Origin of the sequence: Sanguibacter sp. Leaf3, from assembly GCF_001425965.1 — a bacterium.
In the GTDB taxonomy this organism is placed as follows: Bacteria; Actinomycetota; Actinomycetes; order Actinomycetales; family Cellulomonadaceae; genus Sanguibacter; species Sanguibacter inulinus.
This window is the reverse complement of record NZ_LMRH01000002.1, coordinates 1-56,908: the sequence shown is the minus strand read 5'-3', so window position 1 is coordinate 56,908 and position 56,908 is coordinate 1. Positions and strand designations below refer to the sequence as shown.

The following is a 56,908-nucleotide window of genomic DNA, read 5'->3' as shown; positions in this document are numbered from 1 at the left end:
GCGGCCCCGGGCTCGGACCGCACGTCGATGTCGACCTGCTGCGGGGTGAAGGTCGTCCACACGTACCGCAGCCTGTCGCCGAGCCGCACCGGCGTGAACGGCAGCCCGGGCCTGGGCCTGTAGATCCGGGCGAGGTCCTCCTCGGTGGCGCCGTCGGGGAACACCGAGGACATCGTGAGGAACATCGACGCGGCGGGCGACTCGTCCCCTCGGGCGCGGACGTCCTGGAAGGCCGCAGAGTCTGCCGAGACGTGGTTGACGATGAGGTCGACGACGGTGTCGTGGGTCCGCGACAGGTCTCGGACGTCGTCCCACGTGCCCAGGCGCGGGTCGACGGCCGTGTGGTCGACGGGGTCGAAGCCTGCGTCGGCGCCGTCGAAGGGCGTGAAGAACGGCAGGACGTGCACGCCGCCGAAGGCACCGGCGAAGTCCTCCCGCACCACGCGTGCCAGAGCGGCGAGGTCGCCACCGAGCCTGTCTGCGTAGGCGATCAGCTGTACCTCGTTGCGCATGGTCACTCTCCGTCGTGGTCCTGGTCTGCGGGTGCCGTGTCCGGGCGGCCCTCCAGGCCCCACGCCGTGGGGTCGGGCAGGACTGCCCTGTCGTCCGCGAGCTGTCCGCTCGAGACGAGTATGCACCTTTTCGGGGCATCACGGGAGAGACGGCGGCATTCGTGCCGCAGTGGCATGTCGACGTCGTGGGCTGGTCGGGCCCGGGAGCGGGCTCAGTCGACTCAGCCCCTGACAGGCTCCTCAGGCCCGGGCCAGGATCTCGCCGTTGAGGACCGAGAACCAGCCGTCGGGCTGCGCGGCCCAGCGCTGCCACTCGTGCGCGAGCTGCTCGAGGGCGACGTCGTCGGCCAGCCCGGCCTCCTTGGCCTGGACGGCGAAGTTGGACTCGATGCAGCGCTCGGCCCACAGCCCGCCCCACCACTCGCGCGACTCTGGGGAGGCGTAGCACCACACACCCGCCGACCCTGTGAGGGCCTCGGGGGTGAAGCCGGCCTCCTGGAACCAGCTGAGCAGGCGGCGGCCGGCGTCGGCCTGGTAGCCGTAGGCGGCGGTGACCTCGTGGTAGAGCGCGTTCCACTCCGTGAGGCCGTCGGACTCCGGGTACCAGGTCATGGCGCTGTAGTCGGCGTCGCGGGCGGCGACGATCCCGCCGGGCTTGGTCACGCGGCGCATCTCGCGGATCGCGGCGATGGGGTCCGACAGGTGCTGGAGCAGCTGGTGGGCGTGGACCACGTCGAAGGAGTCGTCGTCGAAGGGCAGCTCGTAGGCGTTGGCGTACTCGAAGCTCACGTTCTCGACGCCCGAGGACTCGGCGAGCTCGCGCGCGCTGTCGAGGACAGCTGTCGCGGCGTCCACGCCGACGACCCGTCCCACGGTGCGGGCGAGGTCGACGGTCACGGTGCCCGGTCCGCAGCCGACGTCGAGGAGCGTCATGTCCTTGCGCAGCAGCGGGACTAGGTGCGCCGCAGAGTTCGCGGCGGTGCGAGACCTGTGCGAGCGCAGGACCGACTCGTGGTGGCCGTGCGTGTAGGACTCGGACTCGCGGGACTGCTCGCTGCCGTGGGCACCTGTGGGCGCCTGACGGTCGGACTCGGTCGGCGCTCCGGTGCGCTCCGCGCTGTGCTGTGTCATGTGTACGACGGTAGGGGGACCGTGACGCTTCTGAGACATTGTTCTCGGATGGTGGGACTAGATCGTGGGTGAGGTTGGTCGCAGCACCGTGGCTCGACCGTCGCTGCCTGCTCGGACCACCGTCGTCGCGCGGTCGCGGCGCAGTCTGTGCGCGGTCGCGGCGCAGCCGACGCGAGGTCTCGCTGTCGTCCACGCGCGGTCGCGCTGTGGTCGCGTGGCTGCTCACGGCGTACGTTCGAGGGCATGACCTCTTCGATCGACCACCGCCACCTGGGCCGCTCCGGACTGACCGTCTCCGTCGTCGGGCTCGGCTGCAACAACCTCGGCCGCCAGCACTGCGCGACCGAGTCCCTCGACGGGAGCACGGCCGTCGTCACCGCCGCCCTCGACGCAGGGATCACCCTGTTCGACGTCGCCGACGTCTACGGCGCAGAGCCTGGGCGCTCCGAGGAGTACCTCGGGAAGGCCCTCGGCAGCCGACGCGACGAGGCCGTCGTCGCGACCAAGTTCGGCATGGACGTCCGCGGTGCCAACGGCCCCGACCACGGTGCGCGCGGCTCACGCCGCTACATCCTCGCCTCGGTCGAGGCGTCGCTGCGTCGCCTGGGCACCGACTACATCGACCTGTACCAGTTCCACACCCCCGACCCCGGCACGCCCGTCGAAGAGACACTCTCCGCCCTCGACTCCCTCGTGACGAGCGGCAAGGTCCGGTACATCGGGCACTCGAACCGGGCGGGGTGGCAGATCGCCGAGGCCGAGCTGCTCGCCCGACAGCTCGGCACCGAGCGCTTCGTGTCGAGCCAGAACCACTACAACATCATCGACCGCCGGGCCGAGCTCGAGGTCGTGCCCGCCGCCGAGGCCTTCGGGCTCGGGGTGCTGCCGTACTTCCCGCTCGCCAACGGTCTGCTCACCGGCAAGTACAGCCGCGAGGGCGGCCCTGCCGACGGTCGTCTGACGCACTCCAAGCCCGGGCTGCTCGAGTCCGCGCCGTGGGAGGCCCTCGAGAGGTACTCGGCCTTCGCCGCCGAGCGCGACCTCACGGAGGTGCAGGTCGCGTTCTCGTGGCTCGCCGCGCAGCCCGTCGTCTCGTCGGTCATCGCCGGGGCCACGCGCCCCGAGCAGATCGAGCAGAACGCTGCCGCGGTGCACCCGTTGACGAGCGAGGACCTCGCCGAGCTCGACGAGATCTTCCCGCAGCCCGACAAGATCGCGCTGTTCTGACGTCAGGCCCCTGCACGCTCCAGGTGCGTGTAGTCGGGAAGCTCGATGCGGTCGGCCGGCGGACGGAACAGCCGTGCGCCGACCGACCGCGCCACGGGTGTGGCCGCGAGCGCGAGCACGCCGTGGAGCGCGGCGACGCCGGCCCGGGTCCGCGGGTTCGCCAGCCGCGGCGTCCCCGGCGGGAGGTCTTGCGCCTGGTCGACGTACGGGCGCATGATCCGCTCGTAGCCGGCGAAGGCGTCGCGGTGGTGGATGTGCGAGGCGAGCTCTCCGGCCAGCACGTAGGCGCCGGTGAGCCCGAGGCTCGTGCCCATGCCGCTCACGGGCGACGCGCAGTAGGCCGCGTCTCCGACGAGGGCCGCACGCCCGTGGTGCCAGATGGGTGAGTGCACCTGCCCCACCTGCTCGAAGTAGTACTCCTCGGCGTGCCGCAGCCCGTCGAGCACCCGGGGCGTCTCCCAGCCGGCGTCGGCGAAGAGCCGGCACAGCAGGTCGCGCTGCGCGGCGTCGTCGAGGTCTTCGTAGCCGCGCGGCGGCGAGAGGAAGGACAGCGTCGCGCGGATCGTGCCGAGGTTGTCGGGGCGCAGCGTGACCGACCGACCGCCCGGGGCGGAGTACCAGCGCCACCAGTCGGTGTCGGAGGCGACCCTGGGGATGGTCAGGTAGGCGGTGTACATGCCCTTCGGCTGGATCTGGGCGGCGTCTCCGACGACGAGCCGACGGGTGCGGGAGCGCATGCCGTCAGCCGCCACCACCACGTCGAAGGTCTCCTCGCGGCCGTCGGCGAAGGTGACGTCGATCCCGTCCGCGCGGTCGTCGAGCGCCGCGATGGTCGTGCCGAACCTGTAGTCGGTCGTCTCACGGCTGCGGTCGACGAGGATCCGGGCGAGCTCGCCACGGAGGATCTCGAGCTCGGCGGTCGCCCCGTCGGTGTCTCCGGTGCCTGCGGGCAGCTCGGCCCGGGTGCGCCCGTCCCGACCGACGAACCGGGTCCCGAGCTCGCCGGTACCTGCAGCCCGGATCGCGTCTTCGAGGCCCATCTTCCGGGCGACCTCGCGGCCGGCACCTCGGACGTCGATGTTCTGACCTGCGGTCCGCAGCTCGTCAGCGCGCTCGACGACGACGGTCTCCCAGCCGTAGCGCTGCATCCACCAGGCGAGAGCGGGGCCAGCGATGCTGGCTCCGGAGACGAGGACTCGTCGTGTCGTGGTCATGAAGCACTCTCTTCTTTCGTGAAGTTATTTGATGCTGAAATAATAACGGCACGATAGGCTGACCGCATGTCCACAGGCGCAGACGACCCCTCGGGCACCCCGACCCACCCCGACGAGAGCCCCACGACGGATCGGCTGCTCGAGGCCCTCACCGCCTACGGCACCACGTACGCGCAGGTCGGCCGAGAGTTCGCGGCGGGGGCAGGGCTGCACACGACCGATGCGACAGCGCTCGTCGAGATCCTCGGCGCTGAAGAGCGCGGTACCCCGCTCACCCCCGCACGGCTGAGCGAACGGATCGGGCTGAGCTTCGGCGCGACGTCGAGCCTGCTCAACCGCCTCGAGACGGCGCACCACATCGAGCGCAGCCGCGGCCACGCGGACCGGAGGATCGTCACGCTGCACTCGACCTCGACCGTGCACGAGGTCGCCGACAGGTTCTTCGACCCGCTCGGCGAGCGCATCACCGCGCTGCTCGAGCCGTACTCGCAGGACGAGATCGAGCAGCTCACCCACATGCTGACCGGGATCCGCGAGGTCATGGAGACCTACGCGACCGAGGCAGACCACGCACGTACGACGACGCAGGGATAGACCGCCGTGCTCACCCAGACCGCCCTCGCCCACGACACCTGGGCCCCGCTCGCCGCGGCGCACGCCCAGCATGCCGACGCCCTCACGGCTGGCTGGCGCTCGCGCCGCCTCGCGGGCGAGAAGCACGAGATCGACGACTTCCTCTTCACCTACTACACGACCCGACCCGCGCAGCTGCGCCGCTGGCACCCCGGGGCGGGCGTCACCCTGCACGACGCCCCGGGAGGCACCGAGGCCTTCGCGGAGCGGGCGACCTGGCGCTGGTACGAGCCGACCCCCGACGGCGGTCTGACGGTCCACGTCCCGACCTTCCTCGCCGACCGCGGGTCGACTGTCCGCTACGTCAGGTCTCTCGTCGCGGCGACGGCCGGGCGCCCCACGAACGTCGGGTGCTTCGGCCTGCACGAGTGGGCGATGGTCTACAAGCAGGGCGACGACACCCGGCACATGCTCCCGCTGCGGCTGGGTGCCGAGGGGACCGATGCCGTCGTCGAGTCGCACCAGATCCGGTGCACCCACTTCGACGCCTTCAGGTTCTTCACCCCCGAGGCCGTCCCGCTCAACCGTCTCCAGCCGACCCGTGACGACCAGCCCGCCCTCGAGCAGCCGGGCTGCCTGCACGCCGGCATGGACCTGTTCAAGTGGACCAACAAGCTGGTCCCCGCCCTGCCGAGCGACCTGGTGCTCGACTGCTTCGAGCTCGCCCGTGACATCCGCCTCCTCGACATGCAGGCCTCCCCCTACGACGTCACACGCTTCGGCGAGGAGGCCGTGAAGATCGAGACGCCCGAGGGCAAGGCCGAGTACGCGCGCCGGCAGCGCGAGTTCGCCGAGCGCGGCGCTCCGCTGCGATCCCGCATCGTCGAGGCCTGCGACGCGCTGCTCGCGGCGGTCCCGGCCGTCTGACGCCGGACGTCCGAGGTCACCTCCTGACCGACGCGTGCTCGCCACCCCCGTCTCGGAGCACCGAGGCGAGCGCCGCGAGCTTGCGCGGTACGTCGTACAGCCCGCCTCCCTCGTGGCCGTTGTACTCGAACACCTGCATCTGCTTGGGTCCGGCATACCGGTTGTAGGCCGCGTAGACGGTCGACGGCGGGCAGACCGCGTCCATGAGACCGACCGAGAACCACGCCGGGCACGTGGCACGCCGGGAGAAGTTGACACCGTCCATGTACGAGAGCGTGGTCATCACCGTCTCGACCTGGTCGCGCTGACCGCTGAGGAACCTGCGGATCTCCGCGTAGGGCCCCGTGTCAGTGATCGTGGACGCCCGCCTGTAGTGGCACATGAAGGGCACGTCGACGACGGCGCCCCGCAGGTCGGAGCGCAGGCCGGCGACCGCGAGCGCGAGCCCGCCCCCCTGGCTGCCACCGAGCACGGCGACCCTGTCGGGATCGACCCTGGGCGCCTGCTTGACGGCGTCGACGGCCCGGACGGCATCGGTGATGAGCCGCCTGTAGTAGTGGTGGTCGGGCGACTCGACGCCGCTCGTGAGGAACCCGGGGGCGGAGGGTCCGTGGCCTGCGGGGTTGATGTCGGGGGTGTGCGAGACGGTCTTGCCGCCGCCGCCCTGGCCACGGTTGTCCATGACGAGGTGGGCGTACCCGGCGGCGCTCCAGGTGAGCCACTCGTAGGGGATGCCCCGGCCGCCGTTGTAGCCGATGTACTGGACGACGGCAGGGAGCAAGCCGTCGGCGGAGCCAGCGCTGTCAGGGCTCTCGACGCTGGCGGCCGGGAGCAGCAGCCAGGCCTTGACGGGTTGTCCCGCCCAGCCCGGGAAGGTCACGTCATAGACGTCGACCGTCGACAGTCCCACGTCTACGGGCTCGAAGGTCGCGGTGCCGACAGGTGAGGCGTCGAGGGTGCGCGCCCAGAAGTCGTCGAAGTCGGGCTGCTCCTCCACGGGTGGGAGGTGATCGACGAGGGTCTCGAGGGGTGAGTCGACGAGCACGGGGTGGTCCTCTCTCTGGTCAGGTCCCGCGGTCGGGTCCTGTGGGTCGTGCGGGCGGGTGGTGCGGCCGGGGTCACCTCACGGGACCGCCCCGCGGCGGCTGAGGAAGGCCGCGCAGAGCGCTCCCCACACGGCGAAGGCGATCCACGGGGTGAGTGCGACGAGACCGTTCGAGTCTGCGAGGGCGTAGAGAAGCCCGCCGCCGACGCTGCCGACGACCCCGCCGACGGCCTGCGCGACGCCCTGCACACCGAAGTACGAGGCTGTCGCGCCAGGTGTCGCGAAGTCCGCGACGACGCTGCTCATCACCGGTTGGGTGATCATCTGACCGACGGTGAACAGCCCCATCCCCACGAGCAGGCCCGGGAGCGTGCCCCAGGCCCCCATGACGCAGATGCCCGCGGCCAGGCAGACCGCTCCCCCGGCGAGGATGGTCCCCTTGCCGGCGCGTGCGGAGACGAACCGGGTGAGCGGCAGCATGGTGGCGACCATGAGCACGGCCGAGCCTGAGTAGAGCAGCCCGACACCGATCGCGCTCGGGAGCACGCTGGACGCCTGGAGCGGGACGACGAGGTAGAGCTGGGAGACGAGCAGCCACAGCGCGCCGGCGAGCACGCAGTAGCGGACGAACCCCCGATCGGCCAGGACGGTCCGCATCGACGGCGAGGTGCCGGGTGCCCCGGACAGCCCACCGGGCAGGCCGACGAGGGTGACCACGAAGGCCAGGAGGAAGAGTCCTGCGGCGGTGAAGCTCACCCAGCGGAAGTCGAGCCCGGCGACGGCGCTGCCGACCACAGGTCCGACGACGAACCCGAGGTTCGAGAGCAGCTCTCGGGTCGAGTAGACCTTCACGGTGTCGAGGCCGTCGCTGAGCGCCGCGTAGGCGGCGTAGCTCGCCGGGTGGAAGAGCGATCCGCCGAGACCGGTGAGGACCGACGCGACAGCGAGCGCCGGCACCGACCCGGCCGTCCCGAGGAGCGCGAATCCGACGGCCCGGACGAGGACACCGGCGCAGATGGCCCACCTGTAGTCGATCCTGTCCGCGATCCACCCGGAGAGGGGCATGAGCCCGTGCTGGCAGAACGACCTGACACCCGCGAGGAGACCGACCACGGCGACGGCGATCCCGACGTCGTCGACGAGGTGGATCGCGAGCAGCGGCACGAGCATGTAGAAGCCGACAGCCATGGTGAAGGTGTCGGTGTACAGCACCCACAGGGCGGCGGGTGTGCGTGACGGTCTCTGCGGGGCGGTGCTGCTCACTCCGGGTGCTCGGCCGACGGCTGGTGGCCGAGGGTGACGAGCGCGAGGTAGGCGGGGACGGAGATCGCGACGAAGGGGGCCAGCGTCGGGAGGAGCCAGAGGGTCGCGAGGAGAGCGACGACGAGTGCGAGGAGGACGACGGCTCGAACGGGACGACCGGCCACCAGGGCTGCGGCCTCGACGACCCAGGCGCGGGGCCCGGCGTCGGGGCTGCGGGTGGCGGCGACGGGGAGCGCCAGGACCAGCAGGGCGAGGGCGCAGGCGACGACGACGGTCGCCGCCCCCAGGATCAGTGCGGGACCGTCGGTACCGCCGTCGGACCTGTTCCACAAGAAGACCGTGTTGACGCTGAGCACACCCGTGCACAGCGTCGCGGCGGCGCCGAGCGGCAGGGACCGGCGCCAGGTGGCCCTGAGCTCGCGGAAGGTCCCTGTGAAGACGGCGTCCTCGCCGTCGCGCAGCCACGCGTCGAGGGCACGGCTGGCGGCCACCGCAGCCGGCAGCACCGTGATGATCCCGAGGGCGATCACCGTCGCGGCGAGCCCGGCCAGCGCGAGGTTCGCCGGGTAGGCGAGCCCGGCGAGCAGGCGCTCCTCCCAGCGGCGCCGCGGACCCGCCGCGGATCGTCCTGGAGGCCGCACCGGCGTCTGGGGCCGCTGCCGCGCCGACGGGCGGGGCCGTGGCTGGCCCGCAGGACGGGACCGTCCTCGTGTCACGGTGCTCACCGTCCCTCCCCGTGCTGTCCGTCGGCGGCGGATCGCTGGCCTGTCCCCGCAGTCTGCCCTGCGGCAGCCGCGTCGAGAGCCTCCGTCCGTCCTGCGAAGCCGACCCCGGTGACGTCGGCGGCGGAGCCTGTGCCGGCTGTGCCGCCCTCGAGGTCCAGCACGACCGTCTCCCGGGTGCCGTGGTGGTCGACCTGGATGGTCGCTCCGTCCTCCGTGATCTCGACCGTGCACAGGGGCTGGTCCGAGTCGTGCCAGGCGGCCGGGGCGAGCACCGTGGCGAAGAGCGCTCGTCGGGTCGGTCCGGTGGTCCGGCGGACGGTGTGCTGGACCTTCTCGATCGCGAGGCTCGGTGTCGACGAGGTGGGGTTCGCGTGGACCGTGGTCAGGACGACCTCGTCGTCCGACTCCGTGGGGGCGAGCCCCACGACGGTGAGTCGACCCGTCCCGGCCGGGACGTCCCAGCGACGCTGCTGGTCGCTGTCTCGGTCCGCCCCGATCTCGACAGGCTGCGCGGGGTTGTCGGTCTGCAGGAGCCACGTCCACCGCCGGTCGGTCGCGGCGCGCAGGTCGTCCAGGAGGACCACGACACCGCTCGGGGTCATCACCAGGTGCCTGCGCACCCGCTCGACGCCGAGGTCGGGCGCGTACATCGCGCCCGACTCGCTCACCGCGTGGGCCCAGCCCTCCGCGAAGGTGTGCGTGAGGATCTCGGCGGTCCGGTCGACCGGGAGGTCTTCGAAGACGTGGTACCGGTTCTCGTTGTCGAAGCCGAGACCGTCGACGAGGATCCCGTTGTGCTGGTCGGTGCGCTTGCGCGAGGCGTAGCCGTCGTCGACGGCGAGGTAGGCGCCGTGGCCGAGCAGCACGAAGCTGCCCGAGTCCGGGTGGTGGTGACCGGCGTTGAGGGTGACCCAGCCGGTGCGGGCGCGCTCGTCGTGCGACAGGCGCCAGGCCTTGTGCCCACCGCCCGGAGACGCCTTGAAGGACACGGCGACGGCGTCGGGCTCCCACGAGGTGCGGGCCGAGACGACCCCCAGGTCGGGGAAGAAGCGGGAGGTCGGCAGGTCGTCGACGCCCACGCTCGGGACGTCGGGGTCGTGCCAGAGCAGCTCCTGGTACGCCTCGGGGCGCACCCCGGGCTTCACGCCGGACTCGTAGGCCTCGCGCCACAGGTGCTCGGTCGCGACCTTGTGCGCCAACCACTGCGCCTGCGGGATCCGGTACTCGGCGGCGAGCTTGGAGTACAGCGCGACGCTGTGCCCGCTGCGCCTGTCGTGGCAGTCGCCGTGATCGACGATCCGTTCCAGGTCGGGGGCCGACTGGTACAGGCGGTACCAGAACGTCTCGCGCAGGTAGCTGCTGCGGTCGAACCAGTCGAGCCCTTCGGCGGCCCGCAGGACGTCGAGGTACGAGACGATCCACGGGACGCCGTAGCGCCAGTAGACGATACCCTCGTCGTTGGAGCCGTCCTCGGGGAGCAGGTCGAGGACCGTCGCGAAGTTGTCCTTGGCACGCTCGGTCCAGTCACGCGCGGCAGGGTGCTCGTCGACCAGCACGTACCCGGCCGTCGCGAGCCCGGCGTAGCAGATCCAGTTGTGGTTCTGCCAGTACGACGACGACCACCACCCGCCCTCCGACGCGACGGCGAAGTCGTAGAGGCGCGCGCCCTGCAGCACCAGCTTGTCGCGCAGCGCGTCGCGCTCGTCGGCGGGGAGGCCGTCCCCGGCCCAGGAGTACGCGAGCGAGAGGCCGTGCAGCAACCATCCCGCGTCGAGGTCGTGGTCGGGCAGGTTCGCCCGGCCCCAGTGGGGGAACGAGACGGCCGTCCGGAGCCAGCGTCGCAGCTCGGCGAGGTACTGCGGCTGCCGCGTCAGCCTGTACGCGAGCGCCAGGTTGGCGGCCCCGGGGCCGAGGTAGGTGATCGAGGCGAGCGGGTGCTCGGCGGGCAGCTCGACGGTGCTGTAGCGCTCGCACTCGTCAAGCAACCGCCGCAGCTGGGCTGCGCGCGGCCCGGACAGCTCGCCGCGGAGTGCGTCTTCGCGCCCGTCGAGCAGCAGCGCGGGGCGCAGCGACGTCGTCCGGGCAGGACTGTGCGGGCTCGTCATCGTAGGACCTCGTGATCTCTCGTCGTGAGCGGGCTGGTGGGTCCTGCGCGTCGGAGACCCACCCGGACCGTCAGCGCGCCCGCAGCCTCGCCAGCAGCGTCGAGCAGCTCGACCGACTCGACGGCACCCTGCGTGCTGTACGCACTCACGTAGGTGACCTGCGTAGCGCGCGCCTCCCAGTCCCCCACGGTGAGCACGCGGGCGGGGTCGTCGGAGGGGCCGCGCCCCGGCCGGGCGACCAGGGCCGCCCCGGACGACGAACGGTGCACTCCGTGCAGCTCGGGGCCCCGGCCGTCAGGCCCGGACCACCGGGTGGTCCAGCCGTCGCCGTCCGCGGTGACGTCGAGGCGCCCGGCAGGCCGCAGCGCGAGGGTGATATCGCGCTCGCGGTCGCAGGAGACCGTGACGACGTCGAGCAGGTACTCGTCCTCCATGACCACCTGGCGGGAGAGCCGGACACCCGGGTAGGCATCGTCGGCACGCGCCAGCACAGAGGTCGTCGGCATACGGCCGCTGGTCGTCTCCTCGTCTGTCGTCGGCGTCTGCCCGACGGTCGACGGGGTCGGTGTCGGTGTCGGCGCCGGCCCGTGACCCACCGACCAGGAGACGATCGTCCCGCTCGACTCCGCCTGGTCGAGGCCGTCGACCTGGACCGTGGGGTGGGCGAGGGTCCGCGCGTAGTAGCCCTTGCGGAGCGCGCTCGCGTAGGGCGGGACCCCTGGAGCCGGCTGCCACGGCCCGTCGGGTCCGTAGAGGTAGAGGCCGAGCTTGTCGAGGTGCCCGTGCGAGCCACCGTGCGGCCCGGCGTCGAGGACGGCCTGCCACGAGCCGTCGGGCGACCGCAGCACCGCGTAGCCCACGTCGTCGAAGAGCCGCGAGCCCCGGGAGGTCTCGAGAGCAGGCAGCGGTGGGCCGGCGAACCAGCCGCCCAGCAGGTCTTCTAGACCGTCATGGTCGGCCCCGGCGCGAGACCGGGCTTGGGCTTCGACGGTCTCCAGGCCCGTGGAGGCCCAGAGCTGACCGGCGAGCGCGCACACCTCGAGTACCTCCAGGTGCACACCCAGCCTGTCGTACGGCCCGTCGTGCAGCGCCGGGAGCGAGCCGTCGGGCGCGGCGAGCTCGACCAGCACCCGGACCATCGAGGCGATGGTGCGCAGGGCTGTCTCGTCGACGTCGCTCGGAGCGATGCCCCGGTGGGCCAGCAGATAGGCCCGGAGGACGAACAGGTGGTAGTAGGTCGACCCCTCCCACTCCCAGCCGTCGTCGCCGATCGCCAGGGCGGTGTGAGCCCAGGTCGCCTCGACCCACGGCCGCCCGTCGGGTCCGGCGGCGAGCCGGTCGTGACCGGCCCCGGTCTCAGCGGGCTCGGTCTCAGCGGGCTCGGCGACCGCTCTGGCGACGTCCCGTGCGGGGGCACCCGCCGATCCTCCGGCCGCACTGTCCGCACGGTCTCCCGTGAGCGCCCGGGCGGCACTGGAGAGCAGCCCTCCGGCGGCGTCGAGCCATGCCGTGTAGTTGCTCTGCGGGTTCTGCTGCTCGACGACGAGGACGTGCCGGGCGGCGGTCACCGTCTCCAGCAGCCCCTCGACCATCGCGACGGTCTCAACCCCGAGCCTGTCGGCAGCACCCGGGTCCGTGGCGAGCTCGGTGACGGCGTCCGCCACCTGGACGGCCCAGATCGCCTCGGTGAGTGCCTGGGAGAAGAGCTTGCCGCGCAGCATCCACGGTTCGCTCTGCTCGCTCCAGCCGCCCACCTGCGCATAGGTGGCGGCGAGCTCGCGGACGACGGCCTCAGCCTCGAGCCTGTCGTCCCGAGGACCCGCCACCCACCCGGCTGCGCCCTCGGCAACCTCGGCCGACACCGCGCGACGAGCCAGCAGCCGTGCGCGTCGCGCCCAGGCCTGGTGCTCCAGCACGGTCCACGCCGCGGCGTACCCGGGTCCGACCAGCGTGCACCCGTGCGGGCAGGGGTGCCGGTCGTCGACGGGGGCCCCGAGCTCGGTCCCGTGCGTGGGGCACACGTAGTCGTGCCACCAGCCGCCCCGGGACCGGCTGACCTGCGGGGTGGTGCTGGGGTGGCTGGTCTGCACGGTCACCGGAACATCGCTCCCCCGTTGATGTCGACGACCTGCCCGGTGACGAAGGACGCGAGGTCGGAGGCGAGGAAGACCGCCGTCCCTGCCACGTCCTCGACGGTCCCGGCACGCTGCAGCGGGATGGTCCCGACGATGCTCTGCTGCGCTGCCGTCGGGGTGAAGGTGTCGTGGAACGGGGTGTCGCCGATGAAGCCGGGGGCGAGGGAGTTGACGGTGACCCCGGAGCCGGCGAGCTCTTTGGCGAGCCCGCGACCGAAGCCGACGATCGCCGACTTCGCGGCCGCGTAGGCGACCGACCCGGCGCCGCCACCGTTCTCTGCGGCGAGCGAGGACATGAGGATCACCCGGCCGTGCTCCGAGGCCTCGAGGTGCTTGGTTGCGGCGCGGCACACGTAGAAGCTGCTGGACACGTTGACGGCCATGACCTGCGCCCAGTGCTCGTCGGTCATCTCGCCGACGGTGGCCCGTCCGACGAGGTGCCCGGCGTTGTTGACGAGGATGTCGAGGCTGCCGAGGGCGTCGACCGCGGCGGTGACCGTCGCGTCGGCCTGGGCGGGGTCGGTGAGGTCGCCGCCGACGACGACGGCGCGGCGGCCGGCCGCCTCGACGTCGCGGGCGACGGCGCGGGCCCCCTCGTCGTTGTGGGCGTAGTGGACGGCGACGTCTGCGCCGGCTGCGGCGAGCGCGCGGGCGATCCCGGCGCCGATGCCGGTCCCGCCGCCCGTGACGAGGGCGGTGCGTCCGGTGAGGTCGATCTGCATGGTGTGGGTCCTTGTCGTGTCGGGGATGGGTCGAGAGAGGAGCGTCCGGCTACTTGATGCCGGCGTTGGCGAAGCCCTGGACGAAGTACTTCTGGCAGAAGAGGAACAGCAGGACCATCGGGACTGTCGCGAGGGTCGTGCCTGCCATGAGGTAGTTCCAGGCGGTGCCGTCGAGCTGTCGGAACACCGCGAGGCCCACCTGGATGACGCGGAGGTCGTCGCGGGTGGTCACCAGCAACGGCCAGAGGAAGTTGTTCCAGCTCTCCTGGAAGGTCAGCAGCCCGACTGTCGCCAGGGCCGGCTTCACGAGCGGTGTGTAGATCTGCGCGAAGATCCGCAGCTCACCGAGACCGTCGAGGCGAGCAGCCTCTTCGAGCTCTTTGGGGAGCGAGAGGTAGAACTGGCGTAAGAGGAAGATCGCCGACGCGCTCAGCCCGCCGGGGATGATCAGCGCCCACCAGGTGTTGAGCCAGCCTGTGCCGCCCTGGCCGAAGGCGTCGTTCCCGCCGAAGAACGGCATGAACTTCACCAGCAAGAACTGCGGCACGATCTTCGTGTAGGTGGGGATCATGAGCATGGCGACGAAGGACATGAAGACGATCTCGCGTCCCCGGAACGGGATCCGTGCGAGCGAGTAGCCGGCCATCGCACCGAAGATCAGCGTGATCACCGTGTGGCCCACCGAGATGATGAGGCTGTTGCGAAAGTACGTGAGGAACGGTGCCGCGCGCAGCGCCTCGGGGTAGTTCTCCCACAGCCACTCGTCGGGCAGCAGCGAGGGTGGGAAGGCCGCGAGCTCGGCGGGGCTCTTGAGCGAGGTGATGATCATCCAGAGGAACGGGACGATCATCGTCAGCGCACCGACGGCCAGGACCAGACCGAGCACGACCCGGGTGGTCCGAGACCGGGCGGAGCGGCTGGTCGTGCCTCGTGCGGGGGGCGTGGGGGCCGCTGTGGTGAGGGCCTGTGCCTGGGCGACGGGGGCGGTCATTCGTCATCACCTCGGGTGAGTCGGCGGCTCGCCAGCGTCATGACGAGCAGGAAGGCGAAGAGGAACACCGACTGCGCAGAGGCCATGCCCATGCGGAAGTTCTGGAAGGCAGAGCGGTAGACCTCGTAGGTCATCATCGTGGTGGAGTTCGCAGGGCCACCGTCGGTCAGGACGTAGACCTGGTCGAAGACCTGGAAGGCACCGATGACCGAGATGACGAAGACGAAGAAGGTCGCCGGCTTGAGCATCGGCAGCGTGATCGAGAAGAACTTCCGGACGCTCGACGCCCCGTCGATCGAGGCTGCCTCGTAGAGGCTCTCGTCGATGTTCTGCAGGGCCGCGATGTAGATGAGCATCTTCATGCCGATCCCCTGCCAGACGCCCACGAGGATGACTGCCCACAGCGCCCAGTCGGGGTCGGCCAGCCACGAGCGTCCGGGGATCCCGACGACCGAGAGCGCACCGTTGAGCAGGCCCTGCTGCGGGTTGAAGATCCACAGCCACACCATCGCGATCGCGACCGTCGCGGTGACCTGCGGCAAGAAGAATGCCGCGCGGTACCAGTTCTGGAACCTGATCTTCTGGTTGAGCATGACGGCGATGACCACGGCGATCGCCATGGAGACCGGGACGGTCCAGAACGTGTAGACCACGGTGTTCCAGGTGGCCTTGCGGAAGGTCGGGTCGTTGAAGACCTCGACGTAGTTCTCGAGCCCGATGAACTTCGGTGCGTCGAAGACGTTGTAGTCGGTCAGGCTCAGGACGAAGGTCGCCAGGACGGGCAGCGCCGTCCAGAGGCCGATGTGCAGGATCGACGGGGCGACCATGAGCCAGCCTGTGCGGCGCAGCTTCTTGGTCCCCTGCGGGACGGAGCCACGTCGTCGTGCCGGTGCGGCGGGACGTTTCGGGGGTGGGGTGTCGGTGCCGGTGCGCGCACCGGTCGGTTCGGTCAACGTCATCGTTCCCTCACAGCAGTGGGATGGAACCAGGTCAGGTCAGGTCGGGTCAGGTCGGGTGGACGGCGCGGTCCGCGGGAGGCTTGGGCAGGGCCCGACCCCTCCCACGGTCCGCGTCGTGGGTCAGCCGCGGTCGATCGCCGTCTGGGCTGCCGCGCCGAGGTCGTCGAGCGCTTCTTCGGGGGTCTTCTGGCCGAGGAGGGCCGACTCGATCGCCGGCTTGAACTCGCCGCGGATCTCGAGCCAGCGGGCAGGTCCACCCTCGCGACGCGCCGACTCCAGGTTCTCCATCGCGAACTGGACGAGGCGGTTGCCCTGCACGTACTCGCTGTCGAGCAGCTCGGTGAGCGCGGGGACGTTGCCCCGCTGCTCGTTGGCCGCCAGCGCCGGGCCGGGGCTCGCGAGGAACTCGAGCAGGGCCTGCGCGGCCTCGGGGTGCTTGGAGGTCGAGGAGACCGTCGCGAGGGTCCCGCCGAAGAACATGCCCGGTGCGTCGCCCTCGAGGATGAAGGGCTCGAGGTCGTCGAGCAGCGCGGGGTCGGCCTCCTGGGCCTGGGTCCAGATGTTGTTGTGCGCGATCCCCATCGCCGCGCGCCCGTTGAGGAGCGGGTTGGTGTCAGCGTTCGGTGCGGAGAAACCGACGTCCTCGACCTTGTCGTCCTGGATCAGGCCCGTGACGAACTCGAGGGCCTCGACGCCCTCGGGCGAGTCGAAGGCCGGGGCGCTGAGGTCGTCGGTGAACAGGCTGCCGCCGGCCGAGTAGAGCATGGTGATGAACATCTGGCGGGGGTCGATCGAGAGCATGTCGAAGCCGGCACGCTCGAGCGTGCCGTCCGAGGAGCGCACGGTGAGCGCCTTGGCCATCTCCTCGAGCTCGTCCCAGGTCTTCGGCGGTGCGTCGTAGCCGGCCTCGCGGAGCAGGTCCATCCGCGCGACGCCGAACCGCGTGTCGAGCATGATCGGCAGGGCGTAGACGTCGTCCTCCCACATCCCCGCTGCGACGATCTCGGGGGCGTAGGACTCTTCGAGGGTGTCCTTGGTCAGTCCAGTCTCGGAGAGGTTGGCCAGGACGCCACGGTCGGCGAACCCCTCGACCCAGCCGACGCCCATCATCATGACGTCGGGCACCAGCCCCGAGGCGACCGAGGTGGTCAGCTTCTCGTTGAGCTGGTTGTAGGTGGTGTAGTCGACGTTGACCTTCACGTCGGGGTACTCGGCGTAGAACTCCGGGAGGAGCTCGTCCTCGAGGAGGCGCTGCCCGGCGCTCCCCTCGAAGATCGGCGTGAGCAGCGAGATCTCGCCGCTCACGGTGCCGTCTCCCCCGGACCCGCTGCTGTCTGCGCCACCGCAGGCGGTCAGCGTCAGAGCTGCCACGGCTGTCATCGCCACAGCAGCGGCGTGCACTCGTGTGATCTTCATGTGATGTGTGCTCCCTCCGGAGGCTGGAGTACGTGCGGTTCAGGGCCGCGCACTCCTCCACCGACGTCGTCGTCGTACGGTCCACCTCTCGGTCCGGCGCCACTGCCGTCCCGGTGTTGTCTGGTGCAACGTTGTACCAACCCTAGGAGAGAATGTGACGAGCGTCAACACCATCGGGTGGCGGCGGTGGCCGCCAGAGGCCTCCAGATGGCCGATTTCCGCGAGAAGCGACAGAGCAGGTCATCGAAGAACAGAGCCAGACACACGCAGTCCGGTCTCGCCCTGTAGTATGACGATGCACCGCACGACGAATCCTGGCAGCGAAGCCAGAGCGGCGCGGGACGAGGGGGACAGACCACAGTGGGACAGGCAACCATCCAGCAGGTCGCCGAGGCGGCGGGCGTCTCGCCGAGCACGGTCTCGAACCTCCTCAACGGCCGCGCCGAGCGCATGCTCCCCGAGACCCGAGAACGCGTCTCCGCAGCGATCACCCGGCTGGGGTACAGGCCCAACCGGGCCGCCCGCCAGCTGCGCACAGGCCGCACCCGGACGATCGGCCTCATCGTGCCGTCGGTCGGGAACCCCTTCTGGGGAGCCTTCGCCCGCGAGCTCGAGGCGAGCGCCCTCGCGCACGGCTTCAACGTGCTGCTGTGCAACTCCGAGCGCAACCCTGAGCGCGAGCGCGACTACGTCGAAGAGCTCTGGGACGACGGCATCCGCGGCATGGTGCTGTGCACGTCGCTGCCCTCCTTGGACCACCTGGCCCCGATCGTCGAGCGCGGCCTCGAGCTCGTGACCTTCGACAGGCCCGCCCAGGCGGACGACCCGGGCTCGGTCGTCTCGATCAGCATCGACAACGTCATGGGTGCCCACCTGGCCACCCAGCACCTGCTGGACCTCGGCCACACCGACCTGACCTTCGTCTCAGGCTCCCTCGGCTCGGTCAACCGCGCGGCCCGCTTCCGCGGCTTCTGCGCGGCGCTCGAGGCCGCCGGGATCCAGATCCCCGACACCCCGGGCTGGTCGGGTCATGACGACGTCCCCTTCGGCGACGTCGAGGCGGCCGAGGTCGGCCGGCGCGCAGCCCACGAGATCTTCGACCGTCCCGACCACCCGACAGGGGTGGTCGCCATCAACGACATGACTGCGCTCGGGGTCTGCCGCGGGCTGCGCGACCTCGGTCTGACCGTCGGGGTCGACGTCTCCGTGGTCGGCTTCGACGACATCATCCTCGCCGACCTCTACGACCCGCCCCTGACGACGGTCCGCCAGCCGATCGCCCAGATGGCACGTCTCGCCGTCGAGGAGATCTTGTCGCACGGCACACGGGCACAGACCGAGCCGGGGCGGTCGGTGCTGCTGCGTCCCGAGCTCGTGGTGCGGGAGTCGTCAGGTCCTCCTGCTCAGCGGCGTGCTGCCGACTCCTGAGCCGGCCACACGTCGCCCGGGAGCTTCCCCGGCATGAACTGGTTGCCGTCGACGAAGTCCTGGACGCCCGAGCCTGAGCGCAGCTGGTGCTCGTAGTCGCGGAGCGCCCCGAAGGCCCACTTGCCGAGGAGCGCGATCGCGACGAGGTTGACGATCGCCATGAAGGCCATCGCGACGTCTGCGAGCGCCCACACCACCTCGAGGCTGAGCAGGGCGCCGGCTCCGACGGCCGCGAGGACGAGCACGCGCAGGACCGTGAGCCCACGGCCACGGACCCCGAGGAACTCGAGGTTGCCCTCGGCGTAGGAGTAGTTGCCGAGCACCGAGGAGAAGGCGAAGAAGAACACGAGGACCGTCATGAGGGGGGTGGTCCAGGTGCCGAGGGACTCGGCGACGGCGTTGGCTGTCAGCGCGGCGCCGCTGGCCTCGGTCGTCGTGCCCGGGTCGTAGACGGTCGGTCCGGCGACGAGAATCATGAAGGCGGTGGCCGAGCACACGATCATCGTGTCGACGAACACGCCGAGGGACTGCACGAGCCCCTGCTTGGCGGGGTGGCTGACCGTGGCCGTCGCCGCGGTGTTGGGGGCGCTCCCCATCCCGGCCTCGTTGGAGAAGAGCCCGCGACGGACTCCGTTGAGCAGCGCTGCGAGGATCCCGCCGGCCGTCCCGGCCAGGGCTTCGTCGATCCCGAAGGCTCCCTCGACGATCTGCAGGAGGACACGCGGGATCTCGGTGACGTTGAGGGCCACGACGACGAGGGCCAGCAGCACGTAGACGAGGGCCATGATCGGGAGCATGATCCCGGCGACCGAGGCGATGCGCCTGACGCCGCCGAAGAGGACAGGGGCCGCGAGCGCCATGAGTCCCACGGCCGTCCAGGACGCGTCGACGCCGTGACCAGAGCTGAGCGCGTCCGAGATCGTGTTGGCCTGGACCATGTTGAACGCGAAGCCGAAGGCGAAGATCAGCAGTACGGCGAAGAGCACGGCCGCAGGCCTGGAGCCGAGGCCGCGCTGGATGTAGTAGGCCGGGCCACCGCGGAAGCTGCCGTCTGCCGAGCGGACCTTGAACAGCTGGCCGAGCGTCGCCTCGATGAAGGCTGTCGCCATGCCGAGCAGGGCCACCATCCACATCCAGAAGATGGCTCCGGGCCCGCCGAGGGTCAGGGCGATCGCGACACCGACGATGTTGCCCGTGCCGACCCTGGACGCGAGACCGACGCAGAAGGCCTGGAACGACGAGATCCCGCCGTCGGCGTCGCCGCGGGAACCGGCGACCACCCGCCACATCTGCCGTGCGAGGCGGACCTGGACGGCCCGGGTGCGCACGGTGAAGTAGATCCCCGCACCGACGAGCAGCGCGATGAGGATGTACGTGTAGAGGAAGTCGCTCACCGGGACGATGACTGCGTTCCTGAGGTTCTCCATGAGCGGTGCTCCTCGGTCGTGCGGGGTCGGGCAGGCTGACAGATCACCGGAGCGTACATGCGCCTCGGCCCGTCGGCAGGACTGTCCTGGTCAGCGGCACCCCCCTCCGGCGGGTCGAGAGACCTCAGGCTGGTGACGGCGGACCTGGTTGAGGGCTGCGACTGTGCACGTGAGTGGCGCCGCGCGAGGCACCGTGCACGAGGAGTCACCCCCGGCGGCGCCAAACCTGGGAGAATGGTCCGGGTGACCTCCACGACGCCGTACCAGATCAGCCTCCTCGACCACATCCCGCCCGCCACAGGCGGTGCCGCACCGGACCCTGTCGAGCTGTTCCAGGGCTTCGCGTCGTGGGCGCAGGACAAGGGCCTGAACCTGTACCCCGCGCAAGAAGAGGCGCTCATCGAGCTGGTCTCGGGCTCGCACGTCATCCTCAGCACCCCCACCGGCTCGGGCAAGTCCCTCGTGGCGACGGGCGCGCACTACGTGGCGATGGCCGAGGGCAAGCGGTCCTTCTACACGGCCCCCCTCAAGGCGCTCGTGAGCGAGAAGTTCTTCGCTCTCGTCGAGGTCTTCGGCTCCGAGAACGTCGGCATGATGACGGGCGACTCGTCGGTCAACCCGACGGCTCCGATCATCTGCTGCACCGCGGAGATCCTCGCGAACATCGCCCTGCGCACGGGCGGGGTCGACGCTGAGGACCCGGGTGTCGACCAGGTGGTCATGGACGAGTTCCACTTCTACGCCGACCCCCAGCGCGGCTGGGCGTGGCAGGTGCCGCTGCTCGAGCTGCCCAAGGCGCAGTTCTTGCTCATGTCGGCGACCCTCGGTGACACCGAGATGTTCCGCACCGACCTCGAGGAGCGCACGGGCCGCACGGTCGCCGAGGTCACGAGCGTCGACCGCCCGGTCCCGCTGAGCTTCAGCTACGTGGTCGAGCCCCTCGGCGAGGTCATCGAAGACCTCGTGCACACCCACCGCGCACCTGTGTACGTCGTGCACTTCACGCAGAAGGACGCCGTCGACCGCGCCCAGTCGCTGCTGAGCACCAACCTCGCCAGCAAGGAGGAGAAGGCGGCGATCGTCGAGGAGCTCGGTGACTTCCGCTTCACCTCGGGCTTCGGCAAGTCCCTCAGCAAGTACCTGCGTGCGGGGATCGGCGTGCACCACGCCGGCATGCTGCCCAAGTACCGCCGGGTGGTCGAGCGCCTCACCCAGAAGGGCCTGCTCAAGGTCGTCTGCGGCACCGACACCCTGGGCGTCGGCATCAACGTGCCGATCCGCACCGTGCTGCTGACGAGCGTCGTGAAGTTCGACGGCGAGCGCATGCGTCACCTGACCGCCCGTGAGTTCCACCAGATCGCCGGGCGGGCCGGGCGTGCGGGCTACGACACCATGGGCGACGTGATCGTCATGGCGCCCGAGCACGTCATCGAGAACCGCAAGCTCCTCGAGCGGGCGGGCGACGACCCGAAGAAGCTCAAGAAGATCGTCCGCAAGAAGGCACCGGCCGGCGCGGTCAACTGGACAGACAAGACCTTCGAGCGTCTCCGCGACGCCGACCCGGAACCGCTGACTAGCCACTTCACGGTGAGCCATGCCCTCGTGCTCAACGTGCTCGCCCGCAGCACGAAGACCAGCGGCGACCCTGTGAGCGCCATGCGTCACCTGCTCACCGCGAACCACGACTCGGAGCAGAACAAGGCCGCGCACGTGCGGCAGGTGTTCCGCATCTACCGCTCGCTGCGCCAGGCGGGGATCGTCGAGAAGGTCTCGGACGGCAAGGGCGGATACACGGTCCGGCTCACGGTCGACCTGCCGCGCGACTTCGCGCTCAACCAGCCGCTCTCCCCCTTCGCGCTCGCCGCCCAGGACCTCCTCGACCCCGACTCGCCCACGCACGCCCTCGACGTCGTCTCGGTCATCGAGGCCACCCTCGACGACCCGCGCCAGGTGCTCTACGGCCAGCAGCGCGCAGCCCGCGGCGAGGCCATCGGCGCCCTCAAGGCCGAGGGCTACGACTACGAGGAGCGCATGGCCGCCCTCGAGGACGTCTCGTGGCCCAAGCCCCTCGAAGAGCTGCTGACCGCGGCCTTCGAGACGTACAAGAAAACCAACCCGTGGGTCGCCGACCAGGAGCTCTCGCCCAAGTCTGTGGTGCGCGACATGGTCGAGCGGGCCATGACCTTCGCGGAGTTCGTGTCGAAGTACCAGCTCGACCGCACCGAGGGTGTCGTGCTGCGCTACCTCGCCGACGCGTACAGGACGCTGCGACAGACGGTGTCGACCGAGCACAAGACCGAAGAGGTCGAAGACCTCGTCGAGTGGTTGGGCGAGCTCGTCCGCGGCGTCGACTCGAGCCTGCTCGACGAGTGGGAGCGGCTGTCGAACCCCGTCGACGACGACGCCGACACCCTCACCGGTGACTCACCGCTCAACGGGACGTCCGTCGAGGCGCCGGTCCGTCCTGTCACCGGGAACGTGCGCGCCTTCCGCGTGCTGCTGCGCAACGCGATGTTCAAGCGTGTCGAGCTCGCCTCCCGCGAGGCATACTCGACCCTCGGCTCCCTCGACGGCGCCGACGGCTGGGACGCCGACGCGTGGGCCGACGCCCTCGACCCGATGTTCGAGCACTACGGCGACGACGCGATCGGCTTCGGCCCTCAGGCCCGCTCCCCCAAGCTGCTCACCATCACCGAGGGCGTCGACGGCAACCCCCGGTTCTGGACCGTCCGCCAGGTGCTCGACGACCCCGACGGCGACCACGACTGGGCCATCACCGCGACGGTCGACCTCGACGCGAGCGACGAGGCCGGCGAGGTCGTCCTGCACGTCACCGACGTCGCCGCGATGTAGCGACCGGTCAGGCCTCGACGGTCCCGCGGATGCAGGTGACGGCGCTGCCGCCGACCCAGATGTCGGCGCCGTCCTGCTCGACGTGCACGCGGCCGTCGCGCTGGAGGGCCCAGCCCTGACCGGCCACGTAGGTGCCGGGAAGTACGCCGAGCGGCACGAGCCACTGGGCGAGCCCCGCGTTGAGGCTGCCCGTGACCGGGTCCTCGGGGGCACCCTCGCCGGGGATGAAGGCCCGGACCTCGGCGGCGATGCCCGCCTTCCCCTGTGCCGACTCGGCGTCCCACAGCCCGACGACACCGAGCTTGAGGTCGTGCTCACCCATCACGGAGTAGTCGGGCGTCACGCGGCGCACCGTGTCGCCGTCGGCGAGCAGCACCCCGAGCCACCCTGGTCCGTTGTCGACCCACGCGAGGTCGCGCAGGTCGCTCAGGTCCAGCCCGAGAGCCGCGGCGACGTGCCCGCTCGTCACCTCGTCGACAGGGCCGGACCGTCGTAGCGGCGGCGCCGCGAAGGCGAGCCGAGACCCGTCGCGACGGATCCGCACGAGCCCCACCTCGCACTCCTGCACGATGTCGACGCCCCACTGGCGCCCTCCGGCCTCGAGCCACGCGTGCGCGCTGCCGAGGGTGGGGTGCCCCGCGAAGGGCAGCTCACCGCGGGTGGTGAAGATGCGCAGCCTGTAGTCCGCACCGGTCTCGCGCGCCGGGAGCACGAAGGTGGTCTCGGAGAGGTTGGTCCAGCGGGCGAAGGCCGCCATCTCCTCGTCGGTCATGCCGTCGGCGTCGAGGACGACCGCGACAGGGTTGCCCTGGTAGGGCACGGAGGTGAACACGTCGACCTGGGCGAAGTCACGGCTGCGAGTCATGACGCCGACCCTAGCCGTGGCGCTCGACCGCGGCCAGGTCCGCCCACCATCCGGCAGGACGAACCAGCCTCGGACGCTCAGGGCGTCACCCCCGGTCAGAGGGGCTAGCGTGGAGGTATGTCGAAGCACGCGAAGAAGGACGACCACGCCGCCCACGGCGCCACCCCTGCGATCGTCGCGCTCGCGAAGGCCGGTGTCGTGCACACCGTCCACCCGTACGAGCACGACCCGTCGAGCGACCTCGGCTACGGCCTCGAGGCTGCGCAGGCGATCGGCGTCGAACCCGCGAAGGTGTTCAAGACGCTCATGGCCTCGGTCGACGGGCGCCTCGTCGTCGGCATCGTCCCGGTCGACCGCACGCTCGACCTCAAGGCCCTCGCGCACGCCGTCGGTGGCAAGAAGGCCACCATGGCCGACAAGGCCGACGCCGAGCGCGCGACCGGCTACGTCGTCGGGGGCATCTCCCCCCTCGGGCAGCGCACACCGCACACGACCGTCGTGGACGCCTCCGCGCTCACCCACGACACCGTCTACGTCTCGGGCGGCCGCCGCGGGCTGGACATCGGCCTCTCCCCGACAGACCTCATGTCGGCGACGAGCGCCACGACAGCCGACATCGCCCGCGACTGAGGCACCGCAGGCTGGACCAGCCAGCGCGCCCCACGCCGGCCGGTTCCGCGCTCCCCTGCCGGCACGGATCTGCTCACCGACCCAGCCGGGCACGTCTCAGGTCGCCCCGGGTCAGCCTGCGAGCATCGGCCCGTAGAGCTCCGCAGGGTCCCCCGCGAGAGCGGTCTTGACCATCGCCGCGGTGTCGTCGACGAGCACCTCGAACCGACCCGCGGCCAGACCGTCGAGCGACGCTCGGGCCACGTCCCTCGGGTCGGTCTTCGGTCCGTCGTAGCCGGACATCATGTCGGTGTCCGCGGCTCCGAGGTGCACGCCCTGGACGAAGGTCCCCTGCGCCGCCAGCTCGAGCCGCAGCGCGTTGGTCAGGCTCCACTCGGCCGACTTGGCGGCCGCGTACGCACCGTTGCCCGGTGAGACGAACCACGACAGGGCCGACAGGACGTTGACGATGCTCCCCCCGCCGTTGGCCGCGAGCACCGGGGCGAAGGCACGGACCACGTCCAGCGTCCCCCAGAAGTGGGTGTCCATGTGCCGGTGGGCCTCGATGAGGTCCCCGGTGAGCAGAGGCGCAGACGTGCCGATCCCCGCGTTGTTGATCAGCAGCGTCACGTCGCTCGCGACGCGGGCAGCCTCGTCGACGGACTCTCGGTCGAGCAGGTCGAGCCGGACCACCTCGACGCCGGGCGTCGAGATCAGCTCAGGCTGGCGGGCCGTCGCATAGACCTTGCGGACCCCACGCTCGAGCAGCTCGGCCACGAAGTGGTTGCCGATCCCTCGGTTCGCGCCGGTGACCAGGGCGGTGTGCTCAGACAGGTTCACGTTGTTCTCTCTTCGTCCAGGGATGCGGCTCGGACGGGGCGTCGGCCACGTCCCGGTACCGTAAGACCTGACACCAGTGTCAGGTGCAAGCCCGTGACGAGGAGGACTCTGTGCGCATCGGTGACGTCGCCGCCAGGACAGGCGCGAGCGTGCGCTCGCTGCGGTACTACGAGGAGCAGGGCCTCGTCGAGTCCACCCGGACCTCTGGTGGTCAGCGCGACTACGCCGGCGAGACCGTGGACCGTGTCCGTCTCGTCCAGCACTTCTACGCCGCGGGCCTGTCGAGCCGGACCATCCGCGGGATCTTGCCGAGCGTGGACTCCGGCAGCGCCACAGAGGACGCCCTCGAGCTCCTCGTCCGCGAGCGCGACCGCATCGCGGCCACGATCGACGACCTCACCGCCACGCTCGGACGCCTCAGCACGGTCATCGGTCACGCGGAGTCGAGCAGCCCGGACCTGTGTGCGGCGCACAGCGCGACGGACCTCGACGCAGCACCTCGGCGCCCGCTCAGGTCAGGACCGAGAGTCTCCCGCTCCACCTGACGGGGACCGGGACGGCTCAGTACCGCCCGAAGGGCCTGTCCGTCGAGACGATCTCCTTGCCGAGGGGCAGCAGCGAGATCGGGATGAGCTTGAAGCTCGCGATACCCATGGGAATCCCGATGATCGTGACGCACAACGCGATCCCGGTGAGCAGGTGCCCGATGGCGAGCCACCACCCGGCGACGACCAGCCACACGATGTTCCCGATCGTCGACCACGCACCGGCGCCCGGGTGGTCGACGACGGTCCGGCCGAAGGGCCACAGCACGTAGTTCGCCATGCGGAAGGACGCGATGCCGAAGGGGATGGTGATGATGAGGACGCAGCAGACGATGCCCGCGACCGCGTACCCGACGGCCATCCAGAAGCCGGCGAACACCAACCAGATGATGTTGAGGATCGTGTTCATGGTCTGAGCGTAGGCCCAAGGCCTCTTGCGGGCAGGGTCTCAGCGCCCTCACCGCGAGATCCGCACCGCTCCCCCCGCGGCTCCGCACGGGTCTGCCCGGCGACCCAGCGCTCGAATCGGCCCACCGCGAGCCCCGTCAGCCCGCGGTGCGCTCGACGATCACGTACCCGTCCTCGTCGAAGACCACGGAGTACGTCGTCCCCGGGTAGGCCCGCTCGGCGTACTGCTCGACGTCGACAGGGGCGTTCCCGCCCCACGACAGCCTGTCGACGACCACGTAGTCGGGCCGCACGGACGGGTCCGTCGAGATCCAGTAGACCTCGCGGTCCGTCGCGAGCTGGACGATGAGCCCACGGTCGCTCGCGACGCTCGCACCGGCCGGGACCGCGGCGACGGCGCGCTCAGCCGCGGCGATCCGGTCGCTGCGCTCGTAGGTGGCGGGCGACCACAGGTCGCGGAGCGGGAACTGCGTCACGAGGACAGCCGCGACCACGGCCATCGCGGCAGGCGCCAGCCGGGCGTAGGTGCGCAGCAGCTCGAACCTGGACGCCCGCAGGCGCACGATCCCGTCGATCGCCGCGGCGAAGAGGATCGGCATGAGGATGACGGAGTAGTGCCACGTCGTCCCCCAGTAGAAGACCGTCGACCCCGCGAAGCGCCACACGAGGGTGGGCACGGCGACGAGGGCGAGCGGGGACCGCAGCGCGACCAGCGCCGTGATGACCACGAGCATCACGAGCGTCTCGATCTTGACCGCAGGCGTCAGCAGCCCCGCGAAGGTGTCGAGCAGCCCCGAGACCGTGCTCCCCGAGCTCGCCGCCGAGCCGTCCTCGCTCAGCTTGCCCCAGTAGTCGTAACGGCCCTGCGGGTTGAAGAACGGGATGATCACCGTGAGCACCAGCACGAAGCCGACGGCGCCGGTCGCCGCGACGACCGCACCGAGCCGTCGCTGACCGCGCAACCAGAGGACGACCCCGAAGGCGGCAACCGTGAGCCCGAGGTCTTCCTTGACCCCGAGCAGCAGGACGACCCAGATCGCGCTCGCCCGCCACCTCTCGGTGAGGAAGGCCGCCATGCCGAAGGCGAGGATCGGCACCGCGAGGGAGTACTCGTGGAACTGCACGTCGACAGCCGACTGGATGCCCCACGCGAAGGCGTAGGCGAAGCCGACGGCCAGCCCCGGCCAGGCACCGAGCAGACGTCGCGCGACGAGCGTGATCGGCACGATCGACACCGCGACGAGCACGCACTGCGCGACGAGCAGCGTCACGGGCGAGGGGAACAGGCGGTAGAAGGGCGCGAGCACCACGAGCAGCGGGGAGAAGTGGTCACCCAGCTGGTTGAAGTCCGGCCCCTTGATGGGCACGATCGGCGCACCGAGCCGGGCGTACCCGGCGACGGCCTGCTCGAAGATCGCGTTGTCCCACGACGGGTTCTCCCACCGGTACCAGCGGGCCAGCGAGAGCGTGAGGTACGCGGCGAAGGCCACGAAGGTCAGCAGCGTCACCGGCCAGTGGACGAGCGGGCCGCGCACGGCGGACCTCAGGGCCCTGGGGACGCGGCTCTCCGGCTGCGCACCCGGGTCGACGACCCGCCCGTCGAAGGTGCCGTCCCCGCCGCCTGCTGCGGGCGCCTTGGGAGGAACCGCGGCCGGCTCTGTCCTCGGCTCGGCGGTCTGCTCGCGTTCGTCGTACCCGTGGTCCACCGGGACAGTCTGTCGCACGACCACGAGAACTACGATGCTGTCCATGCCCCCGACCTCCTCGACACCTCAGGCTGCGTCGTCCCCGGCCCACGCGACGTACGCCGACGCGCTGGCCCGTGTGCACGACCGCATCGAGCAGGCGCGCAGCGACGCCGGGCTCGGGTCGTCTGGTGTCAGCGACTCGGATGAAGCCACCTCGTCGGTCCGCCTGCTCCTGGCCACCAAGACTCAGGATGCCGCCGCCGTGCGGGCTGCGGTGCAGTCCGATCGCGCCGCAGGTCGCGGGTCGCCGGTCCTCGTCGGCGAGAACCGCGTCCAAGAGCTCACCGAGAAGGCGCCGGCACTCGCCGACCTCGGGCTGACCGCGCACCTCATCGGCCCCCTCCAGTCCAACAAGGTGAACCACGCGCTGCGCGCCCTGGCCCAGCACGGCCGGGGCTGCATCGAGACCGTCGACTCTCTCGCCCTCGCCGAGAAGATCGGCAGCCGCGTGCTCGCCTCGGCTGCCGCGTCTCCGGCCGCTGCCCAGGCCGGCGGCCACCTCGAGCCCTCAGCGCCACCCGCGAGCGCCGTGCTCGACGTCTACGTCCAGGTGAACGTCTCGGGCGAAGAGTCCAAGGCTGGCGCCTCCCCCGACGCAGCCGTCGACCTCGCGCTCGCTGTCGCCGAGGTGGGCGGCCTCAGGCTGTCCGGCTTCATGACGATCGGCGCACGGTCGACCGACGAGGGCCTGGTCCGGGCCGGCTTTGCCCGGCTGCGCGAGATCCGCGACGAGGTCGCCGGCTCGGGGGCCCACGGGACCCAGGGCGCCCGGGAGCTGTCGATGGGCATGTCCCAGGACCTCGAGTGGGCCGTGGCCGAGGGTGCGACGATCGTCCGCGTCGGGTCGGCGGTCTTCGGGGCACGCTGACTCTCACGTGCGGTGCGCCGGGCCCGGGCAGATAAGGTCAGACCATGAAGATGCCCTTCTCCCGCAAGCCCGCCGTCACTGCGCTCCCGCCGGGTGTCACGGAGGTGTGGGACGCCGAGGGGAACAGCGTGGTCGTGCACCTGCCGTTCGACTCGAGCAGCCCTGACGCGAGCCTCGTCGCCGACACCCTGTCCGACGCGATCGTCGCCGTGGTGCGCTCGGTCCAGGCGGGCGACTTCGGCCACAGCATCCCGGAGGGCACCTCGGGCGCCGGCGTCCGGATCCAGGTCGACGCGACCACCCCGCTCGGTCCGCTCGCGAAGCGCAACGTCGAGATCTTGCAGGAGCGCCTGGGCCGGTCGATCCCGCTGTCTGTCGTCGAGACTCCGCTGCCGGTCGTCGTCGAGGAAGAGCCCGCTGCGGCCGCCGCGGTCACGCCTGCGGTCCCCGCGAAGCCCGTCGTCCGCGGCCCCGAGCCGAGCGAGGGTCTGGTGCCCGGGGTGTTCGTCTGGGACGAGGAGAACGCACGCCTGCGCACCGAGATCGTCGTGCTGGGCGAGACCGGGGCGGACGCCCAGACACAGGTCGACCTGCGCCGCCTCGTCGAGCTGACCATCGCGTCGCTCGCGACCCCCGCGGTCCGCGAGCTGATCCCCGCCGACGCCCCCGAGGACTACGCGGTGTGGATCACCGTGGTCGTCAACGACGACGCTGCGGGCCCCCTCACCGAGAAGATGTTCACCGACGGCGAGGAGCAGTTCGAGGACACCCGCGTGGACTTCGTCGCGATGACAGAGTCCCGAGAGACCGTCGTCGAGATGCTCGCCGGACGCTGACCGCAATCCAGGTGACCGGCTGCCGGCCGACCTGTCGGTAAGGCCGGACTCGGGTCGGCTCGTCTCTGGCGAGTCGAGAAGGGCAGGAAGTAGACCCCGGTCCGACGCCAGCAGCATGCCTCCAGATGCCCCGGACCTCCCTGCAGGGAGGTCCGGGGCGTCTGTCGTCCTGCAGGCCTCGGAGGTCTTCAGCACCGGCAGGCATGCTCGCGTCCTGTGCCGCACGTCCTCCCTTGCTCTTGGTGCCCCGGGGTGCGGGTCGCGGAGTCGGGGTCGCGGGGAGACGAGCACCCTTGACACCCCATTCGCAGTCAAGCATGCTTGACAGGAGTCAAGCACCTTTGACACCTGAACGGAGTACCCGTGAACGACCTCGTCTCGCACCTCCAGTCGCTCGACCCACCCGCCGCCACAGTGGTCCTGCTCGCCGTCGCCTCGCTCGTGCTCGTCCTGCGCGAGCCGATCACGGGCCGACGCTCCTTCGCGCGGTTCCGCGTCGAAGAGGCAGCCGAGGGCGAACCAGCCCGGCTGCGCCACTACAGGTCGTGGACGCTCCAGGGATGCACGTCCGCGATCCTGGCCGTCGCACTCGTCCTCGCCCTCCCAGGCGTGGGCCTCGCCGACATCGGCGCGCGCTGGCCGTCGTGGCCGAGCGGCGACTCGGTGGCCAGCAGCGCCGTGCGCGGGATGATCGCCGGCGTGCTGCTCATGATCGTCGTGGTCGCACTGGCGATGCTCGTCCGTAGGTGGCGCTCACGCCGCGCCGCGGCCAGCGCACCCACCACCGCGGCGGTCTCAGACGAGTCAGAGGCTCCCGCCGCGGAACCTCGAGGCCAGATGGCCGCCGTCCTGCCGATGCTCCCCAGGACCGCAGCCGGGAGACGCGGATGGGCGATGCTCTCGCTGAGCGCCGGTGTCACGGAGGAGATCACCTACCGCGGCCTGCTCCTGCTCACGCTCGCTATCGTCCTGCCGAGCGACGCCCCCACGGCCCTGCTCGTCGCGATCGCAGCCGTGTCCTTCGGGCTCGCCCACTGGTACCAGGGATGGACCGGGATCGTCAGCACGGGGATCTTCGGCGCTCTCATGGCCGGGCTCTTCCTCGTGACGGGCAGCCTCCTCCTGCCGATGGTCCTGCACGCGCTCGTGGATCTCCGGGCACTGATGCTCCCGGTGCCTGCCGAGCCCGCGACGACGCGGATCGGCACCGCCGCCGACGGCGAGGCCACGGCCGGTACGACCTCCTCTGTCAGCCCAGCACCCCGTCCAGACCCGAGCTAGGTGACCTGCATGCACAACGACGTCCGCACCCTGCGCGAGGCCGCAGGACTGTCCCAAGGGGCGCTCGGCACCGCCCTCGGTGTCTCACGCCAGACCATCAACTCGATCGAGACCGGGAAGTACGACCCGTCCCTCCCCCTCGCGATCGCCATCGCCCGCCACTTCACCACGACAGTCGAGGAGATCTTCCATGTCGACGCCTGAGAACCACCAGGACGGAGCCGGCTCGACCGCCCACGGAGCACGCGCCGGGTTCAGCACCCGCGCCCACCACGTGCTGCTGCTCGCGACCGTCGGTCTGCTCCTGGCCATCGCGGGGACCTATGCCGCCTTCGACGACTGGGCGACGGGCGCTGGGGTCCTCTGCGGCGGAGGTCTTGTCCTCGTCCTGCTGTGGGTCGCCGGCCGCCGAGCCACCCGGAGGGGCGCCGACGCAGCGACCGCAGAGCGGGTCTTCTCAGGTCGAGGAGACGAGCGAGACACCCGCGTCTACCTCGTGACCATGTCGGTCGTCGGCTTCGTCGCCTTCGTGGTCAGCGCCCTGCTACCCGCCGCCTCGGGTCTCGGCCTCGACGCGGACACCGCTCTGCGCGTCCTGCCCTACCTGCTCATCGCGACCGGTGTCATCACCTTCGTCGTCGTCGACCGCCGGACCTGAGGGTCACGCCCGCACCTCGACCGCAGCACGCACCGCCAGCACAGAGACGAGTCGACCCCGAGAGCATCGCTCTCGGGGTCGACTCGTCGTGCGCAGCCTTGGCCCGCTGCGAGGCCCGCGCACGGCAGCGAGCCACAGACGCCGGCCTCTCGGTGCCGTGCCCGTCACGGCACCCGTGCGGTCCACTCCGTCGTGGAGAACTTCGTCTCGACGAGCTCGCGCGCCCGGGCCCACTCGGCCTCGGTGACGCTCCCCTCGACGGTCTCGTAGCGTCCTCGGAAGTGCGCCTTGAAGGCCTCGATGACCTCCGCGCGGGACATGCCCGTCTGCGAGCGCACGGGGTCGACACGCTTGTTGGCGCTCTTGGTGCCCTTGTCGCTCATCTTCTCGCGGCCGATGCGCAGCACCTCGAGCATCTTGTCGGCGTCGATGTCGTAGGCCATCGTCACGTGGTGGAGCACCGCTCCCCCGACGAAGCGCTTCTGCGCGGCTCCCGCGATCTTGCCCGCGGGTGACGCGATGTCGTTGAGCGGCTGGTACGTCGCGGCCACGCCGAGCTCGGCGAGGGCGCCGAGCACCCAGTCGTCGAGGAAGGCGTAGGACTTCTCGAAGCTCAGGCCCTCGACGAGCGAGCTCGGGACGGTGAGCGAGTAGGTGATGGTGTTGCCGGGCTCGATGAACATCGCGCCACCGCCCGAGACTCGGCGCACGACGGTGATGCCGTGCTTCTCGGCGCCCTCAGGGTCGACCTCGTTCTTGAGCGACTGGAAGGAGCCGATCACCACGGCGGGCGCGCCCCACTCCCAGATGCGCAGCGTCGGCGGGCGGAGCCCGGCGTCGACGGACTCGGAGATCGCCTGGTCGAGTGCCATGTGCATCTCGGGGGCCTGCGGACCGTCGTGGACGATCTCGAAGGTGTGGTCGTGCCACCCCGTCGCCCGGCCGAGCGCGCGACGGGCCGCGATCGCGACGGCCTCGGGGCTGAAGCCCACGAGCACGGCTGTCGGGTCGAGCGTGCGACTGATCGACTCGGCGAGCGCCGCGACCGACGCGTCGACGGGCATGCCCTCGAGCGCCCTGTCGATGTCGGCGAGGGCCGTGTCGGGCTCGAGGAAGAAGTCGCCGCTGACCGCGACGTGCGCCAGCCGACCCTCCTCGACCTCGAGGTCGATCGCTACGAGCTTGCCACCTGGGACCTTGTATTCGCCTCTCACACAGGTCACCCTATGCCCACCCTCGGCAGAGGCGAGATGAGACCCCCGCCACACCACCTCCGCAGCGCGGACGCAGTGCGCCGATCCAGCCGGGCCAGACCAGACCGGACGTCCAGCCCAAGCCAGCGAGATCGTGACTTCGGAGCGAGATCGTGACTCCTTCGGATCGATCTCGCTCCGAAGTCACGATGTGGGTGCCGGTGCCGGTGCCGACCGCCAGGCCGCCGACCGGACCGGCCGCAGCCGACCAGCGACGACGCAGCCACCCCTGGTCCGCCAGCCTCTGCCCCCAGCTCCCCCGTCAGCCGTCAGCGCGGGTCGACCCCGGCGTGGATCAGGCCGTAGATCGCGGAGTCTGTCAGCGCCTCCCACGAGGCCTCGAGCAGGTTCGCGCCGACCCCGACGGTCGACCAGCTGCGCTGCCCGTCCGTGGTCTCGATGAGCACCCGGGTGACGGCGTCGGTGCCGTGCATCTGGTCGAGGATGCGCACCTTGAAGTCGATGAGCTCGAAGTGCGCGATCTCGGGGTACACGGTCGCGAGCGCGAGCCTCAGCGCGTGGTCGAGGGCGTTGACAGGCCCGTTGCCCTCCCCCGTGACGACCTGGCGCTGCCCGCCCGCCTGGAGCTTGACCGTCGCCTCGGACACCGGCACCGTCCCGCGGTGCCCTGTGCGCTCGACGATCGTCCGCCAGCTCTCGACGGTGAAATACTGCGGACGCTCTCCGCGGACCTCTTCGGTGAGCAGCAGCTCGAAGGAGGCGTCTGCGGCGTCATAGGTGTAGCCGTTCGCCTCGGCCTCCTTGACGCGGGTGGTCACCCGTGTGAGCACCTCCCCCTGCCCCGCGAGGTCGAAGCCGAGCTCCTTGCCCTTGAGCTCGATCGACGCGCGCCCGGCCATCTCGGAGATGAGCATGCGCATGTCGTTGCCCACGAGCGTTGGGTCGATGTGCTGGTACAGGTCGGGGTCGACCTTGATCGCGCTCGCGTGCAGCCCCGCCTTGTGGGCGAAGGCGCTCGCCCCGACGTAGGGCTGACGGGCGTAGGGCGAGATGTTCGTGATCTCGCTGATGGCGTGCGCCAGGCGGCTGGACTCGGCGAGCCCGTTCCCGGCGAGGAGGATGCGCCCTCCCTTGAGCTCGAGGTTGGCCACCACGGTGATCAGGTCGGCGTTGCCTGTGCGCTCGCCGTAGCCGTTCACGGTCCCCTGGACGTGCGAGGCTCCGGCGTCGACGGCCGCGAGGGTGTTCGCGACGGCGCACCCGGTGTCGTTGTGGGCGTGCATCCCGAGGATCGGGCCCTCGCCGACGGTCTCGCGGACGTCCGCGACGATCTCGCCGACCCAGTTGGGCAGCATCCCGCCGTTGGTGTCGCAGAGCGCGACCACCTCGGCGCCGGCCTCGAAAGCCGTGACGGCCGCACGCCGGGAGTACTCGGGGTCGAACCTGTACCCGTCGAAGAAGTGCTCGGCGTCGACCACCACCCGTCGTCCCTCGGCCACGAGGAAGGACACGGTGTCCGTGATCATCGCGAGGTTCTCCTCGGGCGTCGTGCGCAGCGCCCGCTCCACGTGGCGGACGTCGAACTTCGCCACGAGGGTGATGACGGGCGCCTGCGACGCGAGGAGCGCGAGCACCTGCGGGTCCTCGCTCGCCTGCAGGCCGACCTTGCGGGTCGCCCCGAAGGCGGCGAGCACGGCGTTGCGGAGCGTGAGCTCCTTCTGCGCCCGGGCGAAGAAGTCGGTGTCCTTGGGGACCGCGCCGGGCCACCCGCCCTCGATGAACCCCACCCCGAGCTCGTCGAGCAGCGGTGCGATGGCCAGCTTGTCGGAGACCGAGAGGTTCATGCCCTCTTGCTGGGCGCCGTCGCGCAGGGTGGTGTCGTAGACGTGGAAGGTCACTCGTCTGCTCTTCTCTCGGTGTGTCACATGCTTCGGGACTGCTGGTACCTCTCGGTGCCCCTCCCCCCCGCCGCGCTCGCTGCCCGGCGGGGTGTGCCGGACAAACAAAAAACCCCCCGGGGTACGGGAGGTCTGCGCGTCCGGAGGAAGGAACCGGACGCGCTACATGATGAGGAGCGCAGTGCTGACGTGGTGTGTCACGCCTCACATGATGCCACGTCTGCTCGCAGAGTCAACTTTGTGTCCGCGATGTGCGACTGGCGTCCCGACGGCGCAGGGACGGGCTCCACTCCCGGGCGGCATCGTCCCAGCTCTCTGGCGTGTTGGCCCCCGCGCAGACAGCAGGCTGACCGGCGACGATCGCTCGTCGCCGGGCAGCCTGTCTGGTCACCCTGAAGGGTCGCTCAGACGAGGCGCGTCATCCACCCGTGCGGGTCCGCGACCCGTCCGGTCTGGATCCCTGTGAGCTCGTCACGGATCGACAGCGTGAGCTCGCCCGGTCCGCCGCCCGAGATGGTCGCGTCGAACTCCGCTCCCGCCAGACGGCCGATCGGCGTGACGACAGCCGCGGTCCCGCACGCGAAGGCCTCGACGATCGAGCCGTCGGCCAGGCCCTCCTGGACCTCGGTGAGGAGGATGCGCCGCTCGACCACCTCGTGGCCGCGGTCCTTGAGCAGCTGGATGATCGACATGCGCGTGACGCCCTCGAGGATCGAGCCGGAGAGCTCCGGGGTCTCGACCGAGCCGTCGGCACGGACGAAGAACACGTTCATCCCGCCGAGCTCTTCGATCGCGGTGTTGGTCGAGGCGTCGAGGAACAGCACCTGCTCGAAGCCGTGCTCGTAGGCCTCGATCTGCGGCTTGAGGCTGGCCGCGTAGTTGCCGCCGCACTTGGCGTCGCCTGTGCCGCCGGCTCCTGCGCGGTGCATGTCCTGGGAGACCCAGATCGACACGGGCTTCACGCCGCCCGCGAAGTACGGGCCGACGGGCGAGGCGATGACGAGGAACTCGGCCTCGAGCGAGGGACGTACCCCGAGGAAGGCCTCGGAGCCGTACATGAACGGCCGCAGGTAGAGGCTGGCCTCCGCGCCCGAGGGAACCCAGGCGGCGTCGGCGCGCACGAGCGCGGTGATCGCCCCGAGGAAGTCCTGCTCGGGCAGCTCGGGGAGCGCGAGGCGACGGGCCGACCGCGCGAAGCGGGCGGCGTTCGCCTCGGGACGGAACGTCCAGACCGAGCCGTCGGCGTGGCGGTACGCCTTGAGACCTTCGAAGATCTCCTGCGCGTAGTGCAGCACCGCACTGGCGGGGTCCATCTGGAGCGGCCCGTACTTCTCGACGCGGTGGTCGGCCCACCCCGTCCCGGCGGTCCAGGTGACCCTGGCCATGTGGTCGGAGAAGACCGTGCCGAACTTCGGGTCGGCGAGGAGCGCCTCGCGCTCCGCGTCGGGCAGCGGGGCGTCAGAGGGGCGGATGTCGAAGGACGCGGCGCGGGCTGCGGCGTCGGACGTCTGGTCGAGCGTGGAACTCATGGTGGTAGGCCTTTCACCTGGCGACCAGACGAGTTTCCCACGCCGCGCCCCGTGATGGGGCACGGCGTGGGAAGAGGCCGTCCGGTCTGCGGAGACGCGCGTCCGGCGACGGGCGTCCGGTGGAGCAGTGGCGGTGAAGACGGCCGAAGGGGTCTGAGCGTCAGCCGCGCACGCGGTCTGCGAGCTCGGTGCCCACCTCGGCCGTCGATCGTACTCGCGCGCCGCGCTCGACGAGGTCTGCCGCGACGGCAGCCTCCACGCGACGCGACTCGTCGGTCAGACCGAGGTGGTCGAGGAGCATCGCGACCGAGAGGACTGTGGCCGTGGGGTCGGCCTTGCCCTGCCCGGCGATGTCGGGCGCAGAGCCGTGGACGGGCTCGAACATGGAGGGTGCGGTGCGGTCCGGGTTGATGTTCGCCGAGGCCGCGAGGCCGATGCCGCCGGTGATCGCGGCGGCCTGGTCCGTCAGGATGTCGCCGAACAGGTTGTCGGTGACGATGACGTCGAATCGCGACGGGTTCGTCGTGAGGAAGATGGTGGCGGCGTCGACGTGGAGGTAGTCCGTCGTGACGTCCGGGAAGTCGGCGTTGACGGCCTCGACCGTCCGACGCCACAGGTGACCTGCGTGCACGAGGACGTTGTGCTTGTGCACGAGCGTGAGGTGCTTGCGGGGGCGGGCCTGGGCGCGGGCGAAGGCGTCGCGGACGACGCGCTCGACGCCGAAGGCCGTGTTGACGGAGACCTCGTTGGCGACCTCGTGCGGTGTGCCGACGCGGATCGCGCCGCCGTTCCCGACGTACGGTCCCTCGGTGCCCTCGCGGACGACGACGAAGTCGATCTCGCCGGGCTCGGCGAGCGGGGACTTCACACCCTGGTAGAGCTTGCCAGGGCGCAGGTTGACGTAGTGGTCGAGGGCGAAGCGCAGCTTGAGCAGCAGCCCTCGCTCGAGGACGCCCGACGGGACTGACGGGTCGCCGATGGCGCCGAGCAGGATCGCGTCGTGCGTGCGGATCGAGGCGAGGTCCTCGTCGGTGAGGGTCTCCCCCGTCCGGTGCCAGCGCTGGGCGCCGAGGTCGAAGGTGGTCGGTGAGATCGTGGTGCCGGTCCCGGCCAGGGCTGCGTCCAGGACGGCGAGCCCCTGCTCGACGACCTCGATCCCGATGCCGTCGCCTGCGACCACTGCCAGCTCGATGTTCCTCGTCATGGTCCAGAGTCTAGACACAGTCCCACGTGTCGGGATACGGATCTCGCGATGCGAACCTCGCGCAGGTCACGGGAACGGCCGTCTGTGAGACGCTGAACCGCATGACAGTCGTGAAGATCAACGCCATCGACGTACCCGAGGGCTCCGGCCCCGAGCTCGAGAAGCGGTTCGCCGCCCGCAAGGGAGCCGTCGAGAACTCACCCGGGTTCCTCGGCTTCGAGCTGCTCCGCCCGGTCAAGGGCGAGACCCGCTATTTCGTCTACACCAAGTGGGAGTCCGAGGAGGCCTACCAGGCCTGGGCCGACGGCCCCGCCCGCGCAGCCCACGCCGGTCCCCCGGCCGGAGCCGACGGCGCCCCCGCAGCGCGACCGGCGTCGGTCGCCTCCGGAGCGAGCCTGCTGGAGTTCGAGGTGGTCCTGGGCGTCGACAGCGAGGCCTAGCGGCCTCCGGAGCCTCCCCGGCCGGTTGACCGCCGGGGAGACTCGGGCTCCAGCGGGACGCCCTCTGCCCGACCGGCCTCGACCGCCTCCACGTAGTCGGCGAGGTACCGGTCCTCGATCTCCTCGGCGGCACCCTGCCCGTCCCAGCGGTCTGCGGCCCGCTCGCCGTCGACGGTGCAGCGCTCCAGCCGGAGCGCTCCGACAGGAGGACCGCCTCCCCGGAGCTCGCACCGCTCGAAGGACGTGAGCGGCGAGACGACGGCCGCCTCGAAGCTGCAGTCGACGAACCGCCCGCCGACGAACCGCGCGTCGGAGAGGTCCGTCGCGTCGAAGGAGCACCGCTCGAAGGTCGCGTTCTCCCCGAGCGTGGCCCCTCGGAGCGACGCCCCGCCGAAGTCGCAGTCGACGAAGGTCCCGGCGAGCCTGACCTTCGGCATCCGCGCCGCGACGAAGCTGCACCGCTCGAGCCGGCGTCCGAGGATGCTCCCCACCGCGAGGGTGGCACCGTCGAGCGTGCACGCCACGAGCTCGGACTGGTAGACGTGCAGCCGGCCCTTCATGTGCGAGAGGTCGAGCGCCTCGAGCGTCAGGTAGTGGACGGCGAGGCCGTCCTTGCCAGCCGGGAAGCCCCGGAGGTCGACGGGCAGGTCCTCCTGGGTCCCCCAGGGTGAGACCACCCGGTGCGGACCACGCGCGATCTTCGCCTGCTGCACGAGCTGGTCTCGGACCTCGGCGACGCGGTCTTCGTCCCACCGGCGTCGCAGGGCTGCGGCGCCAGACGGTCGGGCGGTCTCGTGTGTCATGGCGGCACCCTAGCGGGTCGCTCCGACCGTGCGGGCTCGGTCGGGTGGGTGGACCGCTCGTGTCTCGGGACCGCGATCGGGCACCTCGGCTCCCTCAGCACCGTCCTCGACCTCCCCCTCGCTCACGCCGAAGCGGTCGTGGACCCTGCGCAGCGGGCCGGGCAGCCACCAGGTGGCGCGCCCGAGGAGGGCGAGCGTGGCCGGGACGAGCAGCGCCCGGACGACCGTCGCGTCGAGGGCGACCGCGAAGGCCAGCCCGAGGCCGACGACCTTGAGGAAGGTGACACCGCTCGTGGCCATCGCGGCGAGCACGACGACGAGCAGCAGGGCCGCACTCGTGATGGTGCTGCCGGAGCGGACGAGGCCCGTCGTGATCGCCTCGCGGGTCCCGGCACCGGAGAGGTGCGCCTCGCGGATGCGGCTGAGCAGGAAGAGCTCGTAGTCCATCGCGAGGCCGAAGGCGACGACCGCGACGAGCACGAGGTTGCCCGGGGCGACGGCCCCAGCGGCGGTGAAGCCCGCGACGCCGGCGAGGTGCCCGTCGACGAAGGCCCAGGTGAGCACACCGAAGGTCGCCGCGAGGGAGAGCCCGTTGAGCAGCACGGCCTTGACCGGCGCGACCACAGAGCCGAGGGCGAGGAACAAGAGGACCAGCGTCACGCCGGCGATGAACAACGCGGTCCACGGGGCTGTCGAGACGATCGCCCGGATCGAGTCGGCGCTCGTGGCGGCGGCGCCGCCGACGAGCACCTCGGTCTCGGTCGGGGCGTCGACGTCGCGGATCTCGGAGACGAGCGTGCGGGCACCGGACGAGTCGGTGAGCAGGTCGGTCGCGACAGACACGTGCGTCACCGAGCCGGCCTGCGCGACGACCTCGGCGCCGAGCACACCGTCGAGAGCTCCGACCTCCGCGAGGAACACTTCGGTCTCCCCCGGGTCGAGCTGCCCCTCAGCGCTGCGCACCGCCACCTCGACGACAGTCCCCGACTGCCCAGGGAACAGCTCGGCGACCCGTTCGGTCGCCTGACGTGGCCCCGAGGCCGTGGGCAGCTCGCGGGCGTCCCCGTCGGCCACCTGCAGGCCGAGGACCGGGAGCGCGAGGAGCACGAGGAGAGCGACCGAGGCCGTGACGACAGCCCCAGGGAAGCGCAGCACGAACGCAGCGACACGCGCCCACCCGCGGGCGCCGTCACGCTCCCCTCCCCGTCTCCCTCGCAGACCGGCCAGGCGCGCGGTGAGGCTGCGCGGCAGACGACCCGCGTCGACCCGGCGCCCAAGGACGGCGAGCAGGGCCGGCAGCAGCGTGACGGCGAGCAGCATGTCGAGGAGCACCACAGCCATGCCGCCGAGACCCATCGACCGCAAGAACATCTGCGGGAAGAACAGCAGACCTGCGAAGGCGATGAGCACGGTCACCCCGGAGAACACGACCGTGCGCCCGGCTGTCGAGACCGTCGTGCTGATGGCCGCCTCGACGTCGTCCGTCCGGGCGAGCTCTTCGCGGAAGCGGCTCACGATGAACAGCGAGTAGTCGATCGCGAGACCGAGCCCGAGGATCGTCGTGACGTTGACCGCGAAGGACGAGACGTCGGTGACGGTCGTCAGCACCCGCAGGAGGCCGAGGGCTCCGAGGATGGCCACCACCCCGATGGTCACGGGGAGCAGCGCGGCCACGAGGCCGCCGAAGATCACCAGCAGCAGGAGGACCAGCACAGGCATCGCGAACATCTCGGCCCGGACGATGTCGGTCTCGGAGAGGTGCTGCATCTCGGTCATGACGACGACGGAGCCGCCCACCTCGGTGGTCCAGCCGTCGGGCGCCGCGAGGTCGTCCTCGATGCCGTCGACCTGCGCCTGGCGCGCCTCCTCGGTGGTGCCGGACAGCGTGATCACGGCGAGGGCACTGTGCCCGTCGCTGCCGAGCAGGCTGGTCGCGACGTCGGCCGGGAGGCCGTCAGTCCACGGCGTGAGCACTGACAGCGCGACGCCGTCCGGGAGCCCGCCGAGGGCTGTGGCGACGGTCTGGGCGAAGACCGGGTCCTCGGTCAAGACGGTCTCCGACCCGTAGACCACCACGACGTCGGCCGCGCTCCGTCCGAAGGTCTCCTCGAGCAGGGCGTCGGCGGCAGCGCTCTCCGACCCCGGGTCGGCAAAACCACCGCTCTTGACGGACTCGGTGACGGCCGGACCCAGGACGGCGGCGATCACGGTGAGGAGCCCCGCGAGCAGCAGGACCAGACCTCTGCGTCTGTAGACGAAGGACCCGAGGGCTGAGAACACGGTGGACTCCCTGACGTAAGATGTGACAGCCGATCACTTCAGTGAACACTGTTTGCTAACGGCGTTCACTAGAACATCTGGTGTTTACATCTGTCAAGGCGGCGCACCCGTGCGCGGTGCGCCCGAGGAGGACGAGAGCGTGACGGCACAGACGACCCGCCGCGAGATGCAGCGGATGGCGACCGAGCTCGAGATCAAGTCGGTCGCCCGCCAGCAGCTCGCGCAGGACGGCGTCCAGGAGGTCACGCTGCGCGGTATCGCCCGCGACATGGGCATGACGGCACCTGCGCTCTACAGGTACTTCCCGAGCCTCGACGACCTCGTGGCCTCCATGTGCGAGGACTTCTTCGAAGAGATCACCGAGGCCCTCTCGGCGGCGGTCGTCGCAGCCGGTGACGACGGAGGACGTGCCATGCACGCCGCGATCCGCACCTTCCGCGCCTGGGCCGTCGGGCACCGCAACGAGTTCGCCCTCATGTTCCGCCACGGCGCGGAGAACCCTGGCGACACGAGCAGCACCGCGCGCTTCGCAGCGGTGTTCTTCGACCTCTACCTGCGCCTGTGGGGGACGCAGCCCTTCGAGGTCCCCGAGCTCACCGCCACGTCAGCAGCGACCTGCGGCACGATCCGCGACTTCGTCGAAGAGTCCTTCGACCTGGTCGCCGCCGGAGACCACGCTCCCCCGCCCGCAGCGCTCTTCGTGTTCACCCGCACCTGGGTCCGGCTCTACGGCGTGATCGGCATGGAGGTCTCCGGACAGCTGGCCTTCATGTTCGACGACGTCACGCCCTACTTCGAGAGCGAGCTCGAAGACGCGGCCACAGCCCTCGGCATCCCCTACGTCCCGTCCGACGCTCCCGCGTAGCCGGACCTGCGCAGCTCACGTGCGGTGACGGCCTCGCCCTCGCGCTCAGCCTGCGGAGCAGCAGCACGACAGAGGGGCCGAGGTCCTCGCGGACGTCGGCCCCTCTGCGCGTCCGGACGACGCGGGATGGTGCGGTGCGGCTCTCGGCCGCGTCAGCGCGGGTAGAGCAGCTCGAAACGCTCGGTGACCACCATGAAGTCCTCGGGGACCGTGACGAGCCCCAGCACCCGGGTGAAGAACTCGGTGTGGTCCGTCCGCCACGCCTCGAGGCTCCGGTCGCCCTCTCCCTCGGCGGCGGCGAAGTCGTCGCTCACCTCACCGAAGGGCACCACGGCGACGTCGGTCGTCCGGATGAGCGCCTTCGGGTGCCCCGCTCCGTCGACCACGATCGACAGGTCGCCCTCGCGAGGCAGCGGCGCGTCGTCGCCGTCGTACTCCGACAGGGCCGAGGACGTCGCGGTCTTCGTGCCGTCGAGGACGAGCCCGAGGAGCCTGTCAGCCTGCTCAGGGTTGTCGCCGAAGGACCAGGCGACAGGAGCGACGTTCTCGGCGACCGTCAACCCGCCCACGACCGCGATGCGCCCGAGCCCGGCCTGCACACGCGCGTTCTCCCAGAACTCGGCGATCTCGTCGTCGAGCTCGGTGGCCTTCTCGATCCGCTCGAGCTCCTGCTCGGTCTCCTCGTACGGGAGCCCTGCGTCCGCTGCGCCGGCGACCACGCCTGCGTCGGAACCTGCAGCAGCCGCGGTCCCTGCGTGGGTCTTTGCACCCGCAGCCGCAGCGCTGTCGTGCTGCTCCGCGACCTCGGGGTCCACGGGCTCGAGGACGAACACCGGGATCAGCCGTGACGTCTTGACCGCGTAGTCCGCGTAGTCGGGGTAGGCCTCGACGGACCTGGCCCACCACGTCTCGCGCTCCGCGCCCTCGAGCTCACGCGCCAGGTAGTCCCGCACCACGGCACCGTCGCGGAGCTCGACGTGGGGGTGGGCGACCAGGTTGTAGTACCAGGTCGGGTGCTTCGGGGCGCCGCCGAGCGAGGCGACCACCGCGTACTGCCCGTCGTGCTCGACGCGCATGAGGGGGATCTTGCGGATCTTGCCGGACTTCGCACCACGCGAGACGAGCACGATGACAGGCATGCCTCGCATCGTGGTTCCCTCAGCACCGTTCGTGCGCTCGATGAGCTCGACCTGCTCGCGCGAGAAGTCGTCGGTGCTGGGCTCGTACGTTCCGTGGAGAGGCATGACCCCAGTGAAGCAGGTCGGGCCCGCCTGCAAAAGCGCAGGCGGGCCCGACCAGGGAAAAGACGAGGATCAGCGTCCTGCTGAACCCCGATACCTACTCATCGGGAAGCCCCGGGCTTCGACTCCGCCCGGAGCTCCTCCGTCACTCCGCGCTGCGTCAGCGCCCGGCGCTTCCCTCGACGTAGTCGGTGTCCGAAGGCTTGACCCACGCGAAGAGCTTGCGCAGCTCGCGGCCGGTGGCCTCGATCGGGTGCGCCTCGCCCTTGGCACGGAGCTCCTTGAACTCGGGGGCACCGTTGTCCTGGTCGGCGATGAAGCGCTCGGCGAAGGCACCGTTCTGGATGTCCGCGAGGACAGCCTTCATGTTCTCCTTCACCTCGGGGGTGATGACGCGCGGGCCGGAGACGTAGTCGCCGTACTCAGCGGTGTCGGAGACGGACCAGCGCTGCTTGGCGATCCCGCCCTCCCACATGAGGTCGACGATGAGCTTGAGCTCGTGCAGCACCTCGAAGTAGGCGACCTCGGGCTGGTAGCCAGCCTCGGTGAGCACCTCGAAGCCGTACTGGACGAGCTGCGACGCACCGCCGCAGAGGACAGCCTGCTCGCCGAAGAGGTCGGTCTCGGTCTCCTCGGTGAAGGTGGTCTTGATGCCGGCGGCGCGCAGGCCACCGATCGCCTTGCCGTAGGAGAGCGCGAGCTCCCACGCCGAGCCGGACGCGTCCTGCTCGACAGCGACGATCACGGGCACGCCGCGGCCGTCGAGGTACTCGCGGCGCACGAGGTGCCCCGGGCCCTTGGGGGCGACCATGACGATGTCGTGGCCGGCCTCGGGCTTGATGTAGCCGAAGCGGATGTTGAAGCCGTGCCCGAAGACGAGGGCAGCACCCTCGGTGAGGTTCGGGGCGATCTCCTCGGTGTACACGTGACGCTGGACCTGGTCCGGCGCGAGGATGACGACGACGTCGGCGCCCTTGACGGCCTCCGCGACGGTCAGGACGCGCAGGCCCTCGTCCTCGGCCTTCTTGCGGGACGCAGAGCCCTCGCGCAGGCCGACGGTGACGTCGACGCCGGAGTCGCGCAGGTTGAGCGCGTGGGCGTGGCCCTGGCTCCCGTAGCCGATGACGGCAACCTTGCGGCCAGCAATGATGGACAGATCAGCGTCGTCGTCGTAGAACAGCTCAGCCACCGTAGATCTCCTTGGTTAGACGTGTGTGTCGTAGGTCGTGCATGAAGTGTGTCAGGCCGAGCGCGGGACGCGCTCGAGTGCCCGGTCGGTGATCGAGCGCGATCCGCGCCCGATCCCGACGGTCCCCGACTTGACGATCTCGCGGATGCCGAAGGGCTCGAGAGCCCCGAGGAGTGCCGAGAGCTTGTCCGGGTTACCGGTCGCCTCGATCGTCACGGCGTCAGGGACGACGTCGACGACGTGGGCGCGGAAGAGCTGCACGACCTCGAGCACGTGGGTGCGCGTGCTGAGGTCTGCTCTCACCTTCACGAGCATGAGCTCGCGCTGTACCGCCGCTGCCGGGTCCAGCTCGACGATCTTGATGACGTTGACCAGCTTGTTCAGCTGCTTGGTCACCTGTTCCAGCGGGAGGTCGTCGACGTCGACGACGACGGTCACCCGCGAGAGCTCTTCGTGCTCCGTCGGTCCGACGGCGAGAGAGTGGATGTTGAAGGCCCTGCGTGCGAACAGGCCGGCGACGCGCGCGAGCACGGCGGGCTTGTTCTCGACGAGGACCGAGAGGGTGTGACGAGTCATGGTCTGGGCTCCCGGTCAGTCTTCGCGGTCCCACGCGGGCGAGATGCCGCGTGCGTACTGGATGTCGTCGTTGCTCACGCCGGCGGCGACCATCGGCCACACCATGGCGTCGCGCGACACGTGGAAGTCGATGACGACAGGCTGGTCGTTGATCTGCTCCGCGCGCTTGATGGCCGCGTCGACCTCGTTCGCGTGCTCCACGCGGATGCCCACGCAGCCGTAGGCGTCGGCGAGCTTGACGAAGTCCGGGATGTGCCGCGTGCCGTGCCCGGTGTGCAGGTCGGTGTTGGAGTACCTGGACTCGTAGAACAGCGTCTGCCACTGGCGGACCATGCCGAGCGAGGAGTTGTTGATCAGCGCCACCTTGATGGGGATGTCGTTGATCGAGCAGGTCGCGAGCTCCTGGTTGGTCATCTGGAAGCAGCCGTCGCCGTCGATCGCCCACACGGTGCGGTCGGGCTGGCCGACCTTGGCGCCCATCGCGGCCGGGATCGAGTAGCCCATGGTGCCCAGACCGCCCGAGTTGAGCCACGTGTTCGGCCGCTCGTAGCGGATGAACTGCGAGGCCCACATCTGGTGCTGGCCCACGCCCGAGACGTAGATGCTGTCCGGGCCCGAGATCTCACCGAGGCGGCTGATCACGTGCTGCGGGGCGAGGTGCCCGTCGTCGGGCTCCGTGAAGCCGAGCGGGTAGGTCTCGCGCCAGCTGTCGATCTGACGCCACCAGGCCTCGAGGTCCGGCTTGCCGTGCGTCTCCTGCTCACGGGCGAGCTCGGGCAGCAGGTCGGCGATGACCTCCTTGAGGTCTCCGACGATCGGCACGTCCGCGGCACGGTTCTTGCCGATCTCGGCCGGGTCGATGTCCGCGTGGATGATCGTCGCGTGCGGGGCGAAGCTCGAGAGCTTGCCGGTCACGCGGTCGTCGAAGCGGGCACCGAGGGCGAAGACCAGGTCTGCCTTCTGGAGCGCCGAGACGGCCGGGACAGTCCCGTGCATCCCCGGCATGCCGAGGTTCTGCGGGTGCGAGTCGGGCAGCGCGCCACGAGCCATCAGCGTCGTGACTGCAGCGGCGCCGGAGAGGTCGACGAGCTTGCGCAGCTCGGCCGCAGCGCCGGAACGGATCGCTCCGCCGCCGACGTAGAGGACAGGCCGGCGCGCCGAGGCGAGCAGGCGGGCGGCCTCACGGATCTGCTTGCTGTGCGGCTTCGTCACCGGGTGGTACCCGGGCAGGTTGAGCTCGGCAGGCCAGTTGAAGGTTGTCGTCGCCTGCATGGCGGACTTCGCGATGTCGACGAGCACGGGGCCGGGGCGCCCGGTCGAGGCGATGTGGAAGGCCTCGGCGATCGTCCGCGGGATGTCGTCGGGGTCCGTCACGAGGAAGCTGTGCTTGGTCACCGGGAAGGTGATGCCGACGATGTCGGCCTCCTGGAACGCGTCGGTCCCGATGAGCGAGGCACCCACCTGGCCGGTGATCGCGACCATGGGGATCGAGTCCATGTTGGCGTCGGCGATCGGCGTCACGAGGTTCGTCGCACCGGGGCCCGAGGTCGCCATCGTCACCCCGACACGGCCCGTGGCGTGGGCGTAGCCCGAGGCTGCGTGACCGCCACCCTGCTCGTGCCGCACGAGGATGTGCCGGATCTTCTTCGAGTCCATGAGCGGGTCGTAGGTCGGGAGGATCGCTCCGCCCGGGATGCCGAAGACCGTCTCGACGCCCGCGGCCTCGAGCGAGCGGACGATCGACTCGGCGCCGGTGATCTCGGCCGTCGAGACGTCGGTGCGCGGCCGGCGGACGGCGTCGCCGGGGGCAGGCTTCGGTGCGGTCGGCGTCGCGGCGGGTGCCGCGCCTGCCGGCGCTCCGCCGCGAGGCGGTGCGGGTGTGGGGCCCTGGACCATCGGGTTCTCCTGGGTGCTGAACGACGTGTGCGGGAGTGCTTACTGGTCAGTGCTGGCGAGTGCTGGGAGCGCTGGTCGGGCTCGCCGGTCGTGCTGACAGGCACCGACGCTGGTGCGCGGTCCTGCCTGTGCGACCTGAGGTCCGCTGCCGGGTGGGCGAAGATCCTCTGGTCGCAGGTCGTCACATGAAAAAACCCCTCGTCCCCGGGTAGGGGCCTTCGAGGGGTGAGCGCGCTGACGAAACCGAAGTGCTGGGCCTCAGCCGGCGCGCTCGGTAAGTACTACGAGGATGTTCGTCTGCATACGAAGCAGAGTACGCCTCCCCTGCGGTGATGTCATGCGGCCCCCGAACCGTCTCGCCTGGTGAGATGTGAGTGTTCATCTCCGTAGGCCTCAGCGCTCGACCTCACGCCGCTCGCCCGCCTGGTCCCGCAGGGCTGCGCACGTCTTCCCAGACCGGCCGACGCCCGTCGGAGCGCCCCGGTCCAGACGCCCGAGAGCCCGCTCCTCAGTCCCGCCCGGCCGCAGTCGACACGCAGACCTCGTTGCCGTCAGCGTCGGCGAGCACCCACCAGCTCGGTGCGTGCTCGTCCGTGACGAGGGTGCCGCCAGCAGCCAGAGCGGCCTCGACCCGGCCAGGTCCCTCGTCGACCGCGACGGAGACGTCTACGTGGAGCCTCCCCCGTCCCGGGCGCGCTGCGTCAGCCTCCTGGAACCAGACCTGCGGGCCCAGCCCGTGCGGGTCGGCGAGCGCGTCCTCGTCGTCCGGTGCCGCGTCGTACCCGAGGACCGCGGCCCAGAAGGGACGGATGCGGGAGTCGTCGGTCGTGTCGACGGCGATCTCGACAGCCTGCGGTGCCCCCGGCGCCTGCTCGACCCCGAGCTCGTCGGCGACCTGGGCCACACGCCGCGCCAGCAGGACGTCACGGTCGGTCAGCCGCGCCACGTCGTGGCTGACCAGAGAGAGCGCGACGTAGCCGTGCTGCAGCTCGACGTCGGGATGGTGCCCGGCCAGCTCCGCCTCCTCCGCGACGCGCTGCACGAAGGCGAGGGCCGAGACGAAGTCGGGAGTGCGGAAGTGTGCGTGGAGCCGTCCGAGGACGACGCGCCAGGGTGTCCCGGCGAGCGCGTCCTCGATCTCACCGGTCGTCAGATCAGCCATGACAGCCACTGTCGCACCTAGAGTGGGACACCACAACGCCTTCAGCCACCAGCACGAGACTCCCGGGACCCGCCGGGCGCACGAGAGGAGCACCGCCCCGTGGCCGTCCAGCCCCGCACCCGGCGCTCCCTCGGCACCGCAGCAGCTCTTGCTCTCCTGCTGACGCTCGGCGCGTGCGGCGACGACCCCGAGACTCTCGAGCACGTGACGGTGTCCGCGTCGGTCACCGACCCCGACACCTCGCAGACGACCACGGTCCACGGGTACGTGCCGGACCTGGCCCTCCCGGCGGGGACGACGCTCGAGGTGCCCCTCGACGACCCGGTGATCCTCGCCGTCGACGTGACGGTCGCGGTCGGACCGGACCGTGGCTTCTCCGTGCGCCCGAGCGACTTCACGCTCCGGACGTCGTCGGGAGACTCCGTGGCCGCGCTGACCTCCGTGAACCGTGCCCTCGAGGACGAGTCGCTGTGGCCTCTCCTCGAGGTCGGCTCGGGAAGCACGCTGCGCGGGTGGCTCGCCTTCCCGGTCGAGCGCGGGTCGGTCGACGGCGCGACGCTCGTCGCGGCGCGTCCCGAGTCGATGACTGTCGAGGGCCGCGGCTCGCTCGAGGCCGCGACCTTCGAGGTCGCGCTCGAGCCTGCGGGCTGAGCCTGCAGCCAGCTGAGCCTCAGGTCAGCTGAGTCTCCTCCGACGAGAGCCTGAGCTCACGCCGACGCCTGCGCTGGCTCGCAAGCACCACGACAGGTCGCACACGCCGAGAGGGCGGGACCGGTCCTGTTGGACCGGCCCCGCCCTCTCGGCGTCTCGCAGCAGCACCTCTGTGGTGCCCCTCGCGTCCGTCAGTACAGGACGGCACCCTGCGAGGCGGAGTGCACGAGCTTGGCGTACTTGGCGAGGACTCCCCGCGTGAAGGTCGGGGCGAGCGGCTCCCAGCCTTCCTTGCGGGCCTCGAGGACCTCGGGGTCGACGAGCACGTCGAGCGTCGCGTTGGCGACGTCCAGACGGATCCTGTCACCGTCCTGCACGTAGGCGATCGGTCCGCCGTCGACGGCCTCGGGCGCGACGTGGCCGACGCACAGACCCGTCGTGCCACCCGAGAAGCGGCCGTCCGTGAGCAGCAGGACGTCCTTGCCGAGGCCGGCTCCCTTGATCGCACCGGTGATGGCGAGCATCTCGCGCATGCCCGGTCCACCCTTGGGGCCCTCGTAGCGGATGACGACGACGTCGCCGGCCTTGATGGTCCCGTCCTCGAGGGCGTCCATCGCCGCACGCTCGCGCTCGAAGACGCGGGCGGTGCCCTCGAACACGTCGGAGTCGAAGCCAGCGGACTTCACGACCGCACCCTCAGGGGCGAGCGAACCGTGCAGGATCGTGATGCCACCGGTCTTGTGGATCGGGTTGCTGAGCGCCCGGAGGATCTTGCCGTCGGGGTCGGGCGGCGCGATGTCCGCGAGGTTCTCCGCGACGGTCTTGCCGGTCACCGTGAGGCAGTCGCCGTGCAGCAGACCGGCGTCGAGCAGCGCCTTCATGACGACGGGGACACCGCCGATGCGGTCGACGTCGGCCATGACGTAGCGGCCGAAGGGCTTGAGGTCTCCGAGGTGCGGGACCTTCGCGGCGACGCGGCTGAAGTCGTCGAGCGTGAGCTCGACCTCCGCCTCGTGCGCGATCGCCAGCAGGTGCAGGACAGCGTTCGTCGAGCCGCCGAAGGCCATGACGACGGCGATGGCGTTCTCGAAGGCCTCCTTCGTCATGATCTGACGCGCGGTGATGCCCTTGCGGAGCAGCTCGACGACGGCCTCGCCCGACTTGTGGGCGAAGGCGTCGCGGCGGCGGTCCGCCGAGGGCGGCGCAGCAGAGCCGGGGAGCGACATGCCCATGGCCTCGGCCACCGACGCCATCGTGTTCGCCGTGTACATGCCGCCGCAGGCACCCTCGCCCGGGCAGATCGCGCGCTCGATGCGGTCGAGGTCGCCCTTGCTCATGAGCCCCTTGGCGCAGGCACCGACAGCCTCGAAGGCGTCGATGAGCGTGACGTCCTTCTCGGTCCCGTCCTCGAGCTTGACCCAGCCCGGCATGATCGTGCCGGCGTAGAGGAACACCGAGGAGAGGTCGAGACGAGCAGCCGCCATGAGCATGCCGGGGAGCGACTTGTCGCAGCCCGCGAGGAGGACCGAGCCGTCGAGGCGCTCGGCCTGCATGACGGTCTCGACCGAGTCCGCGATGATGTCGCGCGAGACCAGAGAGAAGTGCATGCCCTCGTGGCCCATCGAGATGCCGTCCGAGACGGAGATGGTGCCGAACTCGAGCGGGTAGCCACCACCGGCGTGCACGCCGCCCTTGACGGCCTTCGCGAGGCGGTCGAGCGAGAGGTTGCAGGGCGTGATCTCGTTCCACGAGCTGGCGACGCCGATCTGCGGTTTGACCCAGTCGTCGTCTCCCATGCCGACGGCGCGGAGCATGCCGCGCGACGCGGTGGCCTCGATCCCGTCGGTCACCTTGCGCGAGCGGGGCTTGATGTCGACACCTGGTGCGGCGGACCTGTCCGCGGCGGCGGTCTCGGGGGCGGTGTGTGGCGTTTCGGTCATGCTCCCGAGTGTAGGACCGCCCGTCCGTGCGCACGTCAGAGGGTCACCCTTCGGACGGGACCTACGTCCCCCGATATCGGGGACCTACGGCCCACAGATCCGGTCCCCAGGCGGTCAAAGATTGAACTACGAACACACCACAGCTTCACAGTTCATCTGAGGGGATGAGAGCAATGACCGCAACAACGAGCACTCGAACACAGGGGCACAGCGCAGTCGTCACGGGGGACGACATCGTGGTCCGGCCCGGGGCGCGACGCGCACTGGCCCTCGCCCGGCTGTCGACGGGGTTCATCTTCCTCTGGGCCTTCCTCGACAAGACCTTCGGTCTCGGCTACTCGACCCCGAGCGACCGCGCCTGGATCAACGGCGGAGAGCCGAGCCAGGGCTTCCTCAACAGCCCGGCCGTCGTCGGACCGTTCAAGGACTTCTTCGCCAGCATCGCCAGCCCCGCGACCGACGTCCTCTTCATGCTCGGCATGCTCGCCGTCGGCGTCGCAGTGATGGCAGGCATGGGCGTCCGCGTCGCAGCTGTCGCCGGCTCGCTCATCATGTTCCTCATGTGGGTCGCCGAGTGGCCCATGGAGGCCGGCACCAACCCGTTCATGGACTACCACATCATCTACGCGCTCGTCCTGGTCGTCGTCGCCTACACACTGGCCGGTGACACCTGGGGCCTCGGCAAGTGGTGGGCCAACCTCCCGATCGTCAAGAACAACGGATGGCTCCGCTGACCACATCTCCCGCGGGCTGCACCCAGTCCTGCAGGGCACCTCGAAGGGCCCCGTCGCTACAGCGACGGGGCCCTTCGGGCGTCCCGTGGCACCGGCGCTGCTCCCGTCCTGCCGAGCGACCGACGCCGCACTAGGGTGGCCCGATGACCACGATCCACTGGTTCCGACGCGACCTCCGGCTGGCCGACAACCCCGCGCTCAACAGCGCCTGGGAGGAGGCACAGGCCGACGACTCCCAGGTGGTCGGACTGTTCGTCCTCGACGACGGGCTGTGGGGTCCCTCCGGGTCGCCGCGCCGCGACTACCTGCTCGCCAGCCTGCGCGCCCTCGACGAGAGCATGGGCGGACGGCTCGTCGTACGGCGTGGGGACCCGGTCGACGTGCTGCCGAGCGTGGCGCACGAGGTCGGCGCCCAGACCGTGCACGTCGCGGAGTCCTTCGAGCCCTACGGCCGGGCACGCGACGAGAAGGTGGAGTCAGACCTGGCAGAGGCGGGTGTCCGGCTGCAGCGCAAAGGCTCGGCCTACGCGGTGTCCCCAGGACGCGTGCTGACACGCACCGGCACGCCCTACAGGGTGTTCACCCCCTTCCGCACAGCGTGGCTCGACCACGGCTGGCGCGGCCCCGCAGCAGACCTCGGTCCTGTCGACTGGGTAGACCTGGCCTCCGAGCCGTTGCCCGAGGCCGACGGCGAGCCGCTGCGCCCGGCGGGCGAGGCAGCAGCGCTCGAGCGGTGGCACGAGTTCCTCGAGGACGTCGACGGCTACGACTCCGACCGCGACCGCCCTGACCTCGACCTCACCTCCCGGCTCTCCGTCCCGCTCAAGTGGGGCGAGATCCACCCCCGCACCCTGCTCGCCGACCTCAAGCAGGTGAGGGGCGACGGTGCCGCGAGCTTCAGGTCCGAGCTCGCGTGGCGCGAGTTCCACGCGGACGTCCTCTTCCACTCCCCCGAGGCCGCGACACTCTCGATCCGCGAGGTCATGCCCGACGACGCCTGGGCCCCGCGGTCACAGGCCGACAGGTGGTTCCAGGCGTGGACGGAGGGCCGGACCGGCTATCCGATGGTCGACGCCGGCATGCGGCAGCTCCTCGCCGAGGGGTGGATGCACGGCCGGGTACGGATGATCGTCGGGTCGTTCCTGGTCAAGGACCTGCACATCCCGTGGCAGCGCGGAGCACGGCACTTCATGCAGCACCTGCTCGACGCCGACCGCTCGCAGAACCAGCTGAACTGGCAGTGGGTCGCGGGGACCGGTCTCGACGCGTCGCCGTACTTCCGGATCTTCAACCCTGTGACGCAGGGACTGAAGTTCGACCCCGACGGCGACTACGTCCGCCGCTGGGTCCCCGAGCTGCGCGCCGTGCCCGGCAAGGCCGTGCACGAGCCGTGGAAGCTCCCCGACCCGCCCGAGGACTACCCTGACCAGCTGGTCGACCACTCCCGAGAGCGCAAGGAGTCGCTCGACGCCTACGCGCGCTTCAAGGACGCCTGAGCGGGTCAGGCGTCGCGCGACCTGTAGTCGTCCTCGAGGACTGCCATGAGGAAGACGTCGCAGTACGAGTCGCCGTCGAGGGCGGCGTCCCGCTGCCTGCCCTCGAGGACGAAACCGAGAGACTCGTAGAGAGCACGGGCACGGGGGTTGATCGCGAGCACGTCGAGCTGGACCCTGTGCAGACGCGGTCCGTCGTCCCCCGCCCCGTCACCGTCGAAGGCGTAGCGCAGCACCTGGTCGATCGCGTCGCGCCCGTAACCACGGCCACGGTAGGCCGGGAGCTGAGCCAGTCGCAGGTTGGCGCAGCGGACGTCCTCGTCGATGTCGTTGAGGACGATCTCACCGATCATCTCGTCGCTCACCAGCTCGCCGCCACGTGTCATCGCGGGGGTGACAGCCCAGTCGTAGCGCCCTGGGCGGTCGCTGACCGTCCTGGCCCACTCGTCGATCTGCTCCCGGTCGAAGTCGGCCGTCGTCCCCGTCAGCCTCATCGCCTCGGGGTCCTGGAGGGACTCCCACATGCGGTCGGCGTCGGTCGCCTCGATCGGGCGCAGCCGGGCGATCTCACCGGTCAGTACGGGGCCGCGGGTCATCGGTTCTCCTCGTCAGGTGGTCCCGCCTGCGGGCCTCGGCCGAGCAGCGGGGCATCAGCGTCGATGCTGATGCATGAGTGCGGTGGAGCTGTGGAGCGGTGGAGCGGTGGAGCGGTGGAGCGGTGGAGCTGTGGTGCCGCCATGCCGTCCTGCGACAGTGCGGTGGTGTGGTGAGTCTGTCGTGGTGTCGAGCGAAGCGGTGCCCCGTAGCTGGATGCGTGCGGGGCGGGTACGACGGACGTCCGCCGTACCCGCCCCGCACGTGATCCTCGAGATGCCGTGCCGGTCTCCCGGCGGTGACGTGTCAGCCGATGCGCTCGACGACCAGCTCGCGGACGCGCCCGGCGTCAGCCTGGCCACGGGTGGCCTTCATGACGGCGCCGATGACAGCACCGATCGGGCCGAGGTTGCCGGAGCGGATCTTCTCGACGATGTCAGGCTGTGCGGCCAGGACCATGTCGATCGCCTCGAGCAGCGGGCCGTCGTCGGAGACGATCTCCAGACCGCGGGCCACGACGACCTCTTCCGGGGAGCCTTCGCCGGCGAGGACGCCTTCGAGGACCTGACGGGCCATCTTGTCGTTGATGCGACCCGAGTCGACGAGCGACTGGAGCTGACCGATCTGCTCCGGGGTGACGGGCAGGTCCGCGAGCTCGACCTCGGTGGTCTTCGCGGCACGGGCGAGCTCGCCCATCCACCACTTGCGGGCGGCGGCCGGGCTAGACCCTGCAGCGATGGTGGTCTCGATGAGCTCGAGGGCACCGGCGTTGACGACGTCGCGCATCTCCGGGTCGGAGAAGCCCCAGTCGCCCTGGAGGCGACGACGACGGTCCGCCGGCATCTCGGGGAGCGTCGCGCGGATCTCTTCGACCCACTCCCGGCTCGGCTCGACAGGGACCAGGTCGGGCTCGGGGAAGTACCTGTAGTCCTCGGCGTCGGACTTGACGCGCCCGGCCGTCGTGGTCGAGGTGTCCTCGTGCCAGTGACGCGTCTCCTGCGTCACCGTCTTGCCGGCGTCGAGGACGGCGGCCTGACGGGAGACCTCGTAGCGGACCGCGCGCTCGATCGACCGGAACGAGTTGACGTTCTTGGTCTCGGTGCGGGTGCCGAGAGGTGACTCGGGCGTGGCGCGGAGCGACAGGTTCACGTCAGCGCGGACGTTCCCACGCTCCATGCGAGCCTCGGACACGTCGAGGGCCCGGAAGATGTCGCGCAGCGTCTGGACGTACGCACGGGCGACCTCGGGGGCGCGGTCTCCGGCGCCCTCGATCGGACGCGTGACGATCTCCACGAGGGGGATGCCGGCACGGTTGTAGTCGACGAGCGAGTGGTCGGCTCCGTGGATGCGGCCAGTGCTGCCACCGACGTGGGTGTTCTTGCCCGCGTCTTCTTCCATGTGCGCACGCTCGATCTCCACGCGGAAGATCGACCCGTCGTCGAGCTCGACGTCGAGGTACCCGTCAAAGGCGATGGGCTCGTCGTACTGCGAGGTCTGGAAGTTCTTCGGCACGTCCGGGTAGAAGTAGTTCTTCCGGGCGAAGCGGCAGGACTCCGCGATCGAGCAGTTCAGCGCGAGGCCGATCTTGATCGCGGACTCCACGGCCTTGCCGTTGACGACAGGGAGCGCTCCGGGCAGACCGAGCGACACGGGGGTCGTCTGGGTGTTCGGCGCGCCGCCGAACTCGACCTCGGCGGCGCAGAACATCTTGGTCTTCGTGCCGAGCTCGACGTGGACCTCGATGCCGATCACCGGGTCGAAGCGCGCGACGGCCTCGTCGTAGTCGACCAGGTCGACGTGGGCAGAGTGGCTCATCAGCGGATCTCCAGTTCAGGTGCCTGGTCGAGGATCGGACCGCCCCAGACGTTCTCGAGGGCGGACTCGAGCGCCGCACCGACGCGGTACAGGCGCTCGTCGGCTCGGGCCGGGGCGAGGATCTGGAAGCCGACGGGCAGGCCGTCGTCCGACAGACCGTTCGGGAGCGAGAGCCCCGGGACGCCGGCGAGGTTCGCCGGGATGGTCGCGACGTCGTTGAGGTACATCGCGAGAGGGTCGTCGAGCTTCTCGCCGAACTTGAAGGCCGTGGTCGGGGCCGTCGGGGAGACGAGCACGTCCGCCTTCTCGAAGGCTGCGGCGAAGTCCCGCTGGATGAGCGTGCGGACCTTCTGAGCCGAGCCGTAGTAGGCGTCGTAGTAGCCTGCGGACAGCGCGTAGGTCCCGAGGATCACGCGTCGCTTGACCTCGTCGCCGAAGCCCGCTCCACGGGTGGCGGACATGACGCGCTCCGCGGTGACCGGTCCCTCGGTGGGCTCGACCCGCAGGCCGAAGCGCATGCCGTCGAACTTGGCGAGGTTGCTCGACGCCTCGGCCGGCATGATGAGGTAGTACGCGGCGAGCGCGTTGACGAAGTGCGGGCAGGAGACCTCGACGACCTCGGCACCTGCGGACTTCAGCAGCTCGAGGGACTCCTCGAACCGGGCTGAGACACCGGCCTGGTAACCCTCACCGCTGAGCTCTTTGACAACTCCGACGCGCACGCCGGTGAGGTCGCCGAGCGCACCCTGACGAGCAGCGTCGACGAGGGTCGGGACGGGCTCGTCGAGCGAGGTCGAGTCGCGGGGGTCGTGCCCACCGATGAGCTCGTGGAGCAGCGCCGAGTCGAGGACCGTGCGGGTGACGGGGCCAGCCTGGTCGAGCGACGAGGCCATGGCGATGAGGCCGTAGCGGGAGACGCCACCGTAGGTGGGCTTCACGCCGACGGTCCCGGTCACGGCGCCGGGCTGGCGGATCGAGCCGCCGGTGTCGGTACCGATCGCGAGAGGGGCCTCGAAGGCAGCGACGGCAGCTGCCGAGCCACCGCCGGAGCCACCGGGGATGCGGTCGAGGTCCCAGGGGTTACGGGTGTTGCCGTAGGCGGAGTGCTCGGTGCTGGACCCCATGGCGAACTCGTCCATGTTGGTCTTGCCGAGGATGGGCAGCCCGGCTGCCTTGATCTTCTCCACGAGCGTCGCATCGTAGGGCGGGATCCAGCCCTCGAGGATCTTGGAACCGGCCGTCGTCGGCAGCCCCTTGGTGACCACGACGTCCTTGACGGCGATCGGCACACCGGCGAGGGGGTGCAGGTCCTCCCCCGCGGCGCGACGGGTGTCGACGTCACGTGCCGTGGCTAGGGCCGACTCGGTGCTGACGTGGAGGAAGGCGTGCACGTCGGTGTCGACGGCGGCGATCCTGTCGAGGTGCGCCTGGGTGACCTCGACGCTCGAGACCTCCCCGGCGGCGAGGTGGGCCGCGAGCTGCGCGGCGCTCTGACGTGTCAGGTCGCTCATGAGTCCTCCCCGAGGATCTGCGGGACGAGGAATCGTCCGTCTTCGCTCGCAGGAGCGCTGGCCATGATCTCGTCGACGTCGAGCGGGGCGACGGGGACGTCGTCACGGAAGACGTTGGAGAGCGGCAGCGGGTGGCTGGTCGCGGGGACGTCGGGGGTCGCGACGGCACTGACCTCGGCGATCGCGTCGACGATCACGACGAGCTCGCCTGCGAGGCGGTCGAGTTCTTCGGGGGTGAGGTCGATACGCGCGAGCGCTGCGACGCGCGCGACCTCGTCACGGGAGAGTGTGGACATAGGTCCAGTCTAGGCCAGCAGCCAGGCGCTCCGGCAGGGCCGTCGGGACCCGTTCGCGTGACGAAGAACGACGGATCTGCAGCACGACGACTGCAGACCAGCGCCGAGCGACGTGCGACGTGCGACGTGCGACGTGCGACGTCAAAGTGTCCGGGTACGACAAGAGCCCACCCCCGTAAAGGGGTGGGCTCTTGTTGAATGGTTGTCCGGCGGCGACCTACTCTCCCACACAGTCTCCCGTGCAGTACCATCGGCGCAGAGGGGCT

General features: G+C 70.5%; 50 protein-coding genes (1 of these 50 cut by a window edge). 17 read left to right on the top strand and 33 right to left on the bottom strand.

What is annotated here, in order from left to right; translation table 11 throughout:
• Together gtfA and ASG53_RS07600 are read right to left on the bottom strand one after the other, a co-directional pair.
• Positions 1–512 carry the 5' portion of a sucrose phosphorylase gene (gtfA, locus tag ASG53_RS07605; protein ID WP_056133855.1) on the bottom strand. It extends 1,000 nt beyond the left edge of the window, so 512 of the gene's 1,512 nt are visible here — the first part of the coding sequence; its start codon is at positions 510–512; its stop codon lies off the left edge, out of view.
• Positions 513–752: 240 nt separating this feature from the next.
• The gene (locus ASG53_RS07600; protein WP_082543905.1) at positions 753–1,643 is read right to left on the bottom strand and encodes a methyltransferase domain-containing protein; all 891 of its coding nucleotides are present in this window, start codon (positions 1,641–1,643) and stop codon (positions 753–755) included.
• A 243-nt stretch (positions 1,644–1,886) separates the two neighbouring features.
• Here ASG53_RS07600 and ASG53_RS07595 point away from each other — a divergent pair, with 243 nt between their 5' ends.
• On the top strand, positions 1,887–2,870 hold the full coding sequence (locus ASG53_RS07595; RefSeq protein ID WP_056131068.1) for an aldo/keto reductase: 984 nt from the start codon (positions 1,887–1,889) through the stop codon (positions 2,868–2,870).
• 2 nt (positions 2,871–2,872) lie between these two features.
• On the opposite strand, the gene ASG53_RS07590 is transcribed toward ASG53_RS07595, so the two are convergent.
• Positions 2,873–4,084 (bottom strand): FAD-dependent monooxygenase, encoded by a 1,212-nt coding sequence (locus ASG53_RS07590; protein WP_056131065.1) that lies wholly within the window; start codon positions 4,082–4,084, stop codon positions 2,873–2,875.
• Positions 4,085–4,150: 66 nt separating this feature from the next.
• Here ASG53_RS07590 and ASG53_RS07585 point away from each other — a divergent pair, with 66 nt between their 5' ends.
• Positions 4,151–4,678, top strand: coding sequence for a MarR family winged helix-turn-helix transcriptional regulator (locus ASG53_RS07585; RefSeq protein ID WP_082543904.1), 528 nt, complete (start codon positions 4,151–4,153; stop codon positions 4,676–4,678).
• A gap of 6 nt (positions 4,679–4,684) precedes the next feature.
• Positions 4,685–5,584, top strand: coding sequence for a hypothetical protein (locus tag ASG53_RS07580; protein WP_056131062.1), 900 nt, complete (start codon positions 4,685–4,687; stop codon positions 5,582–5,584).
• 16 nt (positions 5,585–5,600) lie between these two features.
• Here the strand turns inward: ASG53_RS07580 and ASG53_RS07575 are convergent, their stop codons facing one another.
• From ASG53_RS07575 to ASG53_RS07535, 9 genes are all read right to left on the bottom strand, one after another.
• The gene (locus ASG53_RS07575) at positions 5,601–6,629 is read right to left on the bottom strand and encodes an acetylxylan esterase (protein ID WP_056131059.1); all 1,029 of its coding nucleotides are present in this window, start codon (positions 6,627–6,629) and stop codon (positions 5,601–5,603) included.
• A 78-nt stretch (positions 6,630–6,707) separates the two neighbouring features.
• Positions 6,708–7,892: an MFS transporter gene (locus tag ASG53_RS07570; protein WP_056131056.1), complete on the bottom strand. Its 1,185-nt coding sequence runs from the start codon at positions 7,890–7,892 to the stop codon at positions 6,708–6,710.
• A complete protein-coding gene (locus ASG53_RS07565; RefSeq protein ID WP_156382717.1) occupies positions 7,889–8,617 on the bottom strand; it encodes a DUF624 domain-containing protein in 729 nt (242 codons plus the stop codon). The genes ASG53_RS07570 and ASG53_RS07565 overlap by 4 nt, the downstream gene beginning before the upstream one ends.
• The gene (locus ASG53_RS07560) at positions 8,614–10,722 is read right to left on the bottom strand and encodes a DUF4962 domain-containing protein (protein WP_082543903.1); all 2,109 of its coding nucleotides are present in this window, start codon (positions 10,720–10,722) and stop codon (positions 8,614–8,616) included. Before ASG53_RS07560 ends, ASG53_RS07565 begins: the two co-directional genes overlap by 4 nt.
• A complete protein-coding gene (locus tag ASG53_RS07555; protein WP_056131050.1) occupies positions 10,719–12,818 on the bottom strand; it encodes a heparinase II/III domain-containing protein in 2,100 nt (699 codons plus the stop codon). The genes ASG53_RS07560 and ASG53_RS07555 overlap by 4 nt, the downstream gene beginning before the upstream one ends.
• Positions 12,815–13,579, bottom strand: a complete 765-nt coding sequence (locus tag ASG53_RS07550; RefSeq protein WP_056131043.1) for an SDR family NAD(P)-dependent oxidoreductase — start codon at positions 13,577–13,579, stop codon at positions 12,815–12,817. The genes ASG53_RS07555 and ASG53_RS07550 overlap by 4 nt, the downstream gene beginning before the upstream one ends.
• Before the next feature lie 49 nt (positions 13,580–13,628).
• Positions 13,629–14,570 carry a carbohydrate ABC transporter permease gene (locus tag ASG53_RS07545; protein ID WP_082543902.1) on the bottom strand — a complete coding sequence of 314 codons (942 nt, stop codon included), beginning with the start codon at positions 14,568–14,570 and terminating at the stop codon, positions 13,629–13,631.
• The gene (locus tag ASG53_RS07540; protein ID WP_056131033.1) at positions 14,567–15,529 is read right to left on the bottom strand and encodes a carbohydrate ABC transporter permease; all 963 of its coding nucleotides are present in this window, start codon (positions 15,527–15,529) and stop codon (positions 14,567–14,569) included. Before ASG53_RS07540 ends, ASG53_RS07545 begins: the two co-directional genes overlap by 4 nt.
• 120 nt (positions 15,530–15,649) lie before the next feature.
• The gene (locus tag ASG53_RS07535; protein ID WP_200945477.1) at positions 15,650–16,945 is read right to left on the bottom strand and encodes an ABC transporter substrate-binding protein; all 1,296 of its coding nucleotides are present in this window, start codon (positions 16,943–16,945) and stop codon (positions 15,650–15,652) included.
• A gap of 360 nt (positions 16,946–17,305) precedes the next feature.
• Here ASG53_RS07535 and ASG53_RS07530 point away from each other — a divergent pair, with 360 nt between their 5' ends.
• Positions 17,306–18,373 (top strand): LacI family DNA-binding transcriptional regulator, encoded by a 1,068-nt coding sequence (locus ASG53_RS07530; protein WP_056131031.1) that lies wholly within the window; start codon positions 17,306–17,308, stop codon positions 18,371–18,373.
• Here ASG53_RS07530 and ASG53_RS07525 read toward each other — a convergent pair.
• A complete protein-coding gene (locus ASG53_RS07525) occupies positions 18,349–19,800 on the bottom strand; it encodes an alanine/glycine:cation symporter family protein (protein ID WP_056131029.1) in 1,452 nt (483 codons plus the stop codon). The genes ASG53_RS07530 and ASG53_RS07525 overlap by 25 nt on opposite strands.
• 234 nt (positions 19,801–20,034) lie before the next feature.
• Here ASG53_RS07525 and ASG53_RS07520 point away from each other — a divergent pair, with 234 nt between their 5' ends.
• Positions 20,035–22,653, top strand: a complete 2,619-nt coding sequence (locus ASG53_RS07520; protein ID WP_056131024.1) for a DEAD/DEAH box helicase — start codon at positions 20,035–20,037, stop codon at positions 22,651–22,653.
• A 7-nt stretch (positions 22,654–22,660) separates the two neighbouring features.
• Here the strand turns inward: ASG53_RS07520 and ASG53_RS07515 are convergent, their stop codons facing one another.
• Positions 22,661–23,518: a PhzF family phenazine biosynthesis protein gene (locus ASG53_RS07515; protein WP_056131019.1), complete on the bottom strand. Its 858-nt coding sequence runs from the start codon at positions 23,516–23,518 to the stop codon at positions 22,661–22,663.
• 117 nt (positions 23,519–23,635) lie between these two features.
• Here ASG53_RS07515 and ybaK point away from each other — a divergent pair, with 117 nt between their 5' ends.
• On the top strand, positions 23,636–24,148 hold the full coding sequence (gene ybaK / locus ASG53_RS07510) for a Cys-tRNA(Pro) deacylase (protein ID WP_056131016.1): 513 nt from the start codon (positions 23,636–23,638) through the stop codon (positions 24,146–24,148).
• A gap of 111 nt (positions 24,149–24,259) precedes the next feature.
• Here the strand turns inward: ybaK and ASG53_RS07505 are convergent, their stop codons facing one another.
• Entirely contained in the window at positions 24,260–24,967 is a 708-nt protein-coding gene (locus ASG53_RS07505; RefSeq protein WP_056131011.1) for an SDR family oxidoreductase, read from the bottom strand.
• A gap of 110 nt (positions 24,968–25,077) precedes the next feature.
• Between ASG53_RS07505 and ASG53_RS07500 the strand changes: the two genes are divergently transcribed.
• Positions 25,078–25,512, top strand: a complete 435-nt coding sequence (locus tag ASG53_RS07500) for a MerR family transcriptional regulator (protein ID WP_082543901.1) — start codon at positions 25,078–25,080, stop codon at positions 25,510–25,512.
• Between the two features lie 16 nt (positions 25,513–25,528).
• On the opposite strand, the gene ASG53_RS07495 is transcribed toward ASG53_RS07500, so the two are convergent.
• Positions 25,529–25,921, bottom strand: a complete 393-nt coding sequence (locus ASG53_RS07495; protein WP_056131008.1) for a YccF domain-containing protein — start codon at positions 25,919–25,921, stop codon at positions 25,529–25,531.
• Positions 25,922–26,057: 136 nt separating this feature from the next.
• Positions 26,058–27,671: a DUF2079 domain-containing protein gene (locus tag ASG53_RS07490; RefSeq protein ID WP_082543900.1), complete on the bottom strand. Its 1,614-nt coding sequence runs from the start codon at positions 27,669–27,671 to the stop codon at positions 26,058–26,060.
• Between ASG53_RS07490 and ASG53_RS07485 the strand changes: the two genes are divergently transcribed.
• The 5 genes from ASG53_RS07485 to ASG53_RS07465 all read left to right on the top strand — a co-directional run bounded on the left by ASG53_RS07485 (position 27,661) and on the right by ASG53_RS07465 (position 31,311).
• On the top strand, positions 27,661–28,536 hold the full coding sequence (locus ASG53_RS07485) for a YggS family pyridoxal phosphate-dependent enzyme (RefSeq protein ID WP_056131003.1): 876 nt from the start codon (positions 27,661–27,663) through the stop codon (positions 28,534–28,536). The genes ASG53_RS07490 and ASG53_RS07485 overlap by 11 nt on opposite strands.
• A 44-nt stretch (positions 28,537–28,580) precedes the next feature.
• A complete protein-coding gene (locus tag ASG53_RS07480) occupies positions 28,581–29,372 on the top strand; it encodes a hypothetical protein (protein ID WP_056131000.1) in 792 nt (263 codons plus the stop codon).
• Between the two features lie 363 nt (positions 29,373–29,735).
• Positions 29,736–30,653 carry a CPBP family intramembrane glutamic endopeptidase gene (locus ASG53_RS07475; RefSeq protein ID WP_056130997.1) on the top strand — a complete coding sequence of 306 codons (918 nt, stop codon included), beginning with the start codon at positions 29,736–29,738 and terminating at the stop codon, positions 30,651–30,653.
• A gap of 9 nt (positions 30,654–30,662) precedes the next feature.
• The gene (locus ASG53_RS07470; protein WP_056133841.1) at positions 30,663–30,857 is read left to right on the top strand and encodes a helix-turn-helix transcriptional regulator; all 195 of its coding nucleotides are present in this window, start codon (positions 30,663–30,665) and stop codon (positions 30,855–30,857) included.
• Entirely contained in the window at positions 30,844–31,311 is a 468-nt protein-coding gene (locus tag ASG53_RS07465; protein ID WP_056130994.1) for a hypothetical protein, read from the top strand. Before ASG53_RS07470 ends, ASG53_RS07465 begins: the two co-directional genes overlap by 14 nt.
• A gap of 164 nt (positions 31,312–31,475) precedes the next feature.
• Here ASG53_RS07465 and ASG53_RS07460 read toward each other — a convergent pair whose 3' ends face one another.
• The 4 genes from ASG53_RS07460 to ASG53_RS07445 form a co-directional block, all read right to left on the bottom strand.
• Positions 31,476–32,525 (bottom strand): lipoate--protein ligase family protein, encoded by a 1,050-nt coding sequence (locus ASG53_RS07460; protein ID WP_056130991.1) that lies wholly within the window; start codon positions 32,523–32,525, stop codon positions 31,476–31,478.
• A gap of 308 nt (positions 32,526–32,833) precedes the next feature.
• Positions 32,834–34,423 carry a citramalate synthase gene (cimA, locus tag ASG53_RS07455; RefSeq protein WP_056130988.1) on the bottom strand — a complete coding sequence of 530 codons (1,590 nt, stop codon included), beginning with the start codon at positions 34,421–34,423 and terminating at the stop codon, positions 32,834–32,836.
• A gap of 404 nt (positions 34,424–34,827) precedes the next feature.
• Positions 34,828–35,952 carry a branched-chain amino acid aminotransferase gene (locus ASG53_RS07450; RefSeq protein WP_056130984.1) on the bottom strand — a complete coding sequence of 375 codons (1,125 nt, stop codon included), beginning with the start codon at positions 35,950–35,952 and terminating at the stop codon, positions 34,828–34,830.
• Between the two features lie 160 nt (positions 35,953–36,112).
• On the bottom strand, positions 36,113–37,156 hold the full coding sequence (locus tag ASG53_RS07445; protein ID WP_056130983.1) for a 3-isopropylmalate dehydrogenase: 1,044 nt from the start codon (positions 37,154–37,156) through the stop codon (positions 36,113–36,115).
• Positions 37,157–37,257: 101 nt separating this feature from the next.
• On the opposite strand from ASG53_RS07445, the gene ASG53_RS07440 reads away from it, so the two are divergent.
• Positions 37,258–37,596: an antibiotic biosynthesis monooxygenase family protein gene (locus tag ASG53_RS07440; RefSeq protein ID WP_056130977.1), complete on the top strand. Its 339-nt coding sequence runs from the start codon at positions 37,258–37,260 to the stop codon at positions 37,594–37,596.
• Here the strand turns inward: ASG53_RS07440 and ASG53_RS07435 are convergent.
• Together ASG53_RS07435 and ASG53_RS07430 are read right to left on the bottom strand one after the other, a co-directional pair.
• Positions 37,593–38,399, bottom strand: a complete 807-nt coding sequence (locus ASG53_RS07435; RefSeq protein WP_056130976.1) for a pentapeptide repeat-containing protein — start codon at positions 38,397–38,399, stop codon at positions 37,593–37,595. The genes ASG53_RS07440 and ASG53_RS07435 overlap by 4 nt on opposite strands.
• 9 nt (positions 38,400–38,408) lie before the next feature.
• Entirely contained in the window at positions 38,409–40,679 is a 2,271-nt protein-coding gene (locus tag ASG53_RS07430; protein ID WP_056130974.1) for an MMPL family transporter, read from the bottom strand.
• Between the two features lie 139 nt (positions 40,680–40,818).
• Here ASG53_RS07430 and ASG53_RS07425 point away from each other — a divergent pair, with 139 nt between their 5' ends.
• Positions 40,819–41,544, top strand: a complete 726-nt coding sequence (locus ASG53_RS07425) for a TetR/AcrR family transcriptional regulator (RefSeq protein ID WP_156382716.1) — start codon at positions 40,819–40,821, stop codon at positions 41,542–41,544.
• Between the two features lie 152 nt (positions 41,545–41,696).
• Here the strand turns inward: ASG53_RS07425 and ASG53_RS20585 are convergent, their stop codons facing one another.
• The 5 genes from ASG53_RS20585 to ASG53_RS07400 form a co-directional block, all read right to left on the bottom strand.
• Positions 41,697–42,788 carry a nitroreductase/quinone reductase family protein gene (locus ASG53_RS20585; protein ID WP_162246137.1) on the bottom strand — a complete coding sequence of 364 codons (1,092 nt, stop codon included), beginning with the start codon at positions 42,786–42,788 and terminating at the stop codon, positions 41,697–41,699.
• A gap of 157 nt (positions 42,789–42,945) precedes the next feature.
• Entirely contained in the window at positions 42,946–43,974 is a 1,029-nt protein-coding gene (ilvC, locus tag ASG53_RS07415) for a ketol-acid reductoisomerase (RefSeq protein WP_056130969.1), read from the bottom strand.
• A 51-nt stretch (positions 43,975–44,025) separates the two neighbouring features.
• Complete coding sequence (gene ilvN, locus ASG53_RS07410) at positions 44,026–44,550, bottom strand: acetolactate synthase small subunit (protein ID WP_012866084.1); 525 nt, start codon at positions 44,548–44,550, stop codon at positions 44,026–44,028.
• Positions 44,551–44,565: 15 nt separating this feature from the next.
• Positions 44,566–46,446 carry an acetolactate synthase large subunit gene (locus ASG53_RS07405; RefSeq protein WP_056130966.1) on the bottom strand — a complete coding sequence of 627 codons (1,881 nt, stop codon included), beginning with the start codon at positions 46,444–46,446 and terminating at the stop codon, positions 44,566–44,568.
• Between the two features lie 508 nt (positions 46,447–46,954).
• The gene (locus ASG53_RS07400; protein WP_056130962.1) at positions 46,955–47,608 is read right to left on the bottom strand and encodes a VOC family protein; all 654 of its coding nucleotides are present in this window, start codon (positions 47,606–47,608) and stop codon (positions 46,955–46,957) included.
• Between the two features lie 99 nt (positions 47,609–47,707).
• Between ASG53_RS07400 and ASG53_RS07395 the strand changes: the two genes are divergently transcribed.
• Positions 47,708–48,259 carry a hypothetical protein gene (locus ASG53_RS07395; protein WP_056130959.1) on the top strand — a complete coding sequence of 184 codons (552 nt, stop codon included), beginning with the start codon at positions 47,708–47,710 and terminating at the stop codon, positions 48,257–48,259.
• A gap of 191 nt (positions 48,260–48,450) precedes the next feature.
• Here the strand turns inward: ASG53_RS07395 and ilvD are convergent, their stop codons facing one another.
• Entirely contained in the window at positions 48,451–50,199 is a 1,749-nt protein-coding gene (gene ilvD / locus ASG53_RS07390) for a dihydroxy-acid dehydratase (RefSeq protein WP_056130956.1), read from the bottom strand.
• Between the two features lie 173 nt (positions 50,200–50,372).
• Here ilvD and ASG53_RS07385 point away from each other — a divergent pair, with 173 nt between their 5' ends.
• Both ASG53_RS07385 and ASG53_RS07380 read left to right on the top strand, forming a co-directional pair.
• Positions 50,373–50,933 (top strand): hypothetical protein, encoded by a 561-nt coding sequence (locus ASG53_RS07385; protein ID WP_056130953.1) that lies wholly within the window; start codon positions 50,373–50,375, stop codon positions 50,931–50,933.
• 143 nt (positions 50,934–51,076) lie between these two features.
• Positions 51,077–52,429 (top strand): cryptochrome/photolyase family protein, encoded by a 1,353-nt coding sequence (locus tag ASG53_RS07380; protein WP_056130950.1) that lies wholly within the window; start codon positions 51,077–51,079, stop codon positions 52,427–52,429.
• Between the two features lie 5 nt (positions 52,430–52,434).
• Here ASG53_RS07380 and ASG53_RS07375 read toward each other — a convergent pair whose 3' ends face one another.
• The 4 genes from ASG53_RS07375 to gatC all read right to left on the bottom strand — a co-directional run bounded on the left by ASG53_RS07375 (position 52,435) and on the right by gatC (position 56,642).
• Positions 52,435–53,022 (bottom strand): GNAT family N-acetyltransferase, encoded by a 588-nt coding sequence (locus ASG53_RS07375; protein ID WP_056130947.1) that lies wholly within the window; start codon positions 53,020–53,022, stop codon positions 52,435–52,437.
• A 304-nt stretch (positions 53,023–53,326) separates the two neighbouring features.
• A complete protein-coding gene (gene gatB, locus ASG53_RS07370) occupies positions 53,327–54,835 on the bottom strand; it encodes an Asp-tRNA(Asn)/Glu-tRNA(Gln) amidotransferase subunit GatB (protein WP_056130945.1) in 1,509 nt (502 codons plus the stop codon).
• On the bottom strand, positions 54,835–56,346 hold the full coding sequence (gene gatA, locus ASG53_RS07365) for an Asp-tRNA(Asn)/Glu-tRNA(Gln) amidotransferase subunit GatA (protein WP_056130941.1): 1,512 nt from the start codon (positions 56,344–56,346) through the stop codon (positions 54,835–54,837). The genes gatB and gatA overlap by 1 nt, the downstream gene beginning before the upstream one ends.
• Entirely contained in the window at positions 56,343–56,642 is a 300-nt protein-coding gene (gene gatC / locus ASG53_RS07360; RefSeq protein WP_056130937.1) for an Asp-tRNA(Asn)/Glu-tRNA(Gln) amidotransferase subunit GatC, read from the bottom strand. The genes gatA and gatC overlap by 4 nt, the downstream gene beginning before the upstream one ends.
• Positions 56,643–56,908: the final 266 nt, after the last annotated feature.

Bases quoted from the DNA above. Each gene is read 5' to 3' on its own strand.
- ASG53_RS07600 (WP_082543905.1), bottom strand. From the start codon at position 1,643: ATGACACAGCACAGCGCGGAGCGCACCGGAGCGCCGACCGAGTCCGAC.
- ASG53_RS07595 (WP_056131068.1), top strand. From the start codon at position 1,887: ATGACCTCTTCGATCGACCACCGCCACCTGGGCCGCTCCGGACTGACC.
- ASG53_RS07590 (WP_056131065.1), bottom strand. From the start codon at position 4,084: ATGACCACGACACGACGAGTCCTCGTCTCCGGAGCCAGCATCGCTGGC.
- ASG53_RS07585 (WP_082543904.1), top strand. From the start codon at position 4,151: ATGTCCACAGGCGCAGACGACCCCTCGGGCACCCCGACCCACCCCGAC.
- ASG53_RS07560 (WP_082543903.1), bottom strand. From the start codon at position 10,722: ATGACGAGCCCGCACAGTCCTGCCCGGACGACGTCGCTGCGCCCCGCG.
- ASG53_RS07550 (WP_056131043.1), bottom strand. From the start codon at position 13,579: ATGCAGATCGACCTCACCGGACGCACCGCCCTCGTCACGGGCGGCGGG.
- ASG53_RS07545 (WP_082543902.1), bottom strand. From the start codon at position 14,570: ATGACCGCCCCCGTCGCCCAGGCACAGGCCCTCACCACAGCGGCCCCC.
- ASG53_RS07540 (WP_056131033.1), bottom strand. From the start codon at position 15,529: ATGACGTTGACCGAACCGACCGGTGCGCGCACCGGCACCGACACCCCA.
- ASG53_RS07535 (WP_200945477.1), bottom strand. From the start codon at position 16,945: ATGAAGATCACACGAGTGCACGCCGCTGCTGTGGCGATGACAGCCGTG.
- ASG53_RS07525 (WP_056131029.1), bottom strand. From the start codon at position 19,800: ATGGAGAACCTCAGGAACGCAGTCATCGTCCCGGTGAGCGACTTCCTC.
- ASG53_RS07520 (WP_056131024.1), top strand. From the start codon at position 20,035: ATGGTCCGGGTGACCTCCACGACGCCGTACCAGATCAGCCTCCTCGAC.
- ASG53_RS07515 (WP_056131019.1), bottom strand. From the start codon at position 23,518: ATGACTCGCAGCCGTGACTTCGCCCAGGTCGACGTGTTCACCTCCGTG.
- ybaK (WP_056131016.1), top strand. From the start codon at position 23,636: ATGTCGAAGCACGCGAAGAAGGACGACCACGCCGCCCACGGCGCCACC.
- ASG53_RS07495 (WP_056131008.1), bottom strand. From the start codon at position 25,921: ATGAACACGATCCTCAACATCATCTGGTTGGTGTTCGCCGGCTTCTGG.
- ASG53_RS07485 (WP_056131003.1), top strand. From the start codon at position 27,661: ATGCTGTCCATGCCCCCGACCTCCTCGACACCTCAGGCTGCGTCGTCC.
- ASG53_RS07490 (WP_082543900.1), bottom strand. From the start codon at position 27,671: ATGGACAGCATCGTAGTTCTCGTGGTCGTGCGACAGACTGTCCCGGTG.
- ASG53_RS07480 (WP_056131000.1), top strand. From the start codon at position 28,581: ATGAAGATGCCCTTCTCCCGCAAGCCCGCCGTCACTGCGCTCCCGCCG.
- ASG53_RS07470 (WP_056133841.1), top strand. From the start codon at position 30,663: ATGCACAACGACGTCCGCACCCTGCGCGAGGCCGCAGGACTGTCCCAA.
- ASG53_RS07465 (WP_056130994.1), top strand. From the start codon at position 30,844: ATGTCGACGCCTGAGAACCACCAGGACGGAGCCGGCTCGACCGCCCAC.
- ASG53_RS07450 (WP_056130984.1), bottom strand. From the start codon at position 35,952: ATGAGTTCCACGCTCGACCAGACGTCCGACGCCGCAGCCCGCGCCGCG.
- ASG53_RS07445 (WP_056130983.1), bottom strand. From the start codon at position 37,156: ATGACGAGGAACATCGAGCTGGCAGTGGTCGCAGGCGACGGCATCGGG.
- ASG53_RS07440 (WP_056130977.1), top strand. From the start codon at position 37,258: ATGACAGTCGTGAAGATCAACGCCATCGACGTACCCGAGGGCTCCGGC.
- ASG53_RS07435 (WP_056130976.1), bottom strand. From the start codon at position 38,399: ATGACACACGAGACCGCCCGACCGTCTGGCGCCGCAGCCCTGCGACGC.
- ASG53_RS20585 (WP_162246137.1), bottom strand. From the start codon at position 42,788: ATGCCTCTCCACGGAACGTACGAGCCCAGCACCGACGACTTCTCGCGC.
- ilvN (WP_012866084.1), bottom strand. From the start codon at position 44,550: ATGACTCGTCACACCCTCTCGGTCCTCGTCGAGAACAAGCCCGCCGTG.
- ASG53_RS07405 (WP_056130966.1), bottom strand. From the start codon at position 46,446: ATGGTCCAGGGCCCCACACCCGCACCGCCTCGCGGCGGAGCGCCGGCA.
- ASG53_RS07400 (WP_056130962.1), bottom strand. From the start codon at position 47,608: ATGGCTGATCTGACGACCGGTGAGATCGAGGACGCGCTCGCCGGGACA.
- ilvD (WP_056130956.1), bottom strand. From the start codon at position 50,199: ATGACCGAAACGCCACACACCGCCCCCGAGACCGCCGCCGCGGACAGG.
- ASG53_RS07385 (WP_056130953.1), top strand. From the start codon at position 50,373: ATGACCGCAACAACGAGCACTCGAACACAGGGGCACAGCGCAGTCGTC.
- ASG53_RS07380 (WP_056130950.1), top strand. From the start codon at position 51,077: ATGACCACGATCCACTGGTTCCGACGCGACCTCCGGCTGGCCGACAAC.
- ASG53_RS07375 (WP_056130947.1), bottom strand. From the start codon at position 53,022: ATGACCCGCGGCCCCGTACTGACCGGTGAGATCGCCCGGCTGCGCCCG.
- gatB (WP_056130945.1), bottom strand. From the start codon at position 54,835: ATGAGCCACTCTGCCCACGTCGACCTGGTCGACTACGACGAGGCCGTC.
- gatA (WP_056130941.1), bottom strand. From the start codon at position 56,346: ATGAGCGACCTGACACGTCAGAGCGCCGCGCAGCTCGCGGCCCACCTC.
- gatC (WP_056130937.1), bottom strand. From the start codon at position 56,642: ATGTCCACACTCTCCCGTGACGAGGTCGCGCGCGTCGCAGCGCTCGCG.